The 57,671-nt window shown below is 63.8% G+C and carries 48 protein-coding genes and 1 pseudogene (1 of these 49 running past the window's edge); 33 read left to right on the top strand and 16 right to left on the bottom strand.

Going from position 1 to position 57,671, the window contains the following annotated elements; translation table 11 throughout:
* A pseudogene (locus tag AB4Y43_RS28170) lies at positions 1-177 on the top strand (3-(3-hydroxy-phenyl)propionate transporter MhpT); the annotation flags it as partial.
* A gap of 19 nt (positions 178-196) precedes the next feature.
* On the opposite strand, the gene AB4Y43_RS28175 reads toward AB4Y43_RS28170, so the two are convergent.
* The 3 genes from AB4Y43_RS28175 to AB4Y43_RS28185 all read right to left on the bottom strand — a co-directional run bounded on the left by AB4Y43_RS28175 (position 197) and on the right by AB4Y43_RS28185 (position 3,146).
* The gene (locus AB4Y43_RS28175; protein WP_368729291.1) at positions 197-1,153 is read right to left on the bottom strand and encodes a 2Fe-2S iron-sulfur cluster-binding protein; all 957 of its coding nucleotides are present in this window, start codon (positions 1,151-1,153) and stop codon (positions 197-199) included.
* Positions 1,154-1,217: 64 nt separating this feature from the next.
* The gene (locus AB4Y43_RS28180) at positions 1,218-2,270 is read right to left on the bottom strand and encodes a Rieske 2Fe-2S domain-containing protein (RefSeq protein ID WP_368684295.1); all 1,053 of its coding nucleotides are present in this window, start codon (positions 2,268-2,270) and stop codon (positions 1,218-1,220) included.
* A gap of 105 nt (positions 2,271-2,375) precedes the next feature.
* On the bottom strand, positions 2,376-3,146 hold the full coding sequence (locus tag AB4Y43_RS28185; RefSeq protein WP_254355476.1) for a GntR family transcriptional regulator: 771 nt from the start codon (positions 3,144-3,146) through the stop codon (positions 2,376-2,378).
* 274 nt (positions 3,147-3,420) lie between these two features.
* Between AB4Y43_RS28185 and AB4Y43_RS28190 the strand changes: the two genes are divergently transcribed.
* The 5 genes from AB4Y43_RS28190 to AB4Y43_RS28210 all read left to right on the top strand — a co-directional run bounded on the left by AB4Y43_RS28190 (position 3,421) and on the right by AB4Y43_RS28210 (position 12,107).
* Positions 3,421-4,698, top strand: a complete 1,278-nt coding sequence (locus AB4Y43_RS28190; protein ID WP_342948205.1) for an MFS transporter — start codon at positions 3,421-3,423, stop codon at positions 4,696-4,698.
* 120 nt (positions 4,699-4,818) lie between these two features.
* Positions 4,819-5,931, top strand: a complete 1,113-nt coding sequence (locus AB4Y43_RS28195) for a porin (protein WP_368729292.1) — start codon at positions 4,819-4,821, stop codon at positions 5,929-5,931.
* Positions 5,932-6,330: 399 nt separating this feature from the next.
* Complete coding sequence (locus tag AB4Y43_RS28200) at positions 6,331-7,566, top strand: MFS transporter (RefSeq protein ID WP_342948203.1); 1,236 nt, start codon at positions 6,331-6,333, stop codon at positions 7,564-7,566.
* A gap of 336 nt (positions 7,567-7,902) precedes the next feature.
* The gene (locus tag AB4Y43_RS28205; protein ID WP_368729325.1) at positions 7,903-9,147 is read left to right on the top strand and encodes an ABC transporter substrate-binding protein; all 1,245 of its coding nucleotides are present in this window, start codon (positions 7,903-7,905) and stop codon (positions 9,145-9,147) included.
* The gene (locus AB4Y43_RS28210) at positions 9,144-12,107 is read left to right on the top strand and encodes an EAL domain-containing protein (RefSeq protein WP_368729293.1); all 2,964 of its coding nucleotides are present in this window, start codon (positions 9,144-9,146) and stop codon (positions 12,105-12,107) included. The genes AB4Y43_RS28205 and AB4Y43_RS28210 overlap by 4 nt, the downstream gene beginning before the upstream one ends.
* 177 nt (positions 12,108-12,284) lie before the next feature.
* On the opposite strand, the gene AB4Y43_RS28215 is transcribed toward AB4Y43_RS28210, so the two are convergent.
* Positions 12,285-13,076, bottom strand: a complete 792-nt coding sequence (locus tag AB4Y43_RS28215) for a 3-hydroxybutyrate dehydrogenase (RefSeq protein ID WP_368729294.1) — start codon at positions 13,074-13,076, stop codon at positions 12,285-12,287.
* Positions 13,077-13,100: 24 nt separating this feature from the next.
* A complete protein-coding gene (locus AB4Y43_RS28220; RefSeq protein ID WP_342948202.1) occupies positions 13,101-14,501 on the bottom strand; it encodes a GntP family permease in 1,401 nt (466 codons plus the stop codon).
* Between the two features lie 358 nt (positions 14,502-14,859).
* Here AB4Y43_RS28220 and AB4Y43_RS28225 point away from each other — a divergent pair, with 358 nt between their 5' ends.
* From AB4Y43_RS28225 to AB4Y43_RS28270, 10 genes are all read left to right on the top strand, one after another.
* Complete coding sequence (locus AB4Y43_RS28225) at positions 14,860-16,317, top strand: sigma 54-interacting transcriptional regulator (protein ID WP_342948201.1); 1,458 nt, start codon at positions 14,860-14,862, stop codon at positions 16,315-16,317.
* 227 nt (positions 16,318-16,544) lie between these two features.
* On the top strand, positions 16,545-17,447 hold the full coding sequence (gene rbsK, locus AB4Y43_RS28230) for a ribokinase (RefSeq protein WP_368684300.1): 903 nt from the start codon (positions 16,545-16,547) through the stop codon (positions 17,445-17,447).
* Entirely contained in the window at positions 17,444-17,842 is a 399-nt protein-coding gene (gene rbsD / locus AB4Y43_RS28235; protein ID WP_342948199.1) for a D-ribose pyranase, read from the top strand. The genes rbsK and rbsD overlap by 4 nt, the downstream gene beginning before the upstream one ends.
* A gap of 19 nt (positions 17,843-17,861) precedes the next feature.
* A complete protein-coding gene (locus AB4Y43_RS28240; protein WP_368729295.1) occupies positions 17,862-19,361 on the top strand; it encodes a sugar ABC transporter ATP-binding protein in 1,500 nt (499 codons plus the stop codon).
* A 45-nt stretch (positions 19,362-19,406) separates the two neighbouring features.
* The gene (locus AB4Y43_RS28245; protein ID WP_069262176.1) at positions 19,407-20,366 is read left to right on the top strand and encodes an ABC transporter permease; all 960 of its coding nucleotides are present in this window, start codon (positions 19,407-19,409) and stop codon (positions 20,364-20,366) included.
* A gap of 106 nt (positions 20,367-20,472) precedes the next feature.
* Positions 20,473-21,435, top strand: a complete 963-nt coding sequence (rbsB, locus tag AB4Y43_RS28250) for a ribose ABC transporter substrate-binding protein RbsB (RefSeq protein WP_368729296.1) — start codon at positions 20,473-20,475, stop codon at positions 21,433-21,435.
* Between the two features lie 196 nt (positions 21,436-21,631).
* Complete coding sequence (locus AB4Y43_RS28255; RefSeq protein ID WP_368603202.1) at positions 21,632-22,663, top strand: substrate-binding domain-containing protein; 1,032 nt, start codon at positions 21,632-21,634, stop codon at positions 22,661-22,663.
* A gap of 123 nt (positions 22,664-22,786) precedes the next feature.
* Positions 22,787-24,748 carry an amylo-alpha-1,6-glucosidase gene (locus tag AB4Y43_RS28260; protein ID WP_368729297.1) on the top strand — a complete coding sequence of 654 codons (1,962 nt, stop codon included), beginning with the start codon at positions 22,787-22,789 and terminating at the stop codon, positions 24,746-24,748.
* A gap of 100 nt (positions 24,749-24,848) precedes the next feature.
* Positions 24,849-27,578, top strand: coding sequence for a glucosidase (locus AB4Y43_RS28265; RefSeq protein WP_368603200.1), 2,730 nt, complete (start codon positions 24,849-24,851; stop codon positions 27,576-27,578).
* Between the two features lie 201 nt (positions 27,579-27,779).
* Positions 27,780-29,099 carry a tetratricopeptide repeat protein gene (locus tag AB4Y43_RS28270; RefSeq protein WP_368729298.1) on the top strand — a complete coding sequence of 440 codons (1,320 nt, stop codon included), beginning with the start codon at positions 27,780-27,782 and terminating at the stop codon, positions 29,097-29,099.
* Here AB4Y43_RS28270 and AB4Y43_RS28275 read toward each other — a convergent pair.
* Complete coding sequence (locus AB4Y43_RS28275) at positions 29,090-29,248, bottom strand: hypothetical protein (RefSeq protein ID WP_368610199.1); 159 nt, start codon at positions 29,246-29,248, stop codon at positions 29,090-29,092. The two genes, AB4Y43_RS28270 and AB4Y43_RS28275, sit on opposite strands and share 10 nt — an antisense overlap.
* On the opposite strand from AB4Y43_RS28275, the gene AB4Y43_RS28280 reads away from it, so the two are divergent.
* Positions 29,247-30,431, top strand: a complete 1,185-nt coding sequence (locus AB4Y43_RS28280; protein WP_368684307.1) for a TIGR03118 family protein — start codon at positions 29,247-29,249, stop codon at positions 30,429-30,431. The two genes, AB4Y43_RS28275 and AB4Y43_RS28280, sit on opposite strands and share 2 nt — an antisense overlap.
* Positions 30,432-30,589: 158 nt before the next feature.
* Positions 30,590-31,795, top strand: a complete 1,206-nt coding sequence (locus AB4Y43_RS28285; protein WP_368729299.1) for an NAD(P)/FAD-dependent oxidoreductase — start codon at positions 30,590-30,592, stop codon at positions 31,793-31,795.
* 96 nt (positions 31,796-31,891) lie between these two features.
* On the opposite strand, the gene AB4Y43_RS28290 is transcribed toward AB4Y43_RS28285, so the two are convergent.
* Positions 31,892-32,407 (bottom strand): Rrf2 family transcriptional regulator, encoded by a 516-nt coding sequence (locus tag AB4Y43_RS28290; RefSeq protein WP_368729300.1) that lies wholly within the window; start codon positions 32,405-32,407, stop codon positions 31,892-31,894.
* A 198-nt stretch (positions 32,408-32,605) separates the two neighbouring features.
* On the opposite strand from AB4Y43_RS28290, the gene AB4Y43_RS28295 reads away from it, so the two are divergent.
* The 4 genes from AB4Y43_RS28295 (at position 32,606) to AB4Y43_RS28310 (ending at position 34,355) form a co-directional block, all read left to right on the top strand.
* Positions 32,606-32,986, top strand: a complete 381-nt coding sequence (locus AB4Y43_RS28295) for a BON domain-containing protein (protein ID WP_069262167.1) — start codon at positions 32,606-32,608, stop codon at positions 32,984-32,986.
* A gap of 184 nt (positions 32,987-33,170) precedes the next feature.
* Positions 33,171-33,434: a hypothetical protein gene (locus AB4Y43_RS28300; RefSeq protein WP_342948188.1), complete on the top strand. Its 264-nt coding sequence runs from the start codon at positions 33,171-33,173 to the stop codon at positions 33,432-33,434.
* Positions 33,435-33,848: 414 nt separating this feature from the next.
* On the top strand, positions 33,849-34,103 hold the full coding sequence (locus AB4Y43_RS28305) for a phasin family protein (protein WP_368729301.1): 255 nt from the start codon (positions 33,849-33,851) through the stop codon (positions 34,101-34,103).
* Between the two features lie 54 nt (positions 34,104-34,157).
* A complete protein-coding gene (locus tag AB4Y43_RS28310) occupies positions 34,158-34,355 on the top strand; it encodes a hypothetical protein (RefSeq protein ID WP_028204658.1) in 198 nt (65 codons plus the stop codon).
* Positions 34,356-34,413: 58 nt separating this feature from the next.
* Here AB4Y43_RS28310 and AB4Y43_RS28315 read toward each other — a convergent pair whose 3' ends face one another.
* On the bottom strand, positions 34,414-34,581 hold the full coding sequence (locus AB4Y43_RS28315) for a hypothetical protein (protein ID WP_342948187.1): 168 nt from the start codon (positions 34,579-34,581) through the stop codon (positions 34,414-34,416).
* A gap of 198 nt (positions 34,582-34,779) precedes the next feature.
* On the opposite strand from AB4Y43_RS28315, the gene AB4Y43_RS28320 reads away from it, so the two are divergent.
* The 3 genes from AB4Y43_RS28320 (at position 34,780) to AB4Y43_RS28330 (ending at position 36,201) form a co-directional block, all read left to right on the top strand.
* Positions 34,780-35,373, top strand: coding sequence for a DnaJ domain-containing protein (locus AB4Y43_RS28320; RefSeq protein WP_368729302.1), 594 nt, complete (start codon positions 34,780-34,782; stop codon positions 35,371-35,373).
* 83 nt (positions 35,374-35,456) lie between these two features.
* Positions 35,457-35,786 (top strand): hypothetical protein, encoded by a 330-nt coding sequence (locus AB4Y43_RS28325; RefSeq protein ID WP_069262163.1) that lies wholly within the window; start codon positions 35,457-35,459, stop codon positions 35,784-35,786.
* Between the two features lie 118 nt (positions 35,787-35,904).
* Positions 35,905-36,201, top strand: a complete 297-nt coding sequence (locus tag AB4Y43_RS28330; protein WP_069262162.1) for an H-NS histone family protein — start codon at positions 35,905-35,907, stop codon at positions 36,199-36,201.
* Positions 36,202-36,238: 37 nt separating this feature from the next.
* On the opposite strand, the gene AB4Y43_RS28335 is transcribed toward AB4Y43_RS28330, so the two are convergent.
* The 3 genes from AB4Y43_RS28335 to AB4Y43_RS28345 all read right to left on the bottom strand — a co-directional run bounded on the left by AB4Y43_RS28335 (position 36,239) and on the right by AB4Y43_RS28345 (position 42,035).
* Entirely contained in the window at positions 36,239-37,000 is a 762-nt protein-coding gene (locus tag AB4Y43_RS28335) for a YoaK family protein (protein ID WP_069262161.1), read from the bottom strand.
* A gap of 2,145 nt (positions 37,001-39,145) precedes the next feature.
* Positions 39,146-41,062, bottom strand: a complete 1,917-nt coding sequence (locus tag AB4Y43_RS28340; protein WP_368729326.1) for an SMP-30/gluconolaconase/LRE-like region family protein — start codon at positions 41,060-41,062, stop codon at positions 39,146-39,148.
* 295 nt (positions 41,063-41,357) lie between these two features.
* Complete coding sequence (locus AB4Y43_RS28345; protein WP_256094511.1) at positions 41,358-42,035, bottom strand: TetR/AcrR family transcriptional regulator; 678 nt, start codon at positions 42,033-42,035, stop codon at positions 41,358-41,360.
* A gap of 389 nt (positions 42,036-42,424) precedes the next feature.
* Here AB4Y43_RS28345 and AB4Y43_RS28350 point away from each other — a divergent pair, with 389 nt between their 5' ends.
* The 5 genes from AB4Y43_RS28350 (at position 42,425) to hydA (ending at position 49,612) form a co-directional block, all read left to right on the top strand.
* Positions 42,425-43,690: a Zn-dependent hydrolase gene (locus tag AB4Y43_RS28350; protein WP_069262157.1), complete on the top strand. Its 1,266-nt coding sequence runs from the start codon at positions 42,425-42,427 to the stop codon at positions 43,688-43,690.
* A 123-nt stretch (positions 43,691-43,813) separates the two neighbouring features.
* On the top strand, positions 43,814-45,208 hold the full coding sequence (locus tag AB4Y43_RS28355) for an NAD(P)-dependent oxidoreductase (RefSeq protein ID WP_368729303.1): 1,395 nt from the start codon (positions 43,814-43,816) through the stop codon (positions 45,206-45,208).
* 62 nt (positions 45,209-45,270) lie between these two features.
* The gene (preA, locus tag AB4Y43_RS28360) at positions 45,271-46,548 is read left to right on the top strand and encodes an NAD-dependent dihydropyrimidine dehydrogenase subunit PreA (protein WP_368684311.1); all 1,278 of its coding nucleotides are present in this window, start codon (positions 45,271-45,273) and stop codon (positions 46,546-46,548) included.
* 59 nt (positions 46,549-46,607) lie between these two features.
* On the top strand, positions 46,608-48,110 hold the full coding sequence (locus AB4Y43_RS28365) for an NCS1 family nucleobase:cation symporter-1 (protein ID WP_069262154.1): 1,503 nt from the start codon (positions 46,608-46,610) through the stop codon (positions 48,108-48,110).
* Between the two features lie 44 nt (positions 48,111-48,154).
* A complete protein-coding gene (hydA, locus tag AB4Y43_RS28370) occupies positions 48,155-49,612 on the top strand; it encodes a dihydropyrimidinase (RefSeq protein WP_368729304.1) in 1,458 nt (485 codons plus the stop codon).
* A 42-nt stretch (positions 49,613-49,654) separates the two neighbouring features.
* Here the strand turns inward: hydA and AB4Y43_RS28375 are convergent, their stop codons facing one another.
* The 4 genes from AB4Y43_RS28375 to AB4Y43_RS28390 all read right to left on the bottom strand — a co-directional run bounded on the left by AB4Y43_RS28375 (position 49,655) and on the right by AB4Y43_RS28390 (position 53,109).
* On the bottom strand, positions 49,655-50,509 hold the full coding sequence (locus tag AB4Y43_RS28375; RefSeq protein WP_368729305.1) for a lipase family protein: 855 nt from the start codon (positions 50,507-50,509) through the stop codon (positions 49,655-49,657).
* 21 nt (positions 50,510-50,530) lie between these two features.
* Positions 50,531-51,310: a phosphoribosyltransferase gene (locus AB4Y43_RS28380; RefSeq protein WP_368729306.1), complete on the bottom strand. Its 780-nt coding sequence runs from the start codon at positions 51,308-51,310 to the stop codon at positions 50,531-50,533.
* Positions 51,311-51,351: 41 nt separating this feature from the next.
* A complete protein-coding gene (locus tag AB4Y43_RS28385) occupies positions 51,352-52,470 on the bottom strand; it encodes a patatin-like phospholipase family protein (protein WP_368729307.1) in 1,119 nt (372 codons plus the stop codon).
* A 75-nt stretch (positions 52,471-52,545) separates the two neighbouring features.
* A complete protein-coding gene (locus AB4Y43_RS28390) occupies positions 52,546-53,109 on the bottom strand; it encodes a TetR/AcrR family transcriptional regulator (RefSeq protein WP_342948177.1) in 564 nt (187 codons plus the stop codon).
* Positions 53,110-53,170: 61 nt separating this feature from the next.
* Between AB4Y43_RS28390 and AB4Y43_RS28395 the strand changes: the two genes are divergently transcribed.
* Positions 53,171-53,623 (top strand): DUF4188 domain-containing protein, encoded by a 453-nt coding sequence (locus AB4Y43_RS28395; RefSeq protein WP_069262148.1) that lies wholly within the window; start codon positions 53,171-53,173, stop codon positions 53,621-53,623.
* Between the two features lie 13 nt (positions 53,624-53,636).
* On the opposite strand, the gene AB4Y43_RS28400 is transcribed toward AB4Y43_RS28395, so the two are convergent.
* A complete protein-coding gene (locus tag AB4Y43_RS28400; RefSeq protein WP_368729308.1) occupies positions 53,637-55,715 on the bottom strand; it encodes an esterase/lipase family protein in 2,079 nt (692 codons plus the stop codon).
* Positions 55,716-55,926: 211 nt separating this feature from the next.
* Between AB4Y43_RS28400 and AB4Y43_RS28405 the strand changes: the two genes are divergently transcribed.
* The gene (locus AB4Y43_RS28405; protein ID WP_368729309.1) at positions 55,927-57,543 is read left to right on the top strand and encodes an MFS transporter; all 1,617 of its coding nucleotides are present in this window, start codon (positions 55,927-55,929) and stop codon (positions 57,541-57,543) included.
* 93 nt (positions 57,544-57,636) lie between these two features.
* Positions 57,637-57,671, top strand: the 5' end (the start) of a protein-coding gene (locus tag AB4Y43_RS28410) for a hypothetical protein (RefSeq protein WP_256094492.1). The gene runs 94 nt beyond the window's last position; 35 of the gene's 129 nt are visible here — the first part of the coding sequence; it begins with the start codon at positions 57,637-57,639; the stop codon falls past the right edge of the window.

The following is a 57,671-nucleotide window of genomic DNA, read 5'->3' on the forward strand; positions in this document are numbered from 1 at the left end:
GGCGTGGGCGCGGCAGTGGCGGTGGGCCGCGTAGGGTCGATCGTCGGTCCGCTCGCGGCAGGGCAGTTGCTGGCGGGCGGCGCGAGCGCCACGACGGTGATAGGCGCAAGCGTCCCGGTTACGGTGGTGGCGGCGCTCGCCGCGCTGCTCGCGGTGAAGCGAGCGCGCGAATCCTGATGGGCGCCGCCGCGCCGTATCAGAGGTCGAGCACGAGCATGGGCGAGCGCGAGCGCGAGCAGCACGGCAGCAGCTGGTCGTTGGCGGCGCGCTCCTCGTCGGTCAGGTAGAGATCGCGATGGTCCGGCTCGCCGGATAGCACGCGCGTGATGCAGGTGCCGCATACGCCTTGCTCGCATGAGACCGGCACCTCGACGCCGCCCGCGCGCAACGCTTCGACGATGGTCGTGCCGGCCGGGATGTCGATCACGCGCTGGCAGCTCGCGAGGGTGACCTGGAAGGCGCCGTTCGTGTCGGCGTTCGCGCTCGCGCCTGCTTGGGCCGCGCCGAAGTACTCGCGGTGCACGTTCTGCGCGGGCCACCCCGCGCTGGTTGCGGCTGCGAGCACGGCGTCGATGAAGCCCGCAGGGCCACATACGTAGGCATGCTTACCGTCGTGCGGAGCGCCAAGCACGCGCGCGAGGTCGATGCGTGCATCGGCGCCTTCGCTGTCGAAATAGAAGTGCGTGTGCTCGGCAAAACCCGCTTCGGCAAGACGCTCGCGAAAGGCGGCGCGCTGTGGGTCGCGCGTGCAGTAGTGCAGTTCGAACGGGCGGCCTTCCTCACGCAACTGCTCGGCCATGGCGATGAGCGGCGTGATGCCGATCCCGCCCGCGAGCAGGATGGTATGCGTGGCTTGTTCGTCCAGCGGGAAATGATTCTTCGGGCTGCTGATTTCCAGGTTCGTACCGGCGTCGAGCGCGTGCATCGCAACGGAGCCGCCGCGCGAAGCCGGGTCGCGCAACACGCCGATGTGGTAGGCGCCATGAACGGAGGGACGGTTGCAAAGCGAGTACTGGCGCACGAATCCATCCACATGGACGTCGATGTGCGCGCCCGCCGCGAATGCCGGAAGCGGTGCGCCATCGGCGCTCGCCAGTTCGAACTCGCAGATATCGGTGGCGACGGGAATCTTGCGCAGAAGGGTGACTTTCATGATGCGTTGGGGCAAGGGAAGGAGAGCGGCCGCGCGTGCCCGCGCGACCGTGGCTTTGGTCGAATCAGTCCGTTGCGGCAGTGGCCGTTGTGTTGCGTTCTGCGGCGATCAGCCGGTCGAGCACGCGGCGCGACTGCACGCCGCCGGCGTCGATGTTGAGGCTCAGAATGCGGCGTTCGGGCCACGTGAGCAGATTGCGCTGCTGCGATTCGAGCATCTCGAGATCCTCCGAGAAGATCTTGCCCTGGCCCGTGCGGATCGTTTCGGTGAGCGCGTGATCGTGCACGGCGAAGCTGCGCGCCATGCCCCAGAAGTACCAGATCGACGTTTCGGTTTCCGGCGTAATGAAGTCGACGACGATGCTCGATGCCTTGTCGCGCGTATCGGCGTCATATCCGCCTTTGCCTGCGTGCGCCACGCCCACTTCGATCATCACGTGGCTGGGCGGCGAGAAGTGGCAAATTTGCCAGCGGTCGCAGGGCACGTTGTCGGCGAGGCCGTTGCCGCGCAGCGCTGCGGCCCAGAACGGCGGCGGCATGATGTTCTGCATGTAGCGGCTGGTGGTGACCACGTCGCCGTTGACCGTGGTCTTGGGCGGTGCTTCCTCGATCTCGGGCTGGCCGATGCTCGAGGCGTGCACGTAGGTCTCGTGCGTGAGGTCCATGAGGTTGTCGACCATCAGGCGATAGTCGCACTGGATGTGATAAAGGCCGCCGCCATACGCCCACGCGGGATTGTCGGCCCAGTCGAGGTGATGGATCTTCGCCGGGTCGGCTTGCGCCGCATCGCCGGGCCATACCCAAATGAAACCGTAGCGCTCGACCGCGGGATAGCTGCGCACGGACGGAATGCCGCCCACGCGCTGGCACGGCATGCTCACGCATTTGCCGCTGGCGCCCACGGTGAGGCCGTGATAGCCGCACACCAGATGCCCTTCGCGTACGCTGCCGAGCGAGAGCGGCGCGCCGCGATGCGGGCAGAAGTCTTCGAGCGCGGCGACGCCGCCTTCGGCCGTGCGCCAGAACACCATGCGCTCGCCGCAGATTTGCCGCCCAAGCGGCTTGCCGTCGATTTCATCGGGGGTGCATGCGACATACCATGCGTTTTTCAGGAACATATGTCTCCTCCAGGGCGCCTGGCTGCGCCTTCGTTCAGGGTGAGGGGCGGCACGCATGCCGCCGTTCGAATCAAGCCGTTTAGCGAGCGTGTATACCGCGCGCCACTAGCGCGGATTGCGGCGAATGAGATTGCCGCCAATCAGCCTCGTCATGGCGCGCTGGTTGTCGAGCACGCGCTTGAGGTTTTGATGGGCGATATGCGAATGCTCGCGCATCAGCGCTTCGGCGCGCGCGCCTTCACGGCTTTCGATCGCTTCGAGCACGGCGCGATGCTGGGCTTGCGCGACGATCAGCGTTTCGCGCGCACGCGGGTCGAGCGACTGCACGACGACGAACGCGCTGGCGGATGCAAACGGCAAGGTGGCGACTTTCTCGATCTGCCGCGCCACCACTTCGCTGTCGGAAGCCGCGGCCAGCAGCCGGTGAAAGCGGCCATTCGCTTCGACATAGCGGGAGAAGGTTTCTTCGCTCAACTCGCCCACGAGCAGTTCGTCGATCTCGTCGATGCAGTCGTGCAGGTCGCGGAACATCGAATGGGTGATGCCGCGCTCGGCGGCAAGGCGCGCAGCCAGCCCTTCGAGCGTGCCGCGCAGTTCGATCGAGTCGCGTATTTCATTTTCCGAAAACGAGCGTACGGCATAGCCGCCGCTCGGAATCGGTTCGAGCAGCCCTTCTTCCTGCAGGCGCATGAGCGCCGCGCGCACCGGCGTGCGCGAGACGCCAAGGCGCTCGACCACGGCCAGTTCGGAAATGCGCTCGCCCGGCGCGAGTTCGCCGCCGAGTATCAGTTCTCGCAGCCCGAGCTGGGCCTTGACGGTTTGCGAAGCGGCGGAGCCGGCGCGCGTGCTCGCGGGGGTGTCGTCGATGCCGTTCATGCGTAAGGAAGTGGTGAAAAGCGAATGGAGAAGCGGCCAGAGACTGCACCACGATGTGTACAGATTGTATACAGCGAATCGATCTATTCAATACAACTGTCGCGAAATACAGGGTAAACGTGGAAAAGTAAGCGGAAAGTAAAGAGAAATTGTGTACAACGAGGGTCTTTTTTGATTGACATCACTAGGTCAGGTTTCCTACGATCTCGCTCGAAGTTCGATAAACGAAGCGGAGTTCGTAATACGAACACGCAAGACAACCAAGGAGACAAACGTGACGAGGCAGGCCCAATCACATCATCCGCACGAACCACACGATCTGAAAAACGAACGCAGGACGCTGGTCCTGCTCGCCATCGGCTTCGGTCTGGTCGGGCTCGATCGCTGGATGATCGCGCCGCTCTTTCCTCACATGATGAAAGACCTCAACCTGAGCTACCAGCAGCTCGGCCAGTTGATCGGCATTCTCAGCATTGCGTGGGGCGTGTTCTCGATCCTCATGGGCCGCCTGTCCGACCGCATCGGCCGACGCAAGATCATGATCGCGGCGATGGTGATGTTCTCGCTGCTCTCCAGCTTCTCGGGTTTCGCGACCGGCTTCGCAAGCCTGCTGCTAATTCGCGCGCTGATGGGCGTCGCGGAGGGCGCATTCACGCCCACCAGCGTGGCCTCCGTGGGCGAGGCCTCGCATCCGTCGCGCCGCGGGCGCAACCAGGGGCTGCAGCTCAGCATGTTCGCGCTGATGGGCCTGGGCCTCGCGCCGATCATCGCGACGCAGTTGCTACGCGTCGTGCCGTCGTGGCACTGGGTGTTCGCGGTTTCCGCGGTGCCGGGCCTCATCGTGGCCGTGCTGATCGCGACGATGTTGCGTGACGCGCCGCAAATCAAGCCGGTGCACGCGGCGGTTGCGCACGCAACGGGCGGCCCGCGCTGGAGCGCGCTCTTCGCCAGCCGCAATGTCGTGCTAGCCATGCTGGCCACGCTGTGCGCGATGGCGGGCATCTTCGTGATCGGCGCGATGGTGCCCAACTATCTCGTGGACTATCTGCATCTCGACACCGCGCAGATGGGCTTTGTCGTGTCGGCGATCGGCTTCGGCGGCTTTCTCGGCGAGTTCGGCCTTGCCAGTCTCTCCGACGTTGCGGGGCGGCGGCTGACTTCGGTCGTCTCGTTCGCGGGCGCGGCGATTTCGCTCTATGTATTCGCCCGCGTCGGCGCGAACCCGTGGATGCTCTTTGCCGTCCTGTTCGTCGTTTCGTTCTTCGCGCTTGGCATGCTGGGCGTCCTCACCGGGCCGATCGCGACTGAAGCTGCGCCCGCGGGGCTAGTCGCCTCGGCCATCGGCATTACTTCGGGTGCCGGCGAGATTTTTGGCGGCGGCATCGCGCCGGCGATTGCCGGTTATGTCGCGCAGCACGACGGCATTCAGTTCACGCTGCAGTTCGCGCTCGGCGGGCTCATTTGCGGCATCTTCGTTTCGATGTTCCTGATCGAAACCGCACCGCGCGCGCTGGCACGCCGGTCGGCTCCGGTCGCACTGCAATCCGACTGATGTCGCGGTGACGGCGCCCCGGCGCCGTTACGTTTTCCTGAAGTTCGACGATTATTTCAATTAATAAGGCATCCGTAATAAAAGGATGCCGACAAAGAGATCAAGGTAAAGGAGACGTCAATGAAGAGCCTCGCACTGTGGTGCACGGCGGTATCGGTCATGGCTTGCGCCCAGGCACATGCGGAAGGCGGCCCGGCAGGCGACAGCGTGTTGCTGTACGGCATGGTGGACGCGGGCGTGTCGTGGGTCAGCAACCAGGGCGGCCACTCGGTGGTGAAGTTCGACGACGGCATTTTCACGCCGAACCTGCTTGGGATACGCGGGCGCGAAGATCTGGGCGGCGGCTTGCACGCGGTGTTCGATCTCGTCGATCAATTTTCGATGGGGACGGGTTCGATCGTCTCGGGACAAGGAATCTTCGGGCGCAACGCCTACGTTGGCCTCGACAGCGACCAGTACGGCAGGCTCACGATGGGCAATCAATACGACTTCATGACCGATTCGCTGTTTTTCGGCCACGACGACGCGGCGATGGAAGTCGGGGGCCTCTACAACTTCCGCGCGGGCCCGTTTGCGAAGATCGCGATTCCGGGCAACCCACCCTTCGCGCAGCAGTTCGACTGGGACCGCATGGCCGGCGCCACGGTCGAGAACTCGGTCAAGTATCAATCGCCGAAGTTTGCCGGATTCAGCTTCGGCGGCCTGTACGGCTTTGGTGGCATTCCGGGCGCATTCGGACGCGGCAATACGGTCAGTGCCGGCGCGAATTACACCAACGGCGCGTTCGGTATGGCGGCCGCGTACACGGAAGCCAAATATGTGGAGACCGGCGAACCCGATGTCGGCATTCGCAACTGGGGCGTGGGCGCGCACTACGACTTCGGCAAGGTCATGGCGACGCTGCTGGTGACGACCGTGCGCAACACCTTCAACGGCGGCGCCATTGCCCAGGCCGAGGCCGGCGCGAACTGGCTGCTCGCGCCAGACTGGGCGATTGCCGCCGACTACATGTACATGAAGGGCAACGCGTATCTCGACAACAATCACGCGCACCAGATCACGGCCATCGTCGATCACTTCCTGTCCAAGCGGACGGTCGTGTATGTGGAGACCGTGTATCAGCGCACGAACGCCGGGGCTCAGGCGCTGATCAGCGGCGTGCTCGACCCCAACGGTACGTCGAGCGGTCCTAACCAGTTCATCGCCCGCGTTGGCGTGCAGACGCGGTTTTGAACCCAGGCGCCTGCGAGCGCCTCGCTTGACTTGATGGACCGGTTTTCCGGCAATTCCTCACGGGGCGCTTTCCCGGCGCCCTTAGTCTCCTGTCCAGTGACCAGCAAAGCATCTATTCGATGCCTATATTGTCCCCAGAAAAATATCGTTTATTTTTCCGGCTCTGAAATGACATAATCACCGCCCCGCCGGCCCGCGCGAGGCAGGCCGCGTCACATTCCATTCATAACCCTTTTGTCGACCCCGCTAATCGCAGGGCCGCACGCGCTTCTTTATTTGATGTTAATTTAAACGTCATTCCCGATTGACCATTTAAGCGGCGATTTTCCCCATTTTTTGGTGCGAAATTGCCGAACAATGGCTTTTATTATTCGCCACATACAAAACAGTCATCGAAACATGAACGACCGTTCTCCCAATCTCGCGCCCGCGCCGCTCGAAGAGACGACACTGCGCCAGTGGCTGTCAGTCTTGGCCGTGGCGATCAGCGCATTTGCGTTCGTGACGTCCGAATTTTTGCCGGTCGGTTTGCTCACCGAGATCGCCCGCGACCTCGGCGTGACGCCGGGTACTGCCGGACTCATGGTGACCACGCCGGGCGTAATGGCGGCGATCTTCGCGCCGGGCCTGATGATGTTTGCCGGCCGCATGGACCGGCGTCAAGTCTTTCTCCTGCTCACGGCCATGCTGCTCGCGTCGAATATCGTCTCCGCGCTTGCGACGAATTTCGCGTTCATGCTGGTTGGCCGCGCGATGCTCGGCGCGGCGCTCGGCGGATTCTGGACGCTTGCGACTGCAGCGGCGGGCCGCCTCGTGCATACGAGCGACGCCCCGCGTGCAACGGCGATCATCCTGACCGGCGTGACCTTCGCGACGGTGATCGGCGTGCCGCTCGGCACCTTTATCGCGGGTTTCGCGTCGTGGCGCATGTCGTTCTTCGTGACGGGCGGCCTCGTCGCGCTCGCGCTCGTTGCGCAGGCGCTGCTGGTGCCAACGCTTCCTTCCGCCGCCGCATTGCGTCTTGCCGATTTCGCCACGCTGCTGCGTCGCCCGCATGTGCGTCTGAGCATGCTGATGGTGGCGCTCGTGTTCGGCGCGCATTTCTCGACGTACACGTTCATCGCGCCGCTGCTCCAGCAGGACTTCTCGATGAGCGCCATCACGCTGCTGCTGCTCGCGTTCGGCGTGATCGGCTTTTTCTCGAACGCGCTGACTTCGGCGGTCGTTGCCACGCGCCTGAAGCTCGCCGTGGCGACGATGACGGCGCTGCTGTTGTGCGCGCTCGCAGCGATGATTCTGCTCGACCACGTGCGAATTGGCGAGATCGCGGCGATGCTGATGTGGGGCGTGGCGTTCGGCGCGATTCCGCTGTGCTTCTCCGTGTGGATTCAGCGCGGCACGGCCGATCTTGCCGAAGCGGGCTCGGCGATGTTCGTGAGCGTGATCCAGGTGGCGATTGCGCTTGGCTCGTCAGTGGGCGGCACGATCGTGGACCGCGCGGGCATACGTGCCGATCTGGTGCTCGGCTGCGCGCTCGCCGTGTTCGGACTCGTGACGCTGCATCGGCTTGCGGCAATGGAGCGGCCGGCGCGGGTCGCGGCGCTCGAATGCGAATGCAGCCCGTCGCTCGATTGAAACGATCGCAACGATTGATTCGAAAGCGACGCAAGGCGGCGAGCCATCGACCTCGCCGCGCCGCGCTCCGGGTCTGCGCAAAGAGACCCGCTGCTATTGCACCACGTTAGCGCATCGCGCCGCGCTAACGTTTGCGAACGGGCATGATCGTTCGTCCGCAAGGCTCGCCAATTGTCGCGTGCCACGCTCACGCGCAACCCCCTCAAGTGACGCCCGGTTTCGGCCGATATGCAATGTGGTTCCCCTGCGTTCCGCGGGGTCCGCCATTCCCGAACTGAAAGCGAGCGTTACGTGCACGGAATCAAGTTTGCCTGGCTGTGGTCCGGTCTGATCGGCATGCTTTTGCTCCTGGGTTGCGATCAGCAGAACGGCGCCCAGAGCAGCAAGGCCGCGCCGGCACGGACCACCATCACCGCGCTGATCTGGGCGCCGGACTGGCCGGAGGAGATGCTCCAGATCGCCGCCGGGTTCGACAAGCTCAATCCCGATCTGCACGTGAACGTGCAGTTCATGGTCGGCAACTCGATCGAGGAGAACATCAAGCCGCGCGTGGCGGCGGGCACGCTGCCCGACCTCGTCAGCATCAATCCGAACGCCTATGCCGCCGAGCTGGCCGACCAGGGCGTCCTGACCGATGTCCGCCAGAGCGCCGCATGGAAGAACATGCTCGATCCGCTCAGGGCTGACTGGACCAGTCGCGAAGGCAAGGGGTTCGGCATATCGGGTGGCGTGGCGACGACGATGATCTATTACAACCGCGCCATGTTCGCCAAGGCCGGCATCGACACGCTGCCGACGAATTTCGATGAGTTCCTGGCGGTGTGCGCGAGGCTCAAGCAGGCGGGCATGATTCCGGTGATGTGGAGCGGCGGCTTTCCGAACATGCTCGGCAACGGGCCATTCGCTTCAGGCTTTGCCAATGATGTGGTCGCGCGCGAGCCCAACTGGAAAGAGAAAATGGCGGACGGCACGCTGAACCTCGATACGCCGGAGGCGGCCGATATCTTCGCCAAAATCGCATTGATCCCGGAGCGCGGTTACGCGCAGCCGTCGTTCATGACGACGGGGTACGACGAGGGCATTCGCCTTTTCAAGGAAGGCAAGGTGGCGATGGCGTTCCAGGGCAGCTGGTCAGCAGGACTCATGCTGCATGGAAACGATTTCTCGGTGGGCGTGTTCGTGCCGCCCTGGAACGCGCGCGGCGAACGCGTCGTGCCGGTGCTCGGCAGCGAAACGGGCTTTGCCGTTTGCGAAACGCCCAACAAGGCCGCGGCCATGCGTTTTCTGGAATTCATCGCCGGCAAGGGGTTTCCGATTCTTCAGCGGAAACGCCACAACATTTCGCCGTTCCAGAAAGGCATGGGGACCGTGGTGAGCGACGTGGAGATCGTCGACTACACGAACGCGCTCAGCCGTTATCCCGTCACGGCAAGCCCCTATTATTCGTCGCTTCCTTCCAATACGATTGAGTTGGTGCATGAATTGATGCAGGATGTGCTGCTCAGGAAAATTACACCCAGGCAGGCTGCGCAGCGCCTGGATAACTCGGTCAAGACTGAAGCGAAGATGCACTACAAATGAATGCAATCTCCGCACTGCTGCGACGCGCTTTCGACTACCTCTGCCAGGATTTGCTTCGACGCGTCGAGATTCGCTATCGACTGATCGCCGCTTTCATTCTGTTGGCGCTGTTGCCCATTATCATTTCGGGCTGCATTTCCTATGTGAAGTCGATCGCGGCGATCAAGGAAAATGCGGAGATATTTTCGAAAGAGGTGGTGAGGCAGGTTTCGAGAAATGTCGAGCTGCGCATGCACGAGATCGAAACGGAAAGTAATCTTCTCGTGCTTTCGGACCGGGTCCAGGGCGCACTGGCGAGAGCGGCGAGCGGCAGTGCGATGGAGCAGAGCGAGGCGCGCGAGGACATGACGCGTTTGCTGCTCGAGCATTATGGGTCGGTCGATTTCATCAACCAGAAATATTTGCTCGACCAGAAAGACCGGATTCTGGATACGCAGGCATTTGCGCAGTTGACTTCGGGTGTGACGGCGCTCGTCGGCATTGCGGAAGAATCGCATGAACGCACCTACTGGGGCAGCTACGACGATGGCGTGGGCCAGCAGAACCTGGGAATGGTGCGCGCCATCTACAACAAGAGCGACAACGCGAAGATCGGCAGTCTGGTTCTGGTCGTTCGCCCCGAATACTTCTCGACGATTTTCAACGACGTCGCGACGGGCAGCGGAACAGAGATTTACGTATTCGATGCGAGCGACAACAAGATCATCGTGGTTCCGAATCACGCCTCGTCGCCCAACCCGGGCGCCGCACCCGAGCCCGGCCTGATCGAGGATATCGCGCGCCACCGCGTATCGGGCGAGTCGAGCCGGTTCGTCAATTTCGCGGCAAAGCGCGGCGGGCATTATCTTGCCGCCTACGCGCGCATTCCCGGCACGAGCTGGTTCGTGGTCAGCACGATCGCCGAACGGAATCTCACCGCGGAGGCGCAGGCCGTACGCAACCAGATCGTGGTGGTCGGCATTTCCGGGTTTCTGCTTTCCATTTTCCTTGCCTACTTTATTTCGTACAGCATTTCGGCGCCGCTCCAGGATCTGGTGCGCCGCATGCACGACACTGGCGAGGATGCCGGCGCCGTCGAGGACGATGGCAAGGACGGGGAAGGCCCGCCTGGCGGACCGGACGAACTGGCGCGGCTGGCGCAGCGCTTCGAGCGGATGCGCACGGCGATCAGGCAGAAGATTCACAAGATCAACGAAATCAATGCGTCGCTCGAACAGACTGTCGTCGACCGGACGGCGGAACTCGTCGCCCGCGAACGGGAGTCGCGCACGCTGATCGAGAATTCGCCCGATACGATCACGCGATATGACCGCGAGCTGCGCCGCATCTTCGCCAATCCGGCCTTTTGCACGTCGGCGGGATGCGATCTCGCCAGCGTGCTCGGCAAGCGGCCTTCGGAGCTTCCCGGCGGCGCCAATGCGCTGGTCTACGAAAGGAAGATCGGCGAAGTCATCGCGACGGGAAAAAGCGCGCAGTTCGAACTGCGGTGGGCAGGAAAGGACGGGCAGGAGCAATGCACTCACATTCGCATCACGCCTGAGATCGATCGTTCCGGCCATGTCACTTCGGTGCTGGCAGTCGGTCGCGACCTCTCCGACCGGATGGCGTTCGAGGCGACCATCTGGAAGCAGGCCAATTTCGATGCGCTGACGGGTCTGCCTAACCGGCAGCTCTTTCACGATCGTCTTACCGAGGAGGCCGCGCTCGCGCGCCGTTCGCAAAGGCGCGTGGCCCTGATGTTGATCGACCTCGACCGCTTCAAGGAGGTCAACGACTCGCTGGGGCACGACCGCGGCGACGTGCTGTTGATCGAGGCTGGTCGCCGCATCAGCGCGTGCGTGCGCAATCTGGATACCGTCGCGCGACTGGGCGGCGACGAGTTCACGGTGATCTTGCCCGATCTCGAAGACATGGACGCGGTCGAGCAGACCGTGCGCAATATCAATCGCAAACTGACTGAACCGTTCAAACTCGGCGCGGACGAGGTCTACATTTCGGCGAGCATTGGCGTCACCGTTTTCCCCGACGACACGGTTGAACTCGACGCCTTGTTCAAGAACGCAGACCAGGCCATGTACGCGGCCAAGAATGCTGGACGCAACCGCTTCAGCTACTTCACGCCCGACATGCAGCTGGAGGCGGAAACGCGCTTGCGCCTGACCAGCGACCTGCGTTCAGCGTTGCCTCGCAATCAGCTTCGGCTGGTTTATCAGCCGGTCGTCGACCTGGCAACGGGCCGGGTCTGCAAGGCGGAAGCCCTGTTACGCTGGCTGCATCCGGAGCGCGGCATGATCAGTCCGCTGGAATTCATTCCGCTGGCCGAAGATACCGGCCTGATCATTCCCATCGGCGACTGGGTGTTCAGGCAAGCCGTGCAGCAAGCGCGCATCTGGCGTGAGCAATACGATCCGTCGTTCCAGATCAGCGTGAACATGTCGCCGGTGCAGGTCCGCCAGGACAGCACGGTCGGCGTGCGGTGGCACGACTATCTCGATCGCGAGGGCATGCCGGGGCAAAGCGTGGTGGTGGAAATCACTGAGGGGCTGCTGCTGCAGGCCGAATCGAATATCGACGAGCGGTTGCTCGATTTCCGTCTGGCGGGCATCGGTATTTCGATCGACGACTTCGGCACGGGCTATTCCTCGCTGGCCTATCTCAAGCGCTTCGACATCGATTACCTGAAAATCGATCGGTCGTTTGTCCAGAACCTGAGCGTGGACGAAAACAATCAGGTGCTCTGCGAGGCGATGGTGGTGCTCGCACACAAGCTGGGAATCCAGGTCATCGCCGAAGGCGTGGAAACCGTCGAGCAACGGGATTTTCTCAAGTCGATGGGCTGTGATTTCGCGCAGGGCTATTTGTACTCGAAGCCGATCGAGCCCGAGCAGTTCGAACAGGTGGTTTGGTCATTGATCGCGGAAGGCGCGGCGGCCGGGCAGGAGCGAAGCAATCGCAAATGAATCGATACGGCAGCATCGTATCGACTCACTGCGGAACGATACGAAATAATCAGCCAGCATATAAATCGGCGCGCTCAGGTGTTCTGTACGAAAACGTACGGAATACGCACGCCATGAAACTGCGGCGCATGGCGCGCGATTGACGCGTCGTACGTCGTTCGCGCGCCGCTGCCGTTTTTACTGCGCGAGCCAGCCGCCATCCACCTTGAGTTCGGCGCCGCGCATCTCGTTCGCCGCTTCCGAGCACAGGAAGGCCGCTACGCCACCGATTTGCTCGACCGTCGCAAAGCTTGCCGACGGTTGCTTTTCGCCGAGCAGTTTCAGCGTGGCGTCTTCGACGGAGATGGCCTCGCGGTGAGCCAGGTCATCGATCTGCTTCTGTACGAGCGGCGTGAGCACCCAGCCCGGACAGATCGCGTTGACGGTCACGCCGCTGCGCGCGGTTTCCAGTGCGGCGACCTTGGTGAGCCCGATCACGCCATGCTTGGCCGCGACATAGGCCGACTTGCCGACCGAGCCCACGAGCCCATGTACCGACGCGATATTGATCACGCGTCCCCAACCCGTTGCGCGCATGATGGGAAGCGCTGCGCGCGTCGCGTGAAACGTCGCGCTCAGATTGATCGCGATGATCTGGTCCCAGCGATCCACCGGGAAGTTCTCGATCGTTTCGACGTACTGAATGCCCGCGTTGTTGACGAGAATATCGAGCCCGCCGAACGTGCTTGCCGCGAAAGTCACGAGGGCTTCGATCTCGGCAGGACGGCTCATGTCCGCGTTGTGATGCACGGCGCGCACGCCGGTCGCTTCGATTTGCGCGAGCGCGGCCGCCGGATCGCCGAAACCGTTCACGACGATATTGGCGCCAGCGCGAGCCAGCGCCGTCGCAATGCCGAGACCGATGCCGCTGGTCGAACCGGTGACGACGGCGGTCTTTCCGGCGAGGGGGAGCGTGTTGGGGAGATGCATGGGTGGGCCTGGTGTAGTTGCCGGTTAGACGATGCCGGTCAGGTAGAACACGGCGATGACGAAGAAGACCGCGAGCGTTTTGATGATCGTCACCGCGAAAATGTCGCGATACGACTCGCGGTGCGTGAGGCCCGTAACCGCGAGCAGCGTGATGACCGCGCCGTTGTGCGGCAGCGTATCCATGCCGCCGCTCGCCATTGCCACCACGCGGTGCAGCACTTCCATCGGGATGTGCATGGCCTGCGCGGTCTTGATGAAGGTGTCCGACATGGCGGCGAGCGCGATGCTCATGCCGCCCGATGCGGAACCCGTGATACCCGCGAGCGCCGAAACCGACACGGCCGCATTCACGAGCGGATTCGGAATGGCCTTGAGCGCATTGCCGACCACGAGGAAGCCGGGCAGCGCCGAGATCACGCCGCCGAAGCCGTACTCGGATGCCGTATTGAGCGTGGCGAGCAGCGCGCCGCTCACTGCGGCCTTCGTGCCGGTCGCGAAGCGTTCCTTCACGCGGCCGAACGCCGTCACGATGACGAGCAGAATGCCGAGCAGCAGTGCGCCCTGCACGGCCCAGATGGCGACGACGCTCTTCACGGCCACCGTCACGGGCGCGTGCATGCCGGGCAGCACGTCGGGCGCGACGGTGAAGCTTTCGCCGTACCACTGCGGAATCCACTTCGTCAGCAGGAAGTTGGCGACGCCAACGAGCACGAGCGGCGCGATGGCCAGCGCCGGATGCGGCAGATTGCCGGTCTCGACGCGCTCCGGTTCGTTCACGAGCGACGTGCCATAGCCTTCGCCCTTCGCCATGGCGCTGCGGCGGCGCCATTCGAGGTACGTGAGACCGACCACGATGATGAAGATCGAGCCGATCACGCCGAGCCAGGGCGCGGCCCACGCGGTGGTCTTGAAGAACGTCGTGGGAATGATGTTCTGGATCTGCGGCGTACCGGGCAGCGAATCCATCGTGAACGTGAACGCGCCGAGCGCGATCGCACCGGGCATGAGGCGCTTCGGAATGTTGCTCTGGCGATAGAGTTCGGCGGCGAAGGGATACACCGCGAACACCACGACGAAGAGCGAGACGCCGCCATACGTGAGCAGCGCGCAGACCGCGACGATCACGGCATTGGCGCGCGAGCGGCCAATGTAGCGGATCGCGGCGGCCACGATCGCCTCGGAGAAGCCGGATAGTTCGATGACCTTACCGAACACGGCGCCGAGCAGGAAGACGGGGAAGTAGAGCTTGACGAAGCCGACCATCTTTTCCATGAAAATGCCGGAAAACACGGGGGCGACGGCGGAGGGATCGATCAGCAGCACGGCGCCCAGTGCGGCGATGGGCGCAAAGAGAATGACGCTGTAGCCGCGGTAGGCCACGAACATCAGGAACGCCAAAGCGGCGATCACAATCACAAAGGACATCTTGTCTCCAGTTGGTTTATTCGTGCAGGTCTGTTTGTTGTTCGCGCGCGCCGAAGCCGGCGCGACCGCGCAATAGAGCACGATGTGTGCCAGCGGGCGGAGAGCCTTGCGCGAAGCGGCGGGCGAACCCGCTGCGCGGGGCGCAGGGGTGCGCCGGGATGCTTGCGGCGGCTGCGAGTCGCAAAACTGAGACGAGTTAGGCGAAGAAAGCGCGGCGCCGCTTGCCATCCCCGCGCGCCAAGCCGGGAAATTTCAGGGGACGTGGCGCAATCTCATTTCTGGGATAATGCGTCCCGCAAATGAGAATCCACTGGTCGTGACGGGCTACGTCAGGGCCGCGATCCAGGAAAAGCACCGAATGGAAATCGAAACGACCGCGCTGCTGGCCGACTACGACCACGTGCGCAAGCTGGCGATGCAATCGCTCTTTCGATCACTCGACAAGTTCAGCGAAGGCACCGTGATCGTCGATCGCAACGCGCGCGTGGTGTGGATCAACCGGGACTATGCGGCGCGCTTCGGCTTTGACGACCCCACAGCCGTGATCGGTCTCGATTGCGAAGCCGTCATTCCCAACAGCATGATGCGCGACGTCGTGAAGGGGGGCGAGCCCATTCTGCTCGACATTCTCGAGACCGATCGCGATCCGATCGTCGTCACGCGTTTGCCGATCAAGGACGACAACGGCGAGACGATCGGTGCTGTCGGCTTCGTGCTGTTCAACGAACTCAAGGGACTGTCGCCGCTCTTTAGCCAGTACGCACGGCTGCGAGCCGAACTGATCAGCACGCGTCAGTCGCTCGCGCAGGTGCGTCGCGCGAAGTACAGCTTTTCGAGCTTGATCGGCACGAGCGCCGCAAGCCTCGAAGTGAAGCGCCAGGCGCGCCGGGCCGCGCGTCTCGCCTCGCCGGTGCTGTTGCTTGGCGAAACGGGCACGGGGAAGGAGCTGCTCGCGCACGCCATCCACGGCGCGTCCGGACGCGCGGACAGTCCGCTCGTGACGGTGAACGTCGCGGCGATTCCCGACACGCTGCTGGAACTGGAGTTCTTCGGCGCGGAGGCGGGCGCGTACACCGGCGCGGAGCGCAAGGGGCGCATCGGCAAGTTCGAGCTGGCTCAGGGCGGCACACTCTTTCTCGACGAGATCGGCGACATGCCGCTCGCGCTGCAGGGCAAATTGCTGCGGGTCTTGCAGGAGCAGGAGTTCGAGCCGCTCGGCTCGAATCGCATCGTGCGCACCGACGTGCGCATCATCGCGGCGACCTCGGCGGATCTGCCCGCACTCGTGGCGCAGGGCCGGTTTCGTGCGGACCTCTACTACCGGCTCAACGTACTAATGATTCGTGTGCCGCCGCTGCGCGAGCGCCTGGCGGACATCGAGGCGATGGCGTATTCGATTCTCGACAAGCTCGCGGTGGAGAGCGGCGCGGGGCATCTCGAACTCGACAAAGACGCGCTCGCGGTGCTGTGTGCGTATGGCTGGCCAGGCAACGTGCGTGAGCTGCGCAATACGCTCGAGCGCGCGGTGTTGCTATCGGACAGCGAGCGCATCGATGCGCGCTCGCTCGCGCGCTTCATCGGCGATGGGCGCGGGCAGCGCCGCGACGAAGAGACGGGCACTCAGCACGATACGCAGGACGACACCGGCGTGCCGCAGTATCAGCAGTACGACGAAGCAATGCGCGATTACGAACGCCGCTTCCTGACCGACGCGTTACGCGCGGCCGGCGGCCAGGTGACGAAAGCCGCCGCGCAGATCGGCATGGCGCGCGCGACGCTGTACCGGCGCATCGTCGCGCTAGGTATCGAGGTGTGATGCGCAAGAATCGCGTCGCGGGCCACCACCGCGCCGGATTCGTATAGAGCCGGTGCCCCACTACGGCCGGCCCACCAGTAATCGGGGACATATTGTCCTGCGCATCCGGTTATACCCTGGGTCTATTTCACACGCGTGAGCACTCTGGTATAACTGCGCTCCCAAGCTGATTACGTTTTAGCACGGCAAAAAACCGCAGGCGCGGCAAGCCGTCGAAAGGGAGTGCAATGGCGCGCGTAGTGGTGGTGGGCAGCATCAACATGGACATGGTCGTCACGACCGACACGTTTCCCCGGCTCGGCGAGACGCTGTTCGGCACGCATTTTTCGACCCATCCGGGCGGCAAGGGCGCGAACCAGGCGGTCGCGGCGGCGCGCCTTGGCGCCGAGGTGACGATGATCGGCTGCGTCGGCGCCGATGCGTTCGGCGGCGAGATGAAAGCGACGCTGGCGCGCGAAGGCGTCGATATCGCCCACGTAAGCACGGGCCGCGAGGCGACCGGCATCGCGTCGATCACGCTCTCGGGCGGCGATAACGCGATCATCGTCGTGCCCGGCGCGAACCACGAGCTTTCGCCCGAAGACATCGACCGTGCAAGCACCGCGATCGCGCAGGCCGACGTCGTGCTCGCCCAACTCGAAGTGCCCTACGCAACGGTGCTGCACGCCGCGCGGCGCGCTCGCGAACACGGCAAGCCGTTCTTTCTCAATCCCGCGCCCGCAGTCGAACTGAGCGGCGAACTGCTCGAACTGACTACGCTGCTCACGCCCAACGAGCATGAACTCGCCACCGCGCTGCAAACGCCGGAAGGCGCGTGGGCCGAGGTCATCGCGCGCTCGCCCATGCGCATCGCCATGACCCACGGCAAAGACGGCGCGTACTACGCCGATGCCAATGGCGCGCTCGTGCATCAGCCGGGATTCACCGTCGAAGCCGTCGATACGACCGGCGCCGGCGACACCTTCAACGGCGCACTCGCGGCGTTCTGGCATCTCGGCATTGGCGAGGCCGTGCGGCGCGCGAACGCGGCAGGCGCGCTCTCGGTGACGCGCGCCGGTGCGCAGGGCGGCATGCCCACGCTCGCCGAACTCGAAGCCTTTCTGAACACGCAAGCCCGAGATTCGCAGTGAAAAAACACGGACATCTGAATCGCGACATCGCACGCGTGCTCGCCCGCATGGGCCACACCGATAGCCTCGTGATCGCCGATTGCGGGCTGCCCATTCCCGACGGCATGGAATGCATCGACGTTTCGCTCGCGGTTGGCGTGCCCGACTTCTTCGCCGTGCTCGACAGCGTGCTCGCCGACTTCAAGGTCGAGCGCGCGGTGTTCGCGAGCGAGGCGCAGACGCATAACGCGGCCGTGGTGGCGCGCAGCCGCGAGATGGCCGCCACGCACATCGCCGTGGAAACCGTGCCGCACGAAGAATTCAAGCGCCGCTGCCGCGAGGCGAAGGCGGTGATCCGCACCGGCGAATGCAGCCCCTACGCGAATGTGATTTTGCATTCGGGCGTGATCTTCTGAGAGGTCCAGGATGCAAGTGATGATGCAGGGGATCGGCAAGGCGTTCGGTCCGGTTCGGGTGCTCGAAGGCGTCGATTTCCGCATCGAGGCGGGTGAGATCCACGCGCTGATGGGCGAGAACGGCGCCGGCAAATCGACGCTCATGAAGATCCTGAGCGGCGTGTATCAAGCCGATGCAGGCGAGATCCTCGTCGATGGGCGCGCGGTGCCGATCCGCAGCACCGTCGAGGCCGAACGCGCGGGCATTGCCATCATTCACCAGGAATTGAACCTCATCGCGCAGTTGACGGTGATGGAGAATCTGTTCCTTGGCCGCGAGCCGAGCCGCTTCGGCATGGTCGATGTCGCGACGATGCGTAAAGAGGCGCGCAAGTGGCTCGACAAGGTCGGCGCGCAGCGTATCGATCCGCAGACCGAAGCAGGGCTGCTCTCCATCGGTCAGCAGCAACTCGTGGAAATCGCCAAGGCGCTGTCGCTGAACGCGCAAGTCCTCGTGATGGACGAGCCGACCGCCGCGCTCACGAACCGCGAAATCGAAACGCTCTTCGAGATCATGCAGTCGCTCAAGGCGAGCGGCGTGGCGATCGTCTACGTTTCGCACCGCATGGAAGAGATATTCCGCGTGTGCGACAAGATCAGCGTGCTCCGTGACGGCCATTTCGTCGGCGAACGCGCTATTCGCGACACCGGTTTCGACGAGATCGTGCGCCTGATGGTGGGCCGCGAGATCGGCGAGCGTTTTCCGAAACGCAGCCATGCACCGGGCGATGTGCGCATGAGCGTGGCCGGTCTGGCGGATGAAGGCCATATCGAAGGCATTACGTTCGACGTGCGCGCGGGCGAGGTGCTCGGTATCGCCGGACTCATGGGCGCCGGGCGCAGCGAAATCCTGCGCACGCTGTTCGGCGCTAACCGCAAGAGCGCGGGCACGGTCACGCTCGACGGCAGGCTGCTCGAGGTGCGCGACGCGTCCAGCGCGATTGCGGCGGGCATTGGCTTCGTCACGGAAGACCGCAAGCGTCAGGGGCTCGTGCTCGGCATGTCGGTGCGCGAAAACGCGACGCTCGTGCATCTGGATCAGTACGCCACCCTCGGCTTCGTCAACGAGCGCGCGGAGCGCAGCGCCGTAGACGGTCTCATCGAGCAGTTGCGTGTGCGCACGCGCGACGCCGAACTCGACGTCAAGGCGCTTTCGGGCGGCAATCAGCAGAAGGTCGTGTTCGCGAAGTGGCTGGCGCAGCCGCCGAAGGTGCTGCTGCTCGACGAGCCCACGCGCGGCGTGGACGTGGGCGGCAAAGCCGAGATCTACACGATCATCAATCAGCTCGCGGCGCAGGGCGTCGCCATCGTGATGGTGTCGTCCGAGTTGCCCGAAGTGCTCGCCATGAGCGACCGCATTCTCGTCATGCATCAGGGACGCCAGAACGGCATCTTCGAGGCGGCCACGGCCACTCAGGAACTGATCATGACGGCGGCAGCCGGCGGCCAGGCGAGCGCTGCGCAAGCCGTGGCAGCCTGAGCGAAGGCGCTTACTCACATACACTGCAAACCAGCGAGACATGACATGTCGCAAGTGACCCTTACCCCCGGCAGCCGGGCGACGCTGCAAAAGCTCGGACCCTTCGTAGCACTGCTGATCATCTCCGTGGCGCTCTCGATCGTGAGCCGCGATTTCCTCACGCTCGACAACCTGCTCAACGTGATGCGCCAGGCGTCGATCAATGCGCTGATCGCGTTCGGCATGACGCTCGTGATTCTGCTCGGCGGCATCGATCTCTCGGCGGGCTCCGTGCTCGCGCTTTCCTCGGTGATCATCGCGACGCTGCTGAGCACGGGCACGCCCGCTATCGTCGCGACGCTCGCCGGCCTCGTGGCTGGCGGCCTGATGGGCTTCGCCAACGGACTCGTCATCAGCAAGGGCAAGGTCGCGCCGTTCATCGCCACGCTCGGTTCGATGACGGTGCTGCGCGGCCTCGCGCTCGTCGTGTCGAACGGCAGCCCGATCAGCAGCTTCAACAGCGACTTCTTCTCGCTGCTGGGCGGCGGCTATGTCGCGCGCCTCGTGCCGATTCCCGTCGTGCTGATGCTCGCGATGTTCGGCGTGTTCTGGGTCCTGCTGCGCAAGACCGTGTTCGGCCGCCATATTTACGCAACGGGCGGCAATGCGGAATCGGCGAAGCTTTCGGGCGTGAAGGTCGATCGCATCCAGCTGTGGGTGTACACGATCGCGGGCGTCATGTCGGCGCTCGCGGGCGTGGTGCTGACTTCGCGCCTGAACTCCGCGCAGCCGACCGCGGGCACGGGCTACGAGCTCGACGCCATCGCAGCGGTCGTGCTGGGCGGCACGAGCCTCACGGGCGGCCGCGGCTGGATCTTCGGCACGCTCGTGGGCGCGCTGCTGATCGGCGTGCTCAACAACGGCCTGAACCTGCTCGACGTGTCGTCGTTCTATCAGCAGGTCATCAAGGGCATCGTGATCCTGCTCGCCGTGCTGATCGATCGCGGCAACAAGAAGTCGTCGTAATACCCAGGCCGCGCCACGCTTCATTCGCCTGGCGCGGCAGTTTGGCATCAATAGGTATCCTGAGATTTTATCTCCACACACTCCACATATAACGAGGAGGAAGACTATGCATAAGCACAATTCGCCGTCGATTTCGAAACTCTTTGCGGCGCTCGCCGCCGGTTCGCTCGTGCTGGGCCTCGCGGCCTGCTCGAAGGAAGGTCCGGGCAGCACGGCCGATGCGGGCGCGTCGGCGGCGCCGGCTTCGGGCGGCGCGGTCACAGTCGGCCTGTCGATCTCGACGCTCAACAATCCGTTCTTCGTCTCGCTCAAGAAAGGCGCCGAAGACGAGGCGAAGAAGGACGGCGTGACGCTCATCACCGTCGACGCGCAGAACGATCCGGCGAAGCAGCAGGCGAGCGTGGAGGACCTGATCGAGAAGAAGGTCAACGTCATCCTCATCAACCCGACCGATTCTTCGGCCGTGGCCAACGTCGTGAAGGAAGCGACGAGCAAGGGCATCAAGGTGATTTCGCTCGACCGCAGCGTGAACGGCGCGGAAGTCAGCTCGCATATCGCTTCGGACAACAAGGCAGGCGGCAAGATGGCTGCCGGTTTTCTCGCCGACAAGCTGGGCGGCAAGGGCAACATCGTCGAGTTGCAAGGCATTCCGGGTTCGTCGGCGGCCAACGAGCGCGGCGCCGGTTTCGACGACGAAATCGCGGCAAAGGGCGGCGTGAAGATCGTCACGAAGCAGCCCGCCGACTTCGATCGCGCCAAGGGCCTTTCGGTGATGGAAAACATCATCCAGAGCAACAAGGACATTCAGGGCGTGTTCGCGCAGAACGACGAAATGGCGCTGGGCGCGGTCAAGGCGCTGCAGGCTGCGGGCCTGAAGAACGTGGCCGTGGTCGGCTTCGACGCCACCGACGACGCGATCGCCGCGGTCAAGTCCGGCCAGATGGCCGCGACCGTGCAGCAGCAGCCCGAACTGATCGGCCAGTATGGCGTGCAGGCCGCGAAGAAGGTGGTCGACGGTCAGCCGGTCGACAGGTTCATCCCGGTGCCGCTGAACCTGTACAAACTGTAAGCACGTTTTCAGGCGCGCGCGAGCGTAGTACCATCGGACGCGAAGACTTCGCGACCGCGCGCACTTGAGAGTGACTGCGCGCCCCGTGCCACACGGGGCGCTTCGTTTTGGGCCTTGCCCTGGCTCGCAGCCGCGTCGCCCGCTCTTCGCTCCCGCGTTCACCCGATCCCCAACCCACATCCAGCAGGAACGCCGCGTGTCCCAGTTCGAGCGTCTGACTATCGACGACATTGCCCGCCTCGCGGAGGTTTCGCGGACCACGGCCAGCATGGTGCTCAACGGCAATGCCGAGCGCTACCGCATTTCGGCGGCCACGGTCGAGCGTGTGCTGCAGGTGGCGAGGGACCATCATTTCACGCCGTCGCAATCGGCGCGCGCGCTGCGCTCGCGGCGCAGCAACACGATCGGCCTCGTGATTCCCGATCTGACCAACTCGGCGCACGCCGCGCTCGCCCAGGCCATGGAATGGCAATGCCGCGAGCGCTACCGTTATCAGCTCGTGATCGTGACGAGCGACGAAGATCCGGTGCGCGAGACCGAGGGTCTTGCGCATCTGGTCGCGCAGCAGGTGGATGGCGTGGTGGTCGTCCCGTGCACGGCCGAAGCGCCGCGCTACGACAAGTGGGTGAAGCGTCTGCCGATCGTGTTCGCCGACCGCCGCGTGGCGACGAGCGCGATTCCCTATGTAATTACCGACGCCGCTGAAACGGTGGCGGCTCTGGTGGGCGAGACGATCGAACAGGGCGCACGGGAAGTAGTGTTCTTCGGTGGCCAGCCGGAACTTTCCCCGAGCCGCGACCGCCTTGCGGGCTATCGGCTCGCGCTAGAGCGGCACGGCATTGCGGAGCAGGCCGACTGGGTGTATCAGCGCGATTACCAGCGAGAGTCGGGCTATGCGTTGATGAAGGCCTGGTTCGAAGCACATGGGCGCTACCCCGAGGCGCTGTTCGCCGGTTCGATCACGCTGCTCGAAGGCTTGCTGGAGTTCGTGAACGAGGCGCATCAACTGGCCCAGGCGCCGGGCCGCGTGATGACCTTCGACGATCATCAACTGCTCGACTGCCTGCCGCTTCGCATCGACGCCATCGTGCAGGACAGCGCGCAACTCGCGGAACATAGCCTGCGTTGCGTGTTTTCACTGCTCGAAGGCGAAGGCGCGCCCGAGTCCATTCAGGTGCCCGCGCAGATCCATTACCGGCAGCGGCGCGGGCGGCCCGAGCCCCGCTAACCCTGCACGCACGTAAACAATTTCGCGATGTTCACGTCGCCCGCGTCTTTCGACTCGCTTTCTGGCTGCTCCGCGCCGACGGGAGTATCGTTGCGCAGATGATTCACGAGGGTAGGACAACCGATGACGCGTCTTCACAGCCCCATCGATGCGCAGCGCCTCGACGACGAATGGCTCGAAGCGGACGGCGCCGGCGGATTTGCATCCGGCACAGTCGGCACCGCGCGTACGCGTCGCTACCACGCGCTGCTGCTCACAGCTATGCAGCCGCCCACGAACCGCGTGGTGCTCGTCAACGGCATCGAAGCCTGGCTCGAGGACGGGGAGCGCAAGACCGCGCTGACGATGCAGCGCTACGCCCCCGATCTGCTCTATCCCGATACCTCGGGGCGCATCGCGAGCTTCGACACCTCGCCGTGGCCCACGTGGCGCTACCGGCTGGACGGCGGCGCCGTGCTCACAGCAGAAGTTTTCGTGGCGAAGGCGAGCCGCGAAACCGTGCTGCGCTGGCGGCTCGATGCACCCTTCGGGGCTGGCGTTGCCGTGCTGAAAGTCCGCCTGCTGATCTCGGGCCGCGACTATCACGGGTTGCACCACGAGAACCCCGCGTTCGACTTCAACGCCCAGATCGACGGCGAGCACGTGCGCTGGCAACCGTACGGCGATCTGCCCGCCATCGTCGCGCGCTCCAACGGCTGCTATACGCATGCGCCGGACTGGTACCGCAACTTCTGCTACCCGCGCGAACGCGAGCGAGGGCTCGACTACATCGAGGATCTCGCGACGCCAGGCGTATTCACGTTTGACCTGGGCATAGGCGATGCGGTGATACTGTTGCAAGCGCAACCATCTTCGGGTGTGCCGGATGCCTCGCTCGACAGCAACGATAGCGCGGCGAGCCGCGCGCAGCTGCTCGCCGGCATCGAAGAAGCGCGCCGGGCGTCGCTCGGCTCGCGTCTGCAGCGTTCGGCCAATGCCTATGCCGTTGCACGCGGCGAGGGCCGTACGATCGTCGCGGGCTATCCGTGGTTCACCGACTGGGGCCGCGACACGTTCATCGCCATGCGTGGCCTGCTGCTCGCGAACGAGCGCTGCGAGGAGGCGGGCGCGATCCTGCTCGAATGGGCGGCGACCGTTTCTGAGGGCATGCTGCCAAACCGTTTTCCCGACGCAGGCGGCGCGCCCGAATACAACTCCGTCGACGCATCGCTGTGGTTCGTCGTGGCGGTGCACGACTACTTTGCGGCCGGGAACGTGCCGCACGAAGCGCGGCATGCGCTCCAGGGCGCCGTCGACGCCATCCTCGAAGGCTATGCGCGCGGCACGCGCTACGGGATCGCAGCCGATCCGCGCGACGGCCTGCTGCGAGCGGGCGTGCCGGGCGTGCAGCTCACCTGGATGGATGCGAAGGCGGGCGACTGGGTGGTCACGCCGCGCATCGGCAAGCCGGTGGAAATACAGGCGCTGTGGATCAATGCGCTGCGCATCGCCGCGGCGTGGGATACGCGCTGGCGCGAATTGGAAGCGCGCGCAAGCGCCTCGTTTGCCGGGCGCTTTGTCGATCCGTCGACGGGCGCGCTGTTCGACGTGGTCGATCTCGATCACGTGGACGGTACGGTCGATTGCTCGATTCGGCCGAACCAGATCTTCGCGGCGGGCGGTCTGCCGTTCGCGCTGCTCGAAGGCGATGCGGCGCGCGCGGTCGTGGCGCAGGTCGAAGCCAACCTGCTCACGCCCATGGGGCTGCGCACGCTCGCGCCGTCTGACCGCGCGTATCGCGGGCAGTACCGTGGCGAGGTGCTGCAGCGCGACGGCGCCTATCATCAGGGCACCGTCTGGCCCTGGTTGCTCGGCCCCTTCGTGGATGCCTGGCTGCGCGTGAACGGCGATACCGCGGCGCAGTGCGCGCTCGCTCGCGAGCGGTTCGTCACGCCGCTGCTCGCGCATCTCGACCGCGCCGGGCTCGACCATGTTTCCGAGGTCGCCGATGGCGATGCGCCGCACCAGCCTGGCGGCGCACCGTTCCAGGCATGGTCGCTCGGCGAATTGCTGCGCATCCTCAAACGGCTCGGCGATGGCGGCTAGCGCCTACCCGTAGCGCGGCGCATGCGCCCGGCGGCCAAACCGCGCTAGCATGGGAGATTCGCCGCGCCACGCTCCACCGTGGCGGCCCCAATTCAAGGAGATGCCCATGCTGCAGCGCGCCGCCGGCCTCATCCACACGGTTGAAGGTCAACGCCTGTACTCGGCCGATTACGCCCGCTGGCAGCGCTGGGGACCGTACCTCAGCGAGCGCCAGTGGGGCACCGTGCGCGAGGATTACAGCGAGCACGGCACCGCGTGGGATTATTTCCCGCATGACCACGCGCGCATGCGCGCCTATCGCTGGGGCGAAGACGGCCTGGCCGGATTCGGGGACGAGCGGCTGGACTGGTGTTGTTCGCTCGCGCTGTGGAACGGCCTCGACCCGATTTTGAAGGAGCGTCTGTTCGGTCTTACGAATCAGGAAGGCAATCATGGCGAGGACGTGAAGGAGCTGTACTTCTACCTCGACAGCACGCCGACGCATTCGTACATGCGCATGCTCTACAAGTACCCGCAGGCGGCGTTTCCCTACCAGGACCTGGTCGACGAAAACGCGCGGCGCGGCGCCGGCTTGCCCGAATACGAAATCCTCGACACGGGCGCATTCGATGATCAGCGTTATTTCGATGTGCAGATCGAATATGCCAAGCACACGCCGGAAGACATCGTTATGCGCGTGACAGTCGAGAACCGCGCCGGGCAGCACGCATCGATCGACGTGTTGCCGCAGTTCTGGGCGCGCAACACGTGGTCGTGGAAGGCCACAGGCAGCAAGCCGTCGCTCGCGCTCGTTTCGTCCGCCGAGGGTGAGCATGTCGTCGCGCACTGCGGCACGCACGAGCCGCTCGTCGTGACGGCTGCCGCACAAAGAGGCGAGCGCGTCGAGTGGCTGTTTTGCGAGAACGAGACCAACGTGAAGCGCCTGTTCGGCATGGACGGCGCCGGTCCATTCAAGGACGGCTTCGACGACTATGTCGTGCACGGCAATAACGACGCGATCCGGCGCGACGCGGGCACGAAGGCGGCCGCGCGCGTGCATCTCGAGATCGCGGCGCACGGGCGCGCGGTCGTCACGTTCCGCTGGCGTCCGCTATCCGCGCCGAAGGAGGACGTGGCGCTCGACATCGACAGCCTGTTCGCGCAGCGCATTGCCGAGGCGGACGCGTTCTACGACGCGCTGCAGCGCGACATCGAAAGTGCCGACGCGCGGCTCGTGCAGCGCCAGGCGCTGGCGGGCATGCTGTGGTCGAAGCAGTACTACCAGTACGACGTGAACCGCTGGATGACAGGCGACCCGCTGCAGCCGACACCGCCCGCCGCGCGCCAGCGCGGGCGCAACGCGGACTGGCGGCATCTATGCAACGCGGACATCCTCTCGATGCCGGACAAATGGGAGTACCCGTGGTACGCATCGTGGGACCTCGCGTTTCAGGCGGTCGCGTTCGCGCTGGTCGATCCGATGTTTGCAAAGAAGCAGATGCTGCTGCTCGTGAAGGACCGCTACCAGCATCCCAACGGCCAGTTGCCGGCCTACGAATGGGCATTCGGCGACGCGAATCCGCCCGTGCATGCATGGGCGGCATGGCGCGTGTACGAGATCGATCGCGCGATCACCGGCAAAGCTGACCGGGATTTCCTCGAACTTGTCTTCCACAAGCTGCTGCTGAATTTTTCCTGGTGGGTGAACCGCAAGGATGCGGACGGCCACAACATCTTCCAGGGCGGCTTCCTGGGACTCGACAACGTCGGCATCTTCGACCGTTCGTCGCCGCTGCCGACAGGCGGACATCTCGATCAGGCGGACGGCACCGCATGGATGGCGGCCTACGCCCTGGACCTGATGCGCATCGCGCTCGAACTCGCGTTCGCGAACCATGTGTTCGTCGATATCGGCGTGAAGTTCTTCGAGCACTTCCTGTATATCGCGGGCGCGGTGAGTTGCGACGACGGCTGCGAGACGGGCCTGTGGGACAGCGTCGACGAGTTCTTCTACGACAAGCTGAGGCTGCCGGACGGCACCAGCGTGCCGCTGCGCATGCGCTCGATCGTCGGGCTGATTCCCTTCTTCGCGGTGCGCGTGCTGGAGGAGCGGGTACACGGCGGCCTGCCGGGGCTGCGCGAGCGGCTAGTCTTTTTCCTCCAGCACCGGCCGGATCTTGCCCGCCTCGTGTCGCGCTGGAACGAACCCGGCAAGGGCAATTCCTTGCTGCTCTCGCTATTGCGAGGGCACCGGATGAAAGCGCTGCTTCGGCGTATGCTCGACGAAGCCGAATTTCTCTCGGATCACGGCGTGCGTGCGCTCTCTCGCGCCCATCTCGACGAGCCTTTTGTTTACCGGCACAACAGCTGCGACTTCCGCGTCAGATACCTGCCCGCCGAATCGGACTCGCGCGTGTTCGGCGGCAATTCGAACTGGCGCGGCCCGGTGTGGATGCCGGTCAATTATCTGCTGATCGAGTCGCTGTATGAATTTCACCGCTACTACGGCGACGATTTTCGCGTCGAGTATCCGACCGGCTCGGGCAAGAAGCTTTCGCTCGCACAGATCGCCGACGAGCTGGCGCGTCGCGTCACGACGCTCTTTCTGCTCGACCGCAACAACGAGCGCCCGGTGATGGGCGCGTACCCGCTGCTGCAGGCCGATCCGCGCTGCCGCGATCTCGTGCTGTTTCACGAGTACTTCCACGGCGACAACGGGCGCGGCGTCGGCGCATCGCACCAGACCGGCTGGACAGGCCTCGTCGCGCTGATGCTGCAGCCGCGCATGATGAGCCCCTCGGGCAACGTGCCCGTGGCGGGCGAGGTCGAAGACGCGGAGGCGGTGAAGTAAGCGCGCGTTCGCAGGTGTCCGGTGCGAACCGGCACTCCCCCTGTCGGAGCGTTGGCCCGGCGATAACACCTGCGACGCGCGAAATTCGCAAACATCGCCAAAACGCCCGGCAGTAAAGCGTTTGCGAGCGCTGGCATAGTCGATGCGTTCACGCCGATCGACAGTTGGGCCCAGCCAACTGCAGCCGAATCGAGGTGCAACATGTCGAGCCTTCCGGATCGCAGACCCGCGGGTCTATCGCATGTGTTGTTTCTGATCGGGTGGATCAGCCGCTTGCCAGGAGTGGCGTGGCCTTTTGTGCTCCCCTGGATCATCCTGGTCCTGGCCGGTCCCTTTTGCTGGCTCGTCATCTCCGGCGCGCTCACCCAACATGTGCTGGTGCCGCCGGTGGAAACACCGAAAGCGCTGGCCGACACCGGCTATACCCCGGAATTCCTGGCAGAACGAATTCTTGCGGCGATGCGCGGAATCAGCAGCGACAGCGACGCGGTACCGCACGATGTATCGCTGGCCGATAACGACAGCCCCGATATCAAGCTGCCCGGTGAGGACATGTCCTATGCTTCGATCGTCGGCTTTCTGAAATCGACGCTGTTCAGGAACAAGCAGGACGTGGTCGTCCATATCGGCATTACACATGTGAACGGCAGCGCGGATGCCTATGTCGCGCATATTCAGATCGAAAACGGGCCATTCAACGCCATGCACGACGACGTTGCGTTCACCGGTACTGATTTCAACCAGTCGATGCGGGACATCGCGATCGAGGTCATGCGGCTCGTCGAACCGAATACGCTCGCGAGCCATGTCTTCGCAGCGGTGCAAAAGACACGGTGTTCGCCGGGCCAATGTGACTACAGCGAGGTCGAAGCCATCTATGACGATGTCCTCGGCCGGCCGGGCTCCATGCAACACCAATGGGCGCTCGCTGGAAAAGGCTGGCTGCTGCTGCGGCAAAACCGCTCCGAGGAGGCGGAGCAGCAGTCGCGCGACGCGCTGTTGCTGTATCCGCACTCGGCCGTCTTGCGGGCGAATCTCGGCATTGCACTCGAGCAGGAGCGGAGAATCGACGCCGCCATCGAGGAGCTTCGTGCGGGCGCTCACGAGCGGTGGAGTACCGCAGAGAACCAGCGCTTGCTCGGCGACGTCCTGTTGCACGCGCACCGGTATGCCGAAGCCCTCAGCGCGTTCCATCGCGCAGATGAAATGCACCGCGACGATGTGAACATCCTGCACGACTGGGGCGAGGCGCTCATCGACAACGGACAATACGATGCGGCGATCGTCAAACTGGCGCACGCGGTGGAACTTCGTCCCGATTTCGCGCCCTCGTATGAACTGTGGGGGCAGGCGCTGGAAGGCGAAGGCGATTTCTCTCATGCCGCGCAAAAGTATGCCGAAGCGGACAAGCGCGACAGCGGCGCGCTGACGCCGCACGAGAAGCAACTTGCCATGCTCGGTACGCCGCGCAGATTGCCGCCGGTATCGGCAAGTTTGCAGGCACCGGATCGTCACGCATAGCGCTCGTTGCCCGCCGCGGATTTTTCGCTAGCTAGTTCAGTCATTACGATCGCCCGCGGAACAAGCCCCGTTTCTTCGCTGGAATAAACGCCGCATCCTCCTCGTTCTTTGTCCGTTAGCCCTTTGGACTGAACGAGGAGTGCGGTCATGAAGTCTCTACTCGCCGTATTCGGCGTCGTAGCATGTGGCGCGGCCATCGCGACGCTCGTGTCGTGTGGCGGCAGTTCCGGTTCCAGCTCGGGCTCCAGCAGTGCGAGCGTGCCCGTCCCGTCGACGTTCACGGCGACGGCGCTCGTTTCCGATGGTGCGGTGGCGGCCGCGCACATCGACGGGAATCTGAAGAATCCGTGGGGTGTCGCCTTCAATCCGAATGGCTTTGCCTGGGTCGCGGACAACGGCACCAATGTCGCAACGCTCTATGACGGCAACGGCGTGCCGCAATCGCTGATCGTCGCGATACCCAACGGCAAGAACGGCACGGCATCACCCACGGGCATCGTCTTCAACGGCACACAAAGCTTTACCGTGACGGAAAACGGCAAGTCAGGCCTCGCGGCGTTCATCTTCGCGGGCGAGGGCGGCACCATCACCGCGTGGGCGCCGGCGGTCGGGCCAACCAACGCATTCGTCATGTACGACGACGGCACGGGCGGCGCAGTGTACAAGGGGCTCGCGCTCGCGACGATGAACAACGCGAACTTCCTCTACGCGACCGACTTCCATAACAACAAGATCGACGTTTTCAATACCTCATTCAACAAGGTGACGGTGCCGGGCGGCTTCACGGACCCGGCGATGCCGGCCGGCTTCGCGCCGTTCGGCATCCAGGCGATCGGCTCGAATCTGTTCGTCACCTATGCGATGCAGGACGCGGCGAAGCACGACGATGTCGCAGGCGCGGGGCTTGGCATGGTCGACATGTACGACACGGCCGGTAACCTGAAGCAGCGCTTCGCGACGGGCAGTCCGCTCGACGCGCCATGGGGCATTGCACAAGCGCCCGCGAACTTCGGCTCGATGAGCGGCGCGATTCTGATCGGCAATTTCGGTAATGGCGCGATCAACGCGTTCAATGCATCGAACGGCCAGTCGATGGGGCCGCTCAACAGTTCGAACGGCAATGCACTTGTTGAGCCAGGCGTGTGGGGCATTGCGTTCGGCAACGACCTCGGCAATCAGCCTTCCAATACGCTGTTTTTCGCGGCGGGGCCGAATGACGAAGCCGATGGCGTGTATGGAAGATTCGATCTGAATGCGACTTCGAACCCAGCCACGACCACGGGCACGGGTACCGGCACAAGCACGGGAGCAGGGACGGGCATGGGCATGTAGCGCCCGGCCACACGGCATCGTTGTCTGATTCGTCAACAGTGCGTCCCCAAAAGGGGGCTTGCGCGATTAAACTACGACTCATAGAATCCGAGTTATGCGTAGCGCGGGCGCGGCGCGAGTCCACCGATATCACGTATCCCTGCATTGGAGAAGCACACATGTCGAAGCGTATTCTTGTTATTGGGGCCGGCTTCGCCGGCATGTGGAGCGCGCTGAGCGCGGCGCGGCTGCTCGATCAGCAGGGGCGTACGGACGTGGAGATCACGCTGGTCGCTCCGGATCCGCATCTGCATGTCCGTCCGCGCCTGTACGAAGAAGGCCCCGCGAACTTCCGGGCGCCGCTCAAGGAGATCTTCGATGCGACTGGCGTCAAGTTCATCCAGGGAACGGTGGAGCGCGTTCACGTGGAGCGCCGCGCCGTGGATCTGACCGATGTCGATGGCCGGTCCTCTACGCTTGGCTACGACCGCCTCGTGCTGGCTACTGGCAGCCGGCTGTTCCGCCCGTCGATCCCGGGCCTGGCCGATCACACCTTCAGCGTGGATCAGACCGACGAGGCTGTCGAACTGCAAGCGCACATCCGCAGTCTGGCCAGCCAGCCGGACACGCCCGCGCGCAATACCGTGGTGGTGGCGGGCGGCGGATTCACCGGCATCGAGACGGCCGCGGAAATGCCGGCACGCCTGCGCGCGGCGCTGGGCGAGCAGGTGAACGTGAAGGTGATCATCGTCGAGCGTAACGATGCGATCGGCCCCGACCTGGGCGCGGGCCCGCGTCCCGTTATCGAAGAGGCGCTGGGTTCGCTCGGCGTGACCTCGAAGCTTGGTTCGGGTGTGGCTTCAGTGGATGCCGGCGGCGTCACGACAACGGACGACCAGCGTATCGAATCGCACACGGTGATCTGGACGGCCGGGTTGCGCGCGAGCGCGTTGACCGCGCAGATTCCGGGCCGCCTCGACGCCATGGGACGTCTGCATGTCGATCGCAATCTAGCGGTGGAGGGCGTGCCCGGTGTCTACGCGACGGGCGACGTCGCCCGCGCGGCCACCGACGAAGAAGGCAATCACACGATGATGTCGTGCCAGCACGCGATGAACCTGGGGCGCTCGGCAGGCCACAACGTGGCCGCCGATCTGCTAGGCCTCGCTCTGATTCCGTATAGCCAGCCGAAGTACGTGACCTGTCTGGATCTGGGCCCGTGGGGCGCGGTCTACACGGAAGGTTGGGAGCGCGAAGTGAAGTTGCAGGGCGCCGAGGCGAAGAAGCTCAAGCACCAGATCAACTCCGAATGGATCTATCCGCCTCGCGCGGACCGCGAGCAAGCGCTCGCCGCCGCAGATCCGCTGCGCATCGTGGTTGCCTGACCCTTCAGGATAACGACGGATCTGATTGGACGCGGAAGCCTCGATGGAGGCTCCGCGTTTTTTTGCATGCTGGAAGGGCTCGCAACGCGACGGTCGTTACCCGCGCCGATTGGCAGCGCGCTCGGTGAACCAGTCGACCACGTGATGGTGGTAGCTGGCAGGCGCCTTGGAATACGCGCGGGTGGCGAGATCGGCAAGCGAGTGTTGCTTGAGCTCCGCGCGCATGGCGCGCTCGGCGCCCTGCATCACGGCATGGATCGAGCAGGTGCCGCGTGTGGCCCATGCGGGCGGCTCGTCGTCGAAAACGGCACATTGCCGGCGTACTTCGCGACAGTCGAAGAGCGCCTTGTCGCCGTCGACGGCGTCGACGACATCCAGCACCGAAATATTGCGCGCGGGTTTCGCGAGTCTGAAGCCCCCGCGTATGCCTTCGGTCGACTCGACGATGCCGGCTTTGGCGAGGCGCGTGAAGAGCTTGGCCGCGTAATCGACGGGCACGCCCTGCATTTCCGCCAGGTCGCGTACGCTCGCCTCGCGCACGCCGGCGGACGTGCCGGCAAGATAGAGCAGGCAGTGCAGCCCGTATTCGACGCCCGTGCTGATGTGTGACATGGTTATACGACGACTTTTTGTATCGGAGTTGTTAGGGTAGCGCAGTGCGGCGCCGAAGTCATCCGCTGCATCAGCGTGTGCGCTCGGGCAGGCATCGGGGCGGGCCAGGCCATCGTGAACGCGACGCATGACTTCCTGTGCGAACATACGCTCAGAGGTGGCGCTTTTCCTCGGTTGACTCGACCCGATGGAGGCAGCATGAACAGAAACGGTGCGAATGGAACGATCGGCGCGATGGTGTTCGTGGCTATCGCGAGCTGCGCTGCCAATGCGAACGCGCAAACCGGCGTGAGCGAGCCGGCCGGTGCGGCCGTGCAAAGAGTCTCGGCATCGACGCCCGGAAGCCGGCCGGATACCTCAGTGGTGCGTGACGTTCGCCGTGCCATCAGGCGCGTGCCGGATCTCGACGATTCAGACATTCACATTCGGGTCAGCCATGGCGTCGTCACGCTCTCGGGCACAGTCCCGGAGACCTGGCAGATCTCGCGCGCGGGCAATGCGGCGAGGCCGGTGCTGGGCGTGACGGCCGTGAGGAACCGGTTGACGGCCCAGAAGGGGGACGCCGCGGCCAGCGAGTAGTGCCCCGCCCGCGCTTCCACCCGAGGCAACGCCCTTGGAAGGCGACTCCCGATCTGTCCTTCCCCATGCGAACGCTCCCCGGAGCCAGTTCAAACTTGCCTTGCGCTGACGCAAAATACTGTATAAATTCACAGTATGTGTTTACGTCCAGTAGGAGCGTCGCATGGAATCGCTAATTCGCATTGTGAATGACGAAGACCGTCAGGCGTTTGAATGGCTGGTGGCAAATGTAGGGGCGGATCGGGTCGCCGCTGCGACGCGGCGACTTGCTGGCGGGGGGAAGCGGCCGTTCGTTTCCGCGCTGTGCCGATACCTCGGTGCATGGCCACCTGCTGCGCGTCGTGCCCGCAAGGTCGAGCCGGTTCATACGGCCGTTGGCGATCTGCATCTGGCGCGCATACGCGAACTGCTTGCGCAACGCAATGCGGTGAAAGTCGCCGCGCATTGATATTCCCGCTCCCGTTGTTTGAGGGCGCAACAGCGCCGCACTCACAATCGCGCTTGCGATGAATCCTCATCGCAAGCCGTATCTTGTTTGACGTCTTGCGTCATCTGACTGCGCGACACCCGTGGTTCGTCTGTTCTTGTCTGACTGGCCGAGATCCAGGCTGACAAGTCAACGGGCGCATCTGCGTAATGAATTGGGGAAACTCCTGACTCAACTAGCATTCATGAGACGGATTTAACAAAGTTAGAATCAAGGCTCTAGTTCGACTCCGGCATTCGCTTTCGCATGGGCAATGCCAATTGCGTTGAAAAGCCATACATCAATCGCGGTCGATGCAGACATAACGATTAATGAAATGCGCAGAGGTTAAATTAGTATGTCTAATCAAAAATTCGCGGCGGCGGGAAGCGAATCGTGGGCCGTAAGGTTGACTACGTTGACCGGTCATCTATTCGATGGTGTTGTGAACTCTCACGCCTGAATCTCGCGACTTGCAGGTCGATATTCGCTGGTTCGCAACAGCACTTCGAAGGCATGTTGTCCGTCCAGACGCCCGAGCAATTCGTCCGCAACCAGGTCGAGCTATTGCCGTGGGTTGCTTCACAGGCGGCCGGGTACACGCGCGCATGCATGGACATCGCTTCGGAGACTGCGGCGAAACTGCGGTAGCTCGCAGTCGCGAAGAAGCGTGATCAAAACAGGATCAAGCGGGAGGGAAATAACATGTTGAGCCCCCACGAACTTGCCACGTTGATGCTGATAAAGAATGCACCAGGGCGGATCGAGCCCGACCGGGAGGAACTCGGTGCGCTTCGCGATCTGCACCTCGTCATCGTCGATACGCCCGAATCCGGCTTCCCTACGCCCCGCGTGACGCCTCAAGGCGATGCGCTCCTGAGAGCGGTCGCCCGAGTGCGCTGATTGGCGGTCGAGACCGCATAGTCTGTCACACGGACGGGCTATATTCAGAGTGCGTTGCTCACAATTGGGTTGCGATCCGCATGGATCCGAGGAGGCTGACGTGGACCCGTCCTGGCTGGGTATGGCTGCCGGCACGATCGTGCTCGTAATAGCCGCAGTTGGTGTCGCCGCTCACTATCGGCGCGAACGGCGCAGGGCCGATTTGCTGCGCAATCTCGATCACCACGAGTGGTGTCGCTGGACCCGGGTTCGACGCTGAGAACCCGGGTGCTGCGCGCCGGCGGCGCGGGCGGATTTCGATATCCGCGGCTCGTTTGCTTAGGACAATTGATCGGTTGCCGGCTGGCGATCGTCATCGCACGCGCGGTGCGTCCGCGGACGACATGCTACGATCGACCGCATCTCACTTCCATTTGTGCGAGCCATGGCGACGTTGTATGACTTGCTGGGCGTAAGCGACGACGCAAGCGACGCGGACATCAAGCGGGCCTACCGCAGGGCCGCGATGAAAGCGCATCCCGACCGTAATATGGGACGCGAAGCCGCTGCGCATGCGCAGTTCCAGGAGATCAAGGAGGCTTACGCGATTCTTTCCGATCCGGCGCAGCGCAGCGTCTATGACGCAGTCTATGCCAAGGAGATGGGGCGTATGGCCCGCGAGCGGGAAGAAGAGGCGCGCTTGCAGGAGGCGGCGCGTCAGGAGGCCTATGCGCGGCACGTGAGCGTGGCCATGCGCTTCGCGGAGCAGGGCTACAACCGCGACGTCGTATTCGGCGCACTGCTCGCCAGTGATTGCGATTCCCGACTCGCCGGGCGCATTGCCGACGGCGCTATCGCACTGCACCTGTCGCGTCAGGCGGGCAGCGCCGCGCCGCGCAATGCCGGCGCGCCGGAAGAAGCCGTGCCGCCGTCTTCATCGCACGGCGCAGGCGACGAGGAATCGCAAAAGTCCGACGATCGTCGTCACGCGAACCTCTTTAGTGCGATCTGGCACGGTATGTTCGGGTTACATCCCTGAACGTGTGCCGCTGTCAAAATGCGCCGAACAGGCAGGAGCGGGGGTACGATAGTGATCGACATACTACTCAGCGTGGCCACCCTATGACTTCGAATTCACATGCCGCCCGCGATGTCGACACAGAGGCATTGGCAACCTTGTCCGAGTACCTGGAAATTGCACTCGACAAGGGAGGAAGCCTGATTCTCGTTCGAACGCCTGGCGGGAAAAGCGAGGTCTATCTGGGCGATCCCGCGCTGCTGCCGGAAGACTGGGCGCACCTCGGCGCGATTCCGGAGCCGGTGGCTCGCGCGATACTGGAAGGCACGCGCTCCGGGCTCAACGAACTGACTATCCAGGCGCAAAGCTATCGTTTCGTGCGGTTGTTCGCCCAGGTTGCCGATGCGGGGGCAATTGTCTTCGTCACGGCCTGAGCGATCTGCTGCGTGAGTTTGCTGTCGCTGCCGCGAATGCCTTGCGATCACGTTGGAAGGCGGTGTGAGCGAAAGCCACTATGATTAGCGAATGGTGTCCACGCGCAGGAGACGATTCGTGGCAACGTACAAGGAACTGAAGGCGCAACTCGCGGAACTCGAGCGTCAGGCGACCGTCGCCCGTCAGCAGGAGTTCGAGACGGTTCTCGCCGATATCCGCGCAAAGGTGGCCGAATTCGGGTACACGCAGCAAGACATATTTGGTAGTCGTCGCGGCAGGTCGGGGCTTTCGCATAGCGCGGCGCCCCCGAAATATCGCGATCCCGCAAGCGGTGCGACCTGGTCCGGCAGAGGACGCGCGCCGAACTGGATTAAGGACGCGAAGAATCGCGACAGGTTTCTGATAAGCGAATGAATTGCCCGGTATCTGCCGCCGGCGACCGACGTATTCCTCAAAAAAGATCGCGCAGTGGCAGGCGGCGCAAATCGTCGGTAACCGGGACGCTCGCGAGAATCACCAGCACCATCGACAAGGGAACGCCCGCGGCAAATCCAAAATACCGGAAAGCCACTGCGCCCAGCGTTCCGCCAAGCAAAAACATGCCGAGCAGGGAGCCGAGTACGCGTACCCGCTGCATGTCCGCCGCCACGTGATGCGACGCCGAGGACGGCACGCCCCAGTTCCAGTAGAGCGCCTTCCCAAGTTCGATTCCCAGATCTGTCACGATGCCGGTCACATGCGTCGTGCGGATTTCGGCGTGCGAGATTTTCGTGATCATGGCGTTCTGCACGCCCATGATGTAACAGAGCACGGCCACCGTCAGCGGCACGAAGAGAACGCGATGGATGCCGAGATTCGCGCCGAGCGCGGCGAAGCAAAGGAGCAGGGCGGCTTCGAGCAGGAGCGGCAGCGCGTAGACGCTGCGCGCGCAACGGCGGCGCCCCCAGTTGATCAGAATGGCGGACGTCGCGGCGCCACTCGCAAAGGCAAGGATGGAACTGATGGCGGACAACGCGATGCCGCTATCGCCAAGCGCGGTGCTGTCGGCAAGCGACGAGACGATGCCCGACATATGCGACGTGTATTGCCCAACGGCGAGGAACCCGCCGGCATTGATGGCGCCTGCAACCCAGGCCAGTGCACGGCCAAGCCGCAGGTTGGCCTGCTCGGTGCGTTCGACAGAGGTGAAACTGCGCAGATAGTGAATGGGCACGACGGCGTTCCGGGCTACGAGCGTCGAAACGCACAGTGTACGACGCGGACCGATTGCACGGCCCAACGCCATCTGGCGTTTGGGGTGCGGTCGTTTGCCGCAGGGCTCGTCACGTTGTCGTGAATTCGTGTAATCCGCTTGCATAGGCCTTTTTCGCGAGCCCCGGGTCTCGATCGAGCGTCGGCAAGGTCGAACGGGTGGCAATCCACGGTGCGCAGGCCGGTGAGGTCGTTCAGGTTTGCGCTTTGGGCATCGTCTGGACGATCAATCTGTAAAGATCGTTGAAATTGTCCTCGGTCTCCAGACTCTCGAACCGGATCGCGATTCGCGCCGAACGCCTCGTCGATCTCCACCCCGTCCTATACGGTCAAATAACGTTGCGCGCCTGGCAGGATGACCGACGCTTCCAGGTGCCGGTGACCGGCGTAGAAGTCGGCGTAGCCGTACCTGCTCGGGGAATTCGTTGATGTAGTGGGGCATCGCCCGCAGCAGCATCGCGCTGCTTGGGCCGAAGCCGGACGCCATGCCGTCGACCACGGCACGGCGATTCGTCACCGTGCCGATACCCATGCGAACTGTCCCGGCAGAGCATGAATACGATCAAGGCGTGCTCGTCGGCGTCAGGATCGGTGGTTCGTACCCGCCTGTGTCTACCGCGAAGCCCGCTTTGGTCGTGCCGCCTACGCCCGGCGAGCCAGAGTGGTTCGCAGCCCCAGCAGGACCGGCGCCGTGGCGCGCGCCGCTGCCCGTGCCGGACACGCCTGGCGGACCGTAATCGTTCGCAACCGGCTCGGCAGCCGGCCTTGCGACGGAAACCGGAGGTGGACGCGGTACGCTCTGCGGCGGCGCGTAGTTCGCAACCGGCGCACTGGGTGCCGGGGTGGTTGTGCCTCGGATCGACGTAGTCACACCCGGTGGCGGGGCATTGTCGGTCCTGGCTGGAGTGGGTATCACCAACGCATTCGGACGATAATCCGAATAGGGCGCGTGCGGCGGTGGGTTATATGCATTGGTAACCGGCGCGTTTACGATCGGCGCCGGCGGAGGAGGCGGCACGATTTCGACCATGGCCGTCGCCGCACTCATGTGTGGTGAGCCGCGGCCCAAAGGTCCACCCGGGCCGCCTGCGCTTGCGCTACCTGAAGAGCTACCCGCACTCGAGCTACCGCCGCCTGCACCGGCGCTACTTCCGCCGGCGCTACTGCCACCGGAACTGCCTGCGCCGGAACTGCCTGCGCCGGAACTGCCTGCGCCGGAGCTGCCTGCACCGGAACTACCTGCGCCGGAACTGCCTGCACCGGAACTGCCTGCACCGGAACTGCCTGCACCGGAACTGCCTGCACCGGACCCACCTGCACCGGAACCACCTGCACCGGAGCTGCCTGAGCCCGAACTCGAACCAGAGCCTGAGCTTGACCCAGAGCCCGAGCCCGAACCTGACCCGGACCCGGACCCGGACCCGGACCCGGAGCCGTGGCCACCGCCCGCACCAGCACCGGCTCCTGCGCCACCGCCGTTGCCGCCGCCGTTGCCGCCGCCGTTGCCTCCACCATTACCGCCGCCGTTTCCCCCGCCATTACCGCCGGCCGCACCATAAGCCGCACCCGACAGGGCCAAAGCGAGCACCCATACCACGGTCTGCTTCGTTGATCGGTTCATCGTTCCCCCTATTTCTCGTGCAAGCCACTTAAAACGCCCGACTTGCCCGCGCAAAACCGCTCCGCGCGTTGTGCAACGGGCGCGCAAGCGATGTACCTCGACGCGCTCCCCCGGTGCGTGTCGTCGGCATGGTTCAGAAGAACTATCTTCGTTGCGACTTCGCTTCTCATTAGCGGAACGCAATGATGTATCGCTGCAGAATACGGCGATTAGAAAGCTGCGCCTTCGCTGACTTGATTCGCATGACGAATCAATACCATTCATATGCCTTGAAGACTCGGTAAACGACGTCGCCTGTAGGTGGATTGTCCGGGCTGGCAGCTGGGATGGGCCAGGTTGGCGAAGAAATGCTAGCGAATGGCGTTGGTTCGGCCAAACAAAGCGCTTTCAATAAACGCTTTCAATTAAGCGAGAAATCGGCCGCGCGCAGATCAGAGCGGGGTCGTGAGACCGTGCAACCACGCTAATTGCGTTCCAGAACAGGCGTTACGGGTGCCAGCGATAGACCACGACGCTCGATCCGTTGTAGTTGTCTTTCGTGACGACGTACTCGCCGGTCGAGCGCAGGTATGCGCGAATGCCATACATCGAATCCACGTCGTTGCCGACATCCATCGCCGTCGGGTTCGAGTTCGTCAAGGTCGTGACGAGACTGCCGGTGTTCAGGTCGAACACGTCGATATTCGGCACCGTATGCACGTAGCCGACGAACAGGTAGTGGCCCGCTGCCGAGATCGATTTCGGATTCGCGCTCGTGAGATCGATCATCGGGCTCGGTGCGCTCGTGTTGCCCGCTTTCCAGCCGTGATAGATCTCGATGTGCCCGTTCATGGCTGTCCAGTCCCAGCTTCCCGCAATGCCCTGCGCGAGGATCATCGTGTCGCTGTCCGACTGGTAGATGATGCGTGTGAGCGGGCGCACGGTTCGCGGGATCTGGATCGTGCTGGCGGCGCGCCATGATGGCTTGCCGTTCGCGTCGAAGCCGGTCAGCGGGTAATGGTAGATCTGGTTGGTTCGGTCGAGCCCGGCCCAGACGTCGCCATTGCCGTCGATCGCGAAGCCGCCCGTCACCTTTGTATTCGTATTGAACGCCTTGCCGGGAATGGACCCGTCGGGAATGGCAATGTACCCGCTCGACGGCTGGAAATGAAAGAAGTTGAAGGTGTCGGGATTCTGCCCGGAGGCGACGAGAATGCGGTTGCCGCCCACCACCACGAGTTGCCCGAACAACTGGCCGCGCTGATAGTCGTTCATGTTCAGGCGCGGGTCGGCCGGCCAGCTGAACGGATCGATCGTATTCGCTACGAACGCGCCGCCTGCTGTACCCGTGTAGATGGTGTTCCCGCTGTAGAAGTCCGCGCCATCGGTTGCCGGGTCGGGCGCCGCGATCGCCTCGAAATTGAGCGCTTGCAAAGTCCACTGCAGCGTACCCGATGAGTTGTACGAATGAATGTCGGTGCTGCCGTTGCGGCCGAGGTCCCAGTCGCCGCCCCATGCGTTATTGAGCACATACAGATTGCCCGCTGCATCCTTGCCGATACCGACGACGCGCGTGAAGCGCTTGTCGCCGACCTGCCCCTTGATGCCCGTCGTGGTGTCCAGATAGCCGCCCTGCACGCCGAGCGTGCCGACCAGCGCCGGCATGCCGGTCAGGGCATAACACTTGATGTTCATGTCGGGCCCCTCGTCGCCAACCAGTAGCCGGTTCGTCGGTGCGTCGAAATAGAGTGCAGAGGGCCGGGCGCCAGCGGCCTTCTGGATCGTGCTCATCGGCGTGCCGGCCGGGCTGAACTGTGCGACTACACCTGCGTTTTCGCGCGCGACCCAGACGTTGCCTGCATCGTCGATTGCGAGTGCGCCGGGTTGCTGGACGCCGATGTCGCGCTGCCAGACGCCGTCGGTCGTGTAGACCCGCACGCGGTTGCCGTAGTAGTCGCTGGCGTAGAGGAGTGTGCCCGCTGTCGCAAGACCGGTAATCACATCCGCGTTCTGGATGCCGGTCCAGGTGCTCACGGCAATGCGAAGCTCGCGCGTGTTCGAGCTTCGGTTGTAGCGGCCCACCGATCCGCTGCCGTACGCCCGGCTATAACCGAGCGCGACGAAGATCGACGTCGCGTTGCCCGTGATCGCACTGCCCTGGAACTCGTCGTGCGCGCCGATGGTGCCGAGCGTTGCGCCGTTCTGATAGCGCGCGACCCCGCCCGCGTTTTCGTCCCAGCGCGATGACGTATAGATAACACCCTCGGGCGCGACCCACATCGAGCGCGCGCCGTTACCGACGTGTGCGACGAGCGTGCCGAAGCTGTTGGCGAGCCAGTCGGTCGTGTATTGCGCATGACTGGCGGGCGCAATGGCGGCGACGAAAAGACCCAGCCATGCTGCGCGAATCCGGTTGTTGAACATGCGCCGGGCTTCCCATAGACATCCCGCCGCGACGGCGTGAATCGCGGCGCATAAATTGACCGATGTAGAAGCTACGCCGCAATCGGGAGGTCGTGCTGTGTGAGCGCGTGTACCTCGAGTGTAGTCAGTTTGGCGCGCGCGTATCACAGCCTGCGCCGAAGAGAGGATCGTGCCGCCCACACACCAGCCTACCGTGTTGACCTTGTCCGCACCGGTGATCGCGAGCGAGACATCGATGGCCTGCATCACGCCCGTTTCCAGATAGTCGTCCCACGGCACACCGTTGCCGCTTCGCTCAATGCCCAGGCGAGCGCGCGCCGCTCGCGCGCAAAATCAACCGCACCACTTCCTCGGTACTCGCTTCGAACCCCGCCGATGACAGCGCGCGCTTGCCCGAGAGCGCGCGAATTTGCGCCTCGAAATCGGCATAGTGCTGCGTGGTCGCCCAGATCATGAAAAGCAGCGTCTTCGGATCGACGGGGGCGAGCAAGCCTTCGGCAATCCAGCGATCGATCAGCTTCACGCGTGTTTCCATCCACGGCTTCACACGTTTGAGCAGGATGTCCTGCATATGCGTCGCGCCGCTGATGATCTCGTTCGCCCACACTTTCGACCCGAGCGGTCTGCGCCGCGAGAGTTCCATCTTCGCGCGCACGTAGCCACCAATGGCCTCCACCGGATCGTCGCTTGCATCGAACGTGTTGGCGGCCGCGTTCCATTCCTCGAACAGATCATCGAGCACGCGCCAGTAGAGCGCGAGCTTGGTGGGGAAGTAGTAGTGCAGATTCGCCTTCGGCAGGCCCGCGCGCTCCGCGATCAGCGCCGTGCTTGCGCCTTCGAAGCCTCGCTCGGCGAACACGGCCTCCGCGCAGGCGAGCAGATGCGCTTCGTTCGACTCGCGAATGGCGGCTTTGCGTCGGCGCGGCTTGTGCGTTGCGTCAGCGGCTTCCCGTTCGTGAGCCGTGCCGCGCATCGCGTGAGTCGCGGCTCGCGTGGTGGGTTCGTCGTCGCGCATGATGGTCAGTCCGTTCAGTAGGGAAGAGGCGGCGCACGGCTGCCGCGCCCATGTCGGCTTCATTGTAGTCACGATGTAAGCGCCTCGTGCATTCACCGCTCTCGGGGAAAACGCGCGGAGTGCTGGCGCGTTTTTCGCGCACTGCAGCATCGATGGCACGCTTCTCGCTGGTAACACCGCATTGAATTCGCGAAGTTTATCGTCTACAACCTGTCCAATCGGACAGGATTCGCGGGGCGAGGTTTTGGGAGTCGCGATGCGCCAATCGAGCGTGCACCGCCATGGCGCTTCCCGCCCCAGAAGGTGGCAAGAATGCACGTTTGACGAACACGGACAGGAGGACACGCATGAACGCAGTAAGCGAAGCCGCGCTGACGACCGCGATTCACGTGAACGGCCAGCGTTTGTGGGACAGCCTGATGGAGATGGCGAAAATCGGTGCCACGCCCAAGGGCGGCGTGTGCCGTCTCGCGCTCACCGATCTCGACAAGACAGGGCGCGATCTCATCGTCCAATGGGCGAAAGAGGCCGGCTGCACGGTGAGCGTCGACCAGATGGGCAACGTGTTCATGCGCCGCGCGGGGCGCAACAACGACCTGCCGCCGGTGATGACCGGTTCGCACGCCGACTCTCAGCCCACGGGCGGGCGCTTCGACGGCATCTATGGCGTGCTGGGCGGCCTCGAGGTGATTCGCTCGCTGAACGATCACGGCATTCAAACCGAGCGCCCCGTCGAAACCGTGATCTGGACCAACGAGGAAGGCTCGCGTTTCGCGCCGGCCATGGTCGCCTCCGGCGTGTTCGCGGGCGTCTTTACGCTCGACTACGGCCTCTCACGCAAGGATATCGATGGCAAGACCATCGGCGAGGAGCTGCAGCGCATCGGCTATGCAGGTGAACTGCCGTGCGGCGGCCGCAAGATTCACGCGGCGTTCGAACTGCATATCGAACAGGGGCCGATACTCGAAGCCGAAAATAAAACGATCGGCGTCGTCACGGACGCGCAGGGCCAGCGCTGGTACGAGGTCGTGCTCACGGGGCAGGAGGCGCACGCGGGTCCGACGCCCATGCCGCGCCGCCGCGACGCACTGCTGGGCGCCTCGCGTGTCGTGCAACTCGTGAACGAAATTGGCCTGCGCCACGCGCCGCTGGCCTGCGCGACGGTCGGCATGATGCAGGTGCATCCGAATTCGCGCAACGTAATTCCGGGCCGCGTGTTCTTTACCATCGATTTCCGCCATCCCCAGGACGACGTGCTCGCGCAGATGGACGCCGAGCTGCGCGAAGGAATCGAAAGGATTGCAGAACAAGGCAAGCTCGAAACGCAGCTCGAGCAGATTTTCTATTACGCGCCGGTGCCGTTCGACAAGGCCTGCGTGAACTCCGTGCGCGCGGCGGCGGAGCGCTTTGGGTACTCGAACCGCGAGATCGTTTCGGGCGCGGGCCACGACGCGTGCTATCTCGCGACGGTCGCGCCGACTTCGATGGTGTTCGTGCCATGCATCGACGGCATCAGTCACAACGAGGTCGAGGACGCGACGATCGAATGGATCGAGGCGGGCGCGAACGTGCTGTTGCACGCCATGCTCGAACGCGCGAGCGAACCCGGCTGACGCCGTTGACGCCAAAGCAAGCGGCCTGAGAGCCGCGCTGTCTTTCACGCTTTCCCCACGTACCGGCTGCGCGAGCCATGCACAGCCGGCGGACCCGTGTTTTGCCTCGCAAGGAGCATCCGGATGTCCCAGTCCAACTCGAATGCCGCCGACGGCATCGCGCCTGGCCGCCTCACGGCCGAGCAACTCGGCTGCAACTTTGCCGATGTCGCGCCGCCACTGTCCCCCAACGCAGCCGTCATTGCCGCCGACCGCTGCCACTATTGTTACGACGCGCCGTGTGTGGCGGCTTGCCCGACTGGCATCGACATTCCGGGCTTTATCCGCAAGATCGGCAACGGCAACCTCAAGGGCGCGGCGCGCGACATATTGAGCGCGAATCCTCTAGGCGGCACGTGCGCGCGCGTGTGCCCGACTGAAATTCTGTGCGAAGGCGCTTGCGTCCGGAATCATCAGGATGGCGAACCGGTTAGGATCGGCGCTCTTCAGCGCCATGCCACCGACTTTCAGATGGCGCGCGAAGCCGCTGGTGCGCCGCCGCTCTTCAAACGCGCGAGTGAGACGGGACGGCGCGTTGCCGTGGTCGGGGCCGGACCGGCGGGGCTCGCCTGCGCGCATACGCTTGCGCTCGCGGGGCATCGCGTGAGCGTGTTCGACGCGGGCGAGAAGCCAGGCGGCCTCAATGAATACGGCATCGCGGCGTACAAGGTCGTCGACGATTTCGCGCAGCGCGAGGTGCAATGGCTGCTTTCCATCGGTGGGATCGAAATACGTCAGGGCCAGCGGCTTGGCCGCGACATCACGCTTACGGAATTGCGAGCCGCGTATGACGCCGTGTTCATCGGCGTGGGACTCGGCGGTACGCAAGCGCTTGCCATTGAAGGCGAAGCGCTCGACGGCGTGCGCGATGCCGTGGACTTTATCGCTCGCCTGCGCGAAGCCGACGATCTTTCCACGCTTGCGGTGGGCCGCAAGGTGGTGGTGATCGGCGGCGGTAATACTGCCATCGACGCCGCTGTGCAAAGCCACAAGCTGGGCGCGGAGCAGGTGATGCTTGCGTATCGCCGCGGCGCGGCGCAGATGAGCGCCACCTGGGCCGAGCAGGAATTCGCACGCGCACAGGGTGTGGTGCTGGTCGAATGGATGAAGCCGCTGCGCATCACTGGCGACACCCGCGTGCAGGCTGTGGAGTTCGAGCGCACGGCGCTCGATGCGGGCGGCGCGTTGCGCGGCACCGGCGAAATCGTGCGTGTGGAAACCGACATGGTCCTGAAAGCCATTGGCCAAAAGCTCTTGCCCGAAGGCCTGGTTGGCCTCGACGCCCTGCAACTTACTGCAGGCGGCGCGCGTATTGCCGTGGATGCAGACGGTGCGACCTCCATCGAAGGCGTCTTCGCGGGCGGCGACTGTGCGGGCCATGGCGCAACCGATCTCACCGTGCAGGCCGTGCAGGATGGCAAGCTCGCCGCGCGTGCAATCGACCGCTACCTCGCGAATCAGTCCGCCAGAGCCGCTTGAACTGCGCAGTTCGATCCAGCCGAACGACACACCGAATCCAGACAATACGAAGGAGTCGCATCATGGCCGACCTGCGCTGCACGATTGCCGGCATTGAATCGCCGAACCCATTCTGGCTCGCCTCCGCGCCGCCGACCGACAAGGCCTATAACGTCAACCGCGCCTTCGAGGCGGGTTGGGGCGGCGTGGTCTGGAAGACACTCGGGCTCGACCCGCACGTGGTGAACGTGAGCTCGCGCTATGGCGCCACCACGTGGCGCGGCCAGCGCATTGCGGGGTTGAACAACATCGAGCTCATTACCGACCGCCCGCTCGACGTGAACCTCAAGGAAATCGCGCAGGTGAAACGCGACTGGCCAGACCGGGCGCTCATCGTCTCGCTGATGGTGCCGTGCACCGAGCAGGACTGGAAGTGGATCTTGCCGCAGGTGGAAGATACCGGCGCCGATGCGGTGGAGCTCAATTTCGGCTGCCCGCATGGCATGAGCGAGCGCGGCATGGGCGCGGCCGTGGGGCAGGTGCCCGAATACATCGAAATGGTCACGCGCTGGGTGAAGGAGGGCACGCGCCTGCCTTGCCTCGTGAAACTCACGCCCAACGTGACCGACATACGCCACGGCGCGCGCGCGGCGATGAAGGGCGGCGCGGACGGCGTCTCGCTCATCAATACGATCAACTCGATCGTGGGTGTCGATCTCGACGTGATGGCGCCGCTGCCGACTGTGGATGGAAAAGGCACGCACGGCGGCTACTGCGGCCCCGCGGCGAAGCCCATTGCGCTGCACATGGTCGCGGAAATCGCGCGCGACCCGCAAACGCACGGCTTGCCCATCTCCGGCATCGGCGGCATTTCCGACTGGCGCGACGCCGCCGAATTCATCGTGCTGGGCGCGGGGAGCGTGCAGGTTTGCACCGCCGCGATGCACTACGGATTCCGAATCGTCAGCGATATGATCGACGGCCTCTCCAACTGGATGGACGACAAGGGCTACGCGAATCTCGACGCCATTCGCGGCCGCGCCGTGCCCAACGTCACCGACTGGCAGTACCTGAACCTGAACTACGACATCAAGGCGCGCATCGATCAGGACCGCTGCATCCAGTGCGGGCTCTGCCATATCGCCTGCGAGGACACCTCGCATCAGGCCATCACCGCCACGCGCGACGGCAAGCGTCACTTCGAGGTGGTCGACGCCAACTGCGTCGGGTGCAATTTATGCATGCACGTCTGCCCGGTCGACCAATGCATCACGATGGAGCGCGTCGACTCGGGCCGCTACGCGAACTGGACCACGCATCCCAACAACCCGGCGCGCGTGGCCGATCCGAAAGCCGCCTGACCCATCGAAACAGAACTGAACCGAACCAGACCAACGACAAGTCACGGAGAACTGCAACCATGAGTCAGCCATTGACAGGCGACGCCAGCGCGCGCCGCGCCGAAAGCGAGTTATACAACGACGATCTCGCGCCAACCGGCGCAGCGCAGCGCACGTGGCGCTGGTATCACTTCGGGGCGCTCTGGGTGGGCATGGTGATGAACATCGCCTCGTACATGCTCGCGGCCGGACTCACCGAGCAGGGCATGTCGCCATGGCAGTCCGTGCTCACGGTACTGCTCGGCAATCTCATCGTGCTCGTGCCGATGCTGCTGATCGGCCACGCAGGCACGAAATACGGCATCCCCTACGCGGTGCTGGTGCGTTCCTCGTTCGGCACGCAAGGCGCGAAGCTGCCCGCCATGCTGCGCGCCATCGTGGCGTGCGGCTGGTACGGTATCCAGTCGTGGCTCGGTGGCAGTGCCATCTATACGCTCGCCAATATCCTCACGCACAACGCACTGGTGGGCGACGCGCTGCCGTTTCTCGGCATCTCGATCGGCCAGGGCGCGTGCTTCCTCGTGTTCTGGGTGCTGCAACTCTATTTCATCCTGCACGGCACCGACTCGATCCGCTGGCTCGAAAGCTGGTCCGCGCCCATCAAGGTCGTGATGTGCGTGGTGCTCGTGTGGTGGGCCTGCTCGAAGGCGGGCGGCGTGGGTTCGATGCTCTCGCAGCCTTCCCAGTTTGCCGCTGGCGGCAAGAAGGCAGGTCTCTTCTGGGCGACGTTCTGGCCGAGCCTCACGGCCATGGTGGGCTTCTGGGCCACGCTCGCGCTCAACATTCCCGACTTCACGCGCTTCGCGAAAACGCAAAAGGACCAGTTCGTGGGGCAGGCCATCGGTCTGCCCATTCCGATGGCGCTGCTTTCGGTGGTCTCGGTCGTCGTGACTTCGGCCACGGTGGTGATCTACGGCAAGGCGATCTGGGACCCCATCGATCTCACGAGCCGCATGGAAGGCGTGGGCGTGGGCATCGCGCTCGTCATCCTCACGCTCGACACGATGTGCTGCAATCTCGCCGCGAATCTCGTCGGGCCGGCCTACGATTTTTCGAGCCTCTGGCCCAAGGCCATCTCGTACAAGGCGGGTGGGCTCATTACCGCGGGTATTGCCATCGTGATGATGCCGTGGAAGATTCTCGCCACCACTCAGGGCTACATTTTCACCTGGCTCGTTGGCTATTCGGCGCTGCTCGGACCCGTGGCGGGCATTCTCATCGTCGATTACTTCCTCGTTCGCGGCACGCGCCTGAATACGGCTGAGCTATTCGAAGAGAACGGCGAATACGCCTACTCGAACGGCTGGAATATGGCGGCCGTCATCGCGCTGGTCCTGGGTGTGCTGCCCAATCTGCCGGGCTTTCTCAACACCGCATTTCCGAGTGTGTTTCCGTCCGTGCCCGACGCGTTCAAAAGCATTTACACCTATGCATGGTTCGTGGGGCTCGCGATTGCGGCGCTCGTCTACGGCGTGATGATGAAGCTCGGCAAGAGCCGGCGACCGAGCGTGGCGAGCGCGTGAGTCGTGGCAGTGTGAATTCGTTCAACTGAAGGAGACTGGGCATCATGGCGATCCTGATTCGAGGCGGCACCGTCGTCAATGCGGACAAGAGCTGGCGGGCGGACGTGCTCTGCGAAAACGGCGTGATCCAGACCGTGGGCGAAAACCTCGACGCGCCCGCGGGCGCGACCGTAGTCGACGCAGGCGGCCAGTATGTGATGCCGGGCGGCATCGACCCGCATACGCACATGGAGCTGCCGTTCATGGGCACGACGGCGAGCGACGACTTCTACACGGGCACGGCGGCGGGCCTCGCGGGCGGCACGACGTCGATCATCGATTTCGTGATTCCCAACCCGAAGCAGCCGCTCATGGATGCGTTTCGCGAGTGGCGCGGCTGGGCCGAAAAAGCCGCCACCGACTATGGCTTCCACGTGGCGGTCACGTGGTGGGACGACAGCGTGCATCGCGACATGGGCCTGCTCGTGAACGAACACGGCGTGTCGAGCTTCAAGCACTTCATGGCGTACAAGAACGCCATCATGGCCGACGACGAGATCCTCGTGAACAGCTTTGCGCGTTCGCTCGAACTGGGCGCGCTGCCTACTGTGCATGCCGAGAATGGCGAACTCGTCTTCCAGTTGCAGCGGCAACTGCTTGCACGTGGCTTCACGGGGCCCGAGGCGCATCCGCTCTCAAGGCCGCCCGAAGTCGAAGGCGAGGCGGCGAACCGCGCAATTCGCATTGCGCAGGTGCTGGGCGTGCCCGTGTATATCGTGCATGTTTCAGCGAAAGACGCGCTCGAAGCCATCGCTCGCGCGCGCAGCGAAGGGCAACGCGTGTTCGGCGAGGTGCTCGCCGGGCATCTGGTGATCGACGAGTCCGTATATCGCGACCCAGACTGGACGCGTGCCGCTGCCCATGTGATGAGCCCGCCGTTCCGCACGAAAGAACATCGCGACGCGCTCTGGCGCGGGCTGCAAGGCGGGCTGCTGCACACCACGGCGACCGACCACTGCGTGTTCTGTGCTTCGCAGAAGGCAATGGGCCGCAACGATTTCACGAGGATTCCGAACGGATGCGGCGGCGTGGAGGATCGCATGGCCGTGCTGTGGGATCAGGGCGTGAACACGGGCCGGCTCACGCCGAACGAGTTCGTGCGGGTGACCTCCACGAACGCCGCGCAGATCTTCAATCTGTATCCGCGCAAGGGCACGGTGGCTGTCGGCGCCGATGCCGACCTCGTCGTGTGGGACCCGCAGGCCACGCGCACGATCTCGGTGAAGACGCATCATCAGAACGTCGACTTCAACGTCTTCGAAGGCATGACGGTGCGGGGCGTCCCTACGCATACGGTCTCGCAGGGCGAACTCGCGTGGGCCAACGGCGATCTGCGGGCGCGGCGCGGTGCCGGGCGTTACCTGAAGCGGCCTGCGAATCCCGGCTATCTGCAGGCGTCGCGGCTTGCGAAGAGCTTGAAGGAGACGCAGCCGGTGCATCGGGAGGGGGATGCGACCAGTTAGGCGAGAGGGCTCGGTTAGTCTGATCGACGGCAGCGTGCCGTTTCAGGGGACCAGACTTCTCACGTAGTTGATCGGGGCGTGATCCGCGAGGTCCCGCACCATGACGTCACCGATGCGCCACGCGTATTGAAGCAGATAATCCTCCCGGGCGGCGGCGCGGTCCGCTTGCACGAAAGCATCGTCGGCGTGCGGAGCGAGTTTGCCTTCGCGCGTGATGTAGTTCGACGCTCCCGCGTGAACGTATCCTCCAATGGGCGGTGGCAAGTCGGTGACGAGATCGCAGCAGTCGACATAGCGCCTGATGCCGACCGGGCCAAGGGTGGCGACAAACGTCGCGTCGCCTACGCGTGGCGAACCGAATGTCACGAGGGCGTTGGGCGTGCAAAGGCTGGCAAAGAGCGTCGCGATGGCCGCACCGAGGCTATGACCTGTCAAGATGAGCTGTCTTCTCGTCGGCGCGGTCTCGTTCAACCAGTTGCCGACTGCTTCGCGCAAGCCGCGGGCGGCGCCTGCAAATCCAGCATGAACCTGACAGGCGCTTTCCGTCCACTTTGTCATGCTGATCTCCAGGTCTGTTGCGATATCGGTGAGCGATTGCGGTTCCGTTCCCCGGAACGCGAGCACGGCGAGGCCATCGGAGCGCCTCACGGCGCCGAAGCCATGCGTGTCGTCGTCGGCATTGTTGAAGGGAACAGCGCTTTCGAAACCCACGAGGGCGAGCGCTTGTTCGAGCCGCTGAAGTTCAGCGCCGCCTTGTTCGTAGCGTATATAGGCAAGCCGCGCGAACTCCGCGCACAGCCCGTCGATTTCGTAGTTGCTACCGGCAGTGAACACTGTAGGCCTGAGCTGCGGTGAGTTGAGCGCGTCGCGTGATGGGTCGTAGGGGATAGAGCACATGTGCACCTCCGTGTGCAACCGCTAATCAAAAGCGCTGATTCTGTATCGCTTGTTGTTAATTGTTTTATACACAATGGAAAACGGAAATTTGCTCAGAATGAGGCCTATCAGAAATTCGTTGTTGCAGTAGATCTCCTCTGGCCCGAAGGCCTGGATGGTATCCAATAGCGAGTGTTGATCGCCCTTGAATTCCACGTGGCAATCCACCTTCCATTCCTGTTTCAGGTTCAACGGGTAGGCGAGATCGTCGATGGCCAACGTCTTCTTGTAGCGTTGATCTTCCAGTAGCGCCGCTTCTTCCTTCACGAAATCATCGAGGCATTGGCGGCTGGTGACATACCGCTCCCATGGCAATACTGCGCGCACCGAAGAGCAGTCTTTGTAGTGGTCCGCCTCCGTTCGACTATCGGCGTGGTGCACCAGCGTCAGCACTTTGATCAAAGACTTGTCTCCAACAAAGGAGAGCAAATACTCGTAGCAATTGGCCAGCGTATATCCCACGCCGGCAACATCGTCCACCAGCAGGATTCTCTTGCCTTCCTTGACGCAGGCATCGACAAGATCAAACACTTTCTTGTTGTTGATTTCAGCTTTCGCTTCCCCACGATCGTAGTGTACGAAGTCGACGGGCAGGCCCAACATCTGCGAAAGCATCAGGGCCGGGATGGCGCCTCCGCGCAAGATGCCGAGTATCAAACCGATGTTTTCCCGAACCAGTTGCTCTCTTTTCGACAGGCAAAAGGTCTCTATGTCGTCGTAGCCATAAAAGTAGACGGGAAGTCGGGCAAATTCTGTGTTCACCTGATTTCGTTCCTTTCACCTACAGTGTTACGCCAGGCGCTTTACTGCGTGTGCGATCCGCTGACCTGCTTGAGCGTCGGATCGAGCAGCGCAGCCTTGACGTCGAGCGAAGACGTTTGCCCGAGATTCGCATAGTTCGTTTTGAGCCACACGTCCGCTACCTCGCGTCCACGATCGAACAGCGTTTTGAACAGCGACCAGGACGTGCTGCTCTTCGAGACGAATCCGAACTGCGCGAGAAAGTCGTCGTCGCGAATCAGGTGAAACCGGACGGTCTTGAAGCGGCTTTGGCTAGCGGCTTCCTCGCCAACCGAATCGAGCACGCGGTTGACGGCTTCGATCGCGTTGATCTCCAGCACCACGGAAGCATTGAAACCGATTTCGTTGAGCCGGTTCAGAATGCCGCGCGCATTTTTCGGCGGCATGTCGTGGCGCCTGAACGGATTCACGAGGATCAGGATCAGGTCCTGGGCATGGGCGATCAACGGCGCCAAAGGCGGATTGCCCAGATAGCCGCCGTCCCAGTACGGTACGCCGTGGAGGTTCACGGTGCGGAATTCGCTTGGCAGGCATGCGGAAGCGCGCAGCACGTCGACGGAAATTTCGGGTTGCGTAAAGAGGGTGCGCTCGTTGGTTCGCACGTTCGTCGCGCAGATGAAAACCTGCGGGCTCCCGTTCTTCGCGTTGAGCGTGGAGAGATCCGTTTCCGTGAGCGAGGAGCGGATCACCGGGCCGAGCGGATCGCGATAGAAGGGATTGTTGTAAGGCGAAGCAACGAGTCCCACGATCTCCGAGAAGATGGCGCCAGGACTCCAGTCGATATTCCAGCCGCCAAACGGCCCCGGCTCGGAAAAGCCGAAGAGCGCATTGCCGGCCCGCTCCCCGGCGCGCGACACCGCTTCCCAGAAAGTGCGCAGTTTCTCGCGCGCTTGCGTGACTCCCCCGCTGGCCAGGCCCGCCGCGCAGAGCGTCGCGTTGATTCCGCCCGCGCTCGCGCCGCTGATCGCCTCGACACTGAATGGCGTGCCTTGCGATGTCGATTCCAGCAATCGATCGAGCACGCCCCACGTGAAGGCGCCATGCGAGCCGCCGCCTTGCAGGGCAAGCGCGACTTTGGGGCCGGACTGCTGCACGCCGCTCGTGGATTCCGCTGTCGCCATGGCTCCTCTCTCGTCGTCATCGCGTTGCCGGCAATCGTACGCGCGAGGGGGAATGCGCGTGCTGCAAATGCCGCCTCAGGAACCGGCGAAGGCGGGCGGCGCGGCCTTGAGCGCGTGGGTTATCAGCGCGATCGCCGCACGCTCACCGGCCGGATCGGCCGGAATTCTTCCGTCGAGCGCAAGCGTCGCCAGACCGTGAACCAGCCCCCAGCAGGCGAGCACCCCCGCCTCGACGCAATGCGGCGCGAGCTCCGCCACGTTGCGTGCCATCAGCGTATAGGCGCCCCGGCAATCCTCATGGGGCAAGGCGAGTCCTGCCCCGTCCGCGAACATCAGCCGGAACAGTGCAGGATGCGCGCGGGCGAAGCCAACGTAGGCCACGCCCTGTGCCTCGAGCGCTTCGCGCGCGTCGTGGGCCTCGTTGGCGCGCGCGGCGCCTGCCTCCAGCATGGCAAAGCCCTTGAGCGCGACGGCGCCCATCAGCGCCGCCTTGTCCTCGAAATGGCGATAGGGCGCCATGGCCGAGACGCCGGCGGCCCGCGCCACGGCACGCAGGCTGACGTCGCTTTCGCCCTGTTCGAGCAAGGCCAGCGCGCAATCCACCAGACGGTCGCGCAGGGACAAATTCGAATCGCTCATTTGTTGTTTACACTGTAATCAATCGGGACTATGCTTACAGCGTAAACAAACGGGAGCCGCCATGCAAGCCTCTGTTACCCGCAGGTCCGTCGACCTCAGCACGTACCCGAATCTCGTTGTCATCATCCTGGGCTTTCGCGTGCGCCGGATGCGGGGGATCGCGACGTTGTTCGGCATCGGCAAAGGCTTGCGGCAAATCGATTTGAATCCCCCAGACGGATTGCTCTCCAGCGAGCAGTTCCTGTTCGCCCTCAACCATGTCGGTATCCGCCAGTATTGGCGCGACCTCGAAAGCCTCGAAGCGTTTACCCGTAGCGCGCCGCATTCGCGCTGGTGGGGCGAGTTTCTGCGCGACAGCGGCGGCGCGGGCTTCTGGCATGAAAGCTATAGCCGTCAGGGAATGGAGGCGGTTTATATCGACATGCCCGGCCCCGTGGGCTTCGATCGCTTTGCGCCGGCACGCCAGCCGACCGGCCCTTTTATGAGCGCGCGAAAGCGCATGGCGGCGGACTAGATCAGGGCGCCATTCACTGCGTCGTCTCATGTACCGCGACGGGCCTGCCGCAAGCGCCTTCATGTGCGCCCTGGTTATCGAACACCTCGATATCCTCGTGCAGAATGCGCCGGATTTCAAAAATCGCCTCGGGGGTTTCCTGAACACTGTGCCCCGAAACGATCACTTTTTCGGAGAGAGCGCCGTCGAGATGCGCGCTGCGATAGGGGACGACCCCGTCATCGGAATCTTCGAGCGGGCCCGTCTCGCGGCGTCGCGCAATGATCGAGTGAAAGCACACATCGGGGCTGATCGGCAGGCGTGAAATCGACTGGATGATCGGATCGGTCTCGCGCAGCTGCTCGATGCTGTTGGGAACCGTGATGGTCTTTCCCGCGCGCTGGGTGCTATCCGCATTAGTGGTGCTCTGCAGCATCTCGTCGATCTCCTTCAGCAGCGCAATCGGCAAGCGCACGAGATTTGCAACCCAGCGAGACAGGCGATTGCTCGCGAACGGCGTGCCGCGGTGTGGCGTGGCGATGAAGATCGCGCGCTCGACCTGCGGCATCGGCGTAAAGCGCAGCAGGCGATTGAGTCGCTCATCCTCGCGGATGATGTCGACCCCTTCGGGCAGGTACTTGTTCTGGACGGTTACCCACAGAACGTCGTCGGAGGAAGAGACGAGCAATCGCGCGAGGACGCCGCCCATGCTGTGCCCGATCAGCACCATGCCGTTCGAAGCCGGCAGCTTGCCTGCGGGATCGAAATGCGCGAGCGTCAGTTGCACCGCCTGCCTTATCCTCGCAAGGTTCACGAGAATGGGCACGTTGGTCGGGTAATAGACCTGCCAGACCTGGAAATGCTGGCGCAGCATGTCGTCGCCCTGAATGTCGTTGGCGACGTTGACCCATGCCTCGGGGCTGCTGGCCAGGCCGTGCAGCATCAGAACGATGCGCCGGTCCGGATCGAACGGTTGCATCATGTAAATGCGCGGACGATCGATGCCCCTCGTGCGGCCGAGCAACGAACGCAAGGACTGCCTGGCAAAGCCGGAGCGAGCGAGCCAGATGCCGTAGCCCGCGCTGAAGTTGGCCGCGAGCGGCACGGTCTCGCCATTGATCTCTACGCTTTCTACGCGAAACGGATCGTAGGCGGAAAACACCACGTCGTGCGAAGCGAGCAGCTGCTCGAGCGTGCCATTGCCAAACAGCAGCAGTGCGGTGACGTTCGGTGAAGGCATTTCATTGAACGGACGCGAGCCGGGCGCGAACCAGAAGGTTGAGCCTGCGTTCGCATTCGCATCGTCTTCAGCCGTTGTCGCTGCGCTGTTGGTCGTGGTGCTATCCGGGTCGGGCTGGGCGGGCTGTGTGACCGCAACCAGATCCGCACCGAGGCCGTCACGCCGATAGGTATTGTGGAGTCCCGCGAACGACAGGCCCGTGGCGGGAATGACTTCGCTGAGTTCGCGTACGCCCTCGGGCAGCCGGACCTCTCTCAGGTCGATATGAATGGTCCAGCCTGCGATGAATTGATTTGCCGGATCGCGATGGCCGTTGGTCGTTTCAGCGGTGCCGCGCAGAAACAGCGCGCCGGCAAGCTCCTGGACCGCATAGTTGTAGTAGTCGCGAACCTGCGTCTGGCGGTCCTCGAAGGCCCGTTCGCCAGCCGTGCGCTGGCCGAGGAACAGAAACGCGTACGCGTATCGCGCTGTCTTGAGCCACGAATCGAATTGAGTGTCGGTCCAGGGGGTGCCGGCAGGCGGCGTCTGCTCGAACGCCATCTGCAGCGATAACTCGGCGAGGCAGGCGAGGCGCTGTCCGGTACTGAGTCCGCCGACGGTTGCGATCGTATCGATACACGCTTGCGGCGCGCTCTGGCACGAACTTTCGTCGAGGGCCGCGACCCGCAACGTGGCCTGTGTCGCCGCGCTCAGCTGGCCGGTCGAGAGAATGTCTCCGCGACGCATGGCAAAGTACTGCTGCGGGCCGAGCGAGTTCACGCGCACCATCGCGCAGCCGCAGAGCAGCGCGGCAGCGAGGAGGGCCGACAGATTGGCCAACACATGGGCTAACGGCGGGCAACGCGGCATGCGGGATGGGTAATTGCGCGTCATGAAGGATCCAGGCCATTCGCGCGGTCCCGCACGTGCGTGTGGCGAAATGAGGGACGGCGCAGCGCGGTGGCCGGCAGACCGATGTATACCAGCCTGAACTGGATCGCGTTCGCACGGTGATCCGCGGCCGACGCCCATGCGCTCGCCCGGGTTGACTCGCGCCGCTGGCATCAACAGACTCTAGTCATCAACGATCCTGACGGGAGCGAACTTGGCCAACCCGGATCTTGTTGCAAGCGAGCCGCAGGGCGCGCATGTCGTCGCCGCGCAGGCGAGCCCGTGCGACGCGCTCGTGATCTGCGCGCAGCCCACCTCAGTCGACCGTCCGTGCCGGCGCAAGCGTCTCGCGCTCGCGGCGACGATCCTGGGGTCGAGCATGGCGTTCATCGACGGCTCGGTCGTCAACGTCGCACTGCCGTCCATTCAGAGCGAACTCGGTGCGAGCGTCGCGGCGATCCAATGGGTCGTCAACGCGTATCTGCTGTTTCTCGGCTCCCTCGTGCTGGTCGGCGGGTCGATGGGGGACAAGCTTGGCCGCCGCACGGTGTTCATCGCGGGCATCGCGCTGTTTACGCTGGCGTCGGCGGCCTGTGGCCTCGCGCCGAATGCGGCTGCGCTGATCGCCGCACGCGCGGTTCAGGGCATCGGCGCGGCGCTGCTCGTACCCGGCAGCCTCGCGATCATCGGCGCGGTGTTCGACGGCGAAGCGCGTGGCCGGGCGATCGGCACCTGGGCGGGCGTCGGCGCGATCACGTCGGCGGTGGGGCCCGTGGCGGGCGGCTGGCTCGTCGATGCATTTTCCTGGCGCGCGATCTTCTTCCTGAATGTCCCGCTCGCCGCGCTCACGATCGCGCTCGCCATGTCATCGGTGCCCAACAGCCAAAGGCTCGATGCGCCCGGGCAACTCGACTGGCCGGGCGCGCTGGCCGCGGCGGCAGGCCTCGCCAGTCTGACTTTCGGGCTGACCCAGGCGTCGGCGCGAGGCTTCCAGCATCCTTTCGTGCTGGTTGCAATCGGCGCCGGTGTGCTCGTGCTCGCCGCGTTCGTGATGATCGAAGCGCGCAGCGCCAATCCCATGATGCCGCTCGATGTGTTCCGTTCGCGCGACTTCACGGGCGCGAATCTCGTCACACTGCTGGTTTACTTCGGGCTCGGCGGCGCGTTCTTCTTCCTGCCGTTCACGTTGATCCGCGCGCATGGTTTTACCGCGACCGAAGCCGGCGCGGCGCTGTTGCCGGTGCCCGTCATCATCGGTTTGCTGTCGCGCTTCACCGGTGGACTGACGAGCCGCTTTGGCTCGCGCGCGCTGTTGACCGTTGGCCCGGGCGTCGCCGGGCTCGGGTTCACGCTATTGGCGCTGCCGCTCGTGCACGGCAGCTACTGGACCGGATTCTTCCCTGCGCTCGCGGTGCTCGGCCTCGGCATGACGATCACCGTCGCGCCGCTCACCACGACCGTGATGGGCGCGGTGTCGAGCGAGCGCACCGGCGTCGCCTCCGGCATCAACAACGCCGTTGCGCGCGTGGCGAGCCTGCTGGCGGTAGCGGTGCTCGGCATCGTGTTCGTGTGGTCGCATCACGCCGCGCTAACCGCGCGCCTCGACGCATTGCACGTGACGGTGGACGCACGCCAGATCGGACAACTGCTCGAGCCGGACGGACAAGATAGGCCCGCATCGGACGGCGCCGGCACGCCGCACGCAACGTTGGTGGCGCGTGTGCAAGCGGAGGCCATGCTAGACGCGCTGCGTGCCGTCGCCGTTGTGTCCGCCGCGTGCGCGTTCGCTGGAGCGGCTATTGCGGCGGCAGCCATACAGCCGCGGAAATGAATTGCGAACGTTTGCAATCGAGCTAATGCGTGGAGATGACGCTTCGGCCCTCTTTCCGGCACGAAATCGGACGTCGTCGAATACGAGGTGCCGATGATCGCGATACTCGGCAGACCGGCATCGCGGGA

Source organism: Paraburkholderia sp. BR10872, from assembly GCF_040965835.1.
GTDB lineage: Bacteria > Pseudomonadota > Gammaproteobacteria > Burkholderiales > Burkholderiaceae > Paraburkholderia > Paraburkholderia nodosa_A.

What these genes read in the sequence shown, in the direction of transcription:
- AB4Y43_RS28175 (WP_368729291.1), bottom strand. Translation starts at nt 1,153, where the DNA reads ATGAAAGTCACCCTTCTGCGCAAGATTCCCGTCGCCACCGATATCTGC.
- AB4Y43_RS28180 (WP_368684295.1), bottom strand. Translation starts at nt 2,270, where the DNA reads ATGTTCCTGAAAAACGCATGGTATGTCGCATGCACCCCCGATGAAATC.
- AB4Y43_RS28185 (WP_254355476.1), bottom strand. Translation starts at nt 3,146, where the DNA reads ATGAACGGCATCGACGACACCCCCGCGAGCACGCGCGCCGGCTCCGCC.
- AB4Y43_RS28195 (WP_368729292.1), top strand. Translation starts at nt 4,819, where the DNA reads ATGAAGAGCCTCGCACTGTGGTGCACGGCGGTATCGGTCATGGCTTGC.
- AB4Y43_RS28200 (WP_342948203.1), top strand. Translation starts at nt 6,331, where the DNA reads ATGAACGACCGTTCTCCCAATCTCGCGCCCGCGCCGCTCGAAGAGACG.
- AB4Y43_RS28205 (WP_368729325.1), top strand. Translation starts at nt 7,903, where the DNA reads ATGCTTTTGCTCCTGGGTTGCGATCAGCAGAACGGCGCCCAGAGCAGC.
- AB4Y43_RS28210 (WP_368729293.1), top strand. Translation starts at nt 9,144, where the DNA reads ATGAATGCAATCTCCGCACTGCTGCGACGCGCTTTCGACTACCTCTGC.
- AB4Y43_RS28215 (WP_368729294.1), bottom strand. Translation starts at nt 13,076, where the DNA reads ATGCATCTCCCCAACACGCTCCCCCTCGCCGGAAAGACCGCCGTCGTC.
- AB4Y43_RS28220 (WP_342948202.1), bottom strand. Translation starts at nt 14,501, where the DNA reads ATGTCCTTTGTGATTGTGATCGCCGCTTTGGCGTTCCTGATGTTCGTG.
- AB4Y43_RS28225 (WP_342948201.1), top strand. Translation starts at nt 14,860, where the DNA reads ATGGAAATCGAAACGACCGCGCTGCTGGCCGACTACGACCACGTGCGC.
- rbsK (WP_368684300.1), top strand. Translation starts at nt 16,545, where the DNA reads ATGGCGCGCGTAGTGGTGGTGGGCAGCATCAACATGGACATGGTCGTC.
- AB4Y43_RS28240 (WP_368729295.1), top strand. Translation starts at nt 17,862, where the DNA reads ATGATGCAGGGGATCGGCAAGGCGTTCGGTCCGGTTCGGGTGCTCGAA.
- AB4Y43_RS28245 (WP_069262176.1), top strand. Translation starts at nt 19,407, where the DNA reads ATGTCGCAAGTGACCCTTACCCCCGGCAGCCGGGCGACGCTGCAAAAG.
- rbsB (WP_368729296.1), top strand. Translation starts at nt 20,473, where the DNA reads ATGCATAAGCACAATTCGCCGTCGATTTCGAAACTCTTTGCGGCGCTC.
- AB4Y43_RS28260 (WP_368729297.1), top strand. Translation starts at nt 22,787, where the DNA reads ATGACGCGTCTTCACAGCCCCATCGATGCGCAGCGCCTCGACGACGAA.
- AB4Y43_RS28265 (WP_368603200.1), top strand. Translation starts at nt 24,849, where the DNA reads ATGCCCATGCTGCAGCGCGCCGCCGGCCTCATCCACACGGTTGAAGGT.
- AB4Y43_RS28270 (WP_368729298.1), top strand. Translation starts at nt 27,780, where the DNA reads ATGTCGAGCCTTCCGGATCGCAGACCCGCGGGTCTATCGCATGTGTTG.
- AB4Y43_RS28280 (WP_368684307.1), top strand. Translation starts at nt 29,247, where the DNA reads ATGAAGTCTCTACTCGCCGTATTCGGCGTCGTAGCATGTGGCGCGGCC.
- AB4Y43_RS28275 (WP_368610199.1), bottom strand. Translation starts at nt 29,248, where the DNA reads ATGACCGCACTCCTCGTTCAGTCCAAAGGGCTAACGGACAAAGAACGA.
- AB4Y43_RS28285 (WP_368729299.1), top strand. Translation starts at nt 30,590, where the DNA reads ATGTCGAAGCGTATTCTTGTTATTGGGGCCGGCTTCGCCGGCATGTGG.
- AB4Y43_RS28290 (WP_368729300.1), bottom strand. Translation starts at nt 32,407, where the DNA reads ATGTCACACATCAGCACGGGCGTCGAATACGGGCTGCACTGCCTGCTC.
- AB4Y43_RS28295 (WP_069262167.1), top strand. Translation starts at nt 32,606, where the DNA reads ATGAACAGAAACGGTGCGAATGGAACGATCGGCGCGATGGTGTTCGTG.
- AB4Y43_RS28310 (WP_028204658.1), top strand. Translation starts at nt 34,158, where the DNA reads ATGTTGAGCCCCCACGAACTTGCCACGTTGATGCTGATAAAGAATGCA.
- AB4Y43_RS28320 (WP_368729302.1), top strand. Translation starts at nt 34,780, where the DNA reads ATGGCGACGTTGTATGACTTGCTGGGCGTAAGCGACGACGCAAGCGAC.
- AB4Y43_RS28325 (WP_069262163.1), top strand. Translation starts at nt 35,457, where the DNA reads ATGACTTCGAATTCACATGCCGCCCGCGATGTCGACACAGAGGCATTG.
- AB4Y43_RS28340 (WP_368729326.1), bottom strand. Translation starts at nt 41,062, where the DNA reads ATGTTCAACAACCGGATTCGCGCAGCATGGCTGGGTCTTTTCGTCGCC.
- AB4Y43_RS28345 (WP_256094511.1), bottom strand. Translation starts at nt 42,035, where the DNA reads ATGCGCGGCACGGCTCACGAACGGGAAGCCGCTGACGCAACGCACAAG.
- AB4Y43_RS28350 (WP_069262157.1), top strand. Translation starts at nt 42,425, where the DNA reads ATGAACGCAGTAAGCGAAGCCGCGCTGACGACCGCGATTCACGTGAAC.
- AB4Y43_RS28355 (WP_368729303.1), top strand. Translation starts at nt 43,814, where the DNA reads ATGTCCCAGTCCAACTCGAATGCCGCCGACGGCATCGCGCCTGGCCGC.
- preA (WP_368684311.1), top strand. Translation starts at nt 45,271, where the DNA reads ATGGCCGACCTGCGCTGCACGATTGCCGGCATTGAATCGCCGAACCCA.
- AB4Y43_RS28365 (WP_069262154.1), top strand. Translation starts at nt 46,608, where the DNA reads ATGAGTCAGCCATTGACAGGCGACGCCAGCGCGCGCCGCGCCGAAAGC.
- hydA (WP_368729304.1), top strand. Translation starts at nt 48,155, where the DNA reads ATGGCGATCCTGATTCGAGGCGGCACCGTCGTCAATGCGGACAAGAGC.
- AB4Y43_RS28375 (WP_368729305.1), bottom strand. Translation starts at nt 50,509, where the DNA reads ATGTGCTCTATCCCCTACGACCCATCACGCGACGCGCTCAACTCACCG.
- AB4Y43_RS28385 (WP_368729307.1), bottom strand. Translation starts at nt 52,470, where the DNA reads ATGGCGACAGCGGAATCCACGAGCGGCGTGCAGCAGTCCGGCCCCAAA.
- AB4Y43_RS28390 (WP_342948177.1), bottom strand. Translation starts at nt 53,109, where the DNA reads ATGAGCGATTCGAATTTGTCCCTGCGCGACCGTCTGGTGGATTGCGCG.
- AB4Y43_RS28395 (WP_069262148.1), top strand. Translation starts at nt 53,171, where the DNA reads ATGCAAGCCTCTGTTACCCGCAGGTCCGTCGACCTCAGCACGTACCCG.
- AB4Y43_RS28400 (WP_368729308.1), bottom strand. Translation starts at nt 55,715, where the DNA reads ATGACGCGCAATTACCCATCCCGCATGCCGCGTTGCCCGCCGTTAGCC.